We start from the raw sequence: 56,940 nt of genomic DNA on the forward strand, positions 1-56,940 counted from the left end.
TTATTGCCCCCATGTCCACCACACCCGCATCGCAACCTTCCCACGACCAGCTCGCCACCAAGGCCCAGGCCTGGTCGGCGCTGTTTTCCGAGCCCATGAGCGATCTGGTCAAGCGCTACACGTCGAGCGTGTTCTTCGACAAGCGCCTGTGGCAGGCCGACATCGCCGGCAGCCTGGCCCACGCCGAGATGCTGGCCGCGCAGGGCATCATCAGCGCGCAGGACCATGCCGACATCCAGAAAGGCATGGCCCAGATCACCGCCGAGATCAAGTCCGGCGCCTTCGAGTGGAAGCTGGACCTGGAGGACGTGCACCTGAACATCGAGGCGCGCCTGACCCAGCTGGTGGGCGACGCCGGCAAGCGCCTGCACACCGGCCGCAGCCGCAACGACCAGGTGGCCACCGACGTGCGCCTGTGGCTGCGCGGCGAGATCGACCTGATCGAAGGGCTGCTCAAGGAGCTGCAGCAGTCGCTGGTCGAGGTGGCCGAGCACAACGTGGAGGTGATTCTGCCCGGCTTCACCCACCTGCAGGTGGCCCAGCCGGTGAGCTTTGCGCACCACCTGCTGGCCTATGTGGAGATGTTCGCGCGCGACGCCGAGCGCATGCGCGACACGCGCAAGCGCGTGAACGTGCTGCCGCTGGGCAGCGCCGCGCTGGCCGGCACCACCTACCCGCTGGACCGCGAGCGCGTGGCCAAGACGCTGGCCATGGACGGCGTGTGCCAAAACAGCCTGGACGGCGTCAGCGACCGCGACTTCGCCATCGAATTCACCTCGGCCGCCAGCCTGTGCATGGTGCACGTGAGCCGCCTGAGCGAGGAACTCATCATCTGGATGAGCCAGAACTTCGGCTTCATCAAGATCGCCGACCGCTTCACCACCGGCTCGTCGATCATGCCGCAGAAGAAGAACCCCGACGTGCCGGAACTCGCGCGCGGCAAGACCGGCCGCGTGGTCGGCCACCTGATGGGCCTGATCACCCTGATGAAGGGCCAGCCCCTGGCCTACAACAAGGACAACCAGGAGGACAAGGAGCCGCTGTTCGACACCGTGGACACGCTCAAGGACACGCTGCGCATCTTCGCCGAGATGATCGGCGGCCAGGTCAACCCGGCCACCGGCGCGAAGGAGGGCGGCATCACCGTCAACGCCGAGGCCATGCGCGCGGCGGCCCTCAAGGGCTACGCCACGGCCACCGACCTGGCGGACTACCTGGTCAAGAAGGGCCTGCCCTTCCGCGACGCGCACGAGACCGTGGCCCACGCCGTGAAGGCCGCCGTGTCGCACAACGTGGACCTGTCGGACCTGCCGCTGGCCGTGCTGCAGGGCTTCCACCCTGCCATCGAGAAGGACGTGTTCGACGCCCTGAGCCTGGAGGGCTCGCTCAACGCCCGCAACACGCTGGGCGGCACGGCGCCCGTGCAGGTGCGCGCGCAGCTGGCGCGCCACCGCGCACGGCTGGCGGCCTGAACGGCTGCTTCCAATAGCGTAGCGGCTTGCGCTTTGCTGGTAAGGGTTTCAGGTGCTTTAGATGCCTGAATCCTTGATTGGCAAGCGCTGGCTGCTATTGAATTTGTATCCCCGCTCCACCGGAGACCTGCCATGACCCTTTCCCGCCGCCAATGGCTGGCCAGCTCCCTGGCCGCCGGCGCCCTGTCGTCGCTGCCCGCCTGGGCCGACGGCGCCCGGACCCTGCGGGTGCTGGTGGGCTTTCCGCCGGGGGGCGGCTCGGACGCGATCGCGCGGCTGCTGGCCGACAAGCTCAAGGACCGGCTGGGCGTGGCCGTGGTGGTGGACAACCGCCCCGGCGCGGGCGGGCAGATCGCGGCGCAGGTGCTCAAGAGCGCGCCGACCGACGGCAGCATGGTGTTCCTCACGCACGACCACACCATCTCCATCCTGCCGCAGGTGGTGAAGAACCCGGGCTTCGACCCGGCGCGCGACTTCGTGGCCGTGGGCGGCTTCGCCACCTTCGTCAATGCGCTGGCCGTGCCGGCCGGCACGCCGGCGGCCAGCTTCGGCGAGTTCGTGCGGTGGGTGCGGCGGAGCAAGGCGGGCAAGAGCGCCGTGGGCATTCCGGCGCCGGCCTCCACGCCGGAGTTTCTGGTCAAGCTGCTGGGCGAGCGCTTTCGCATCGACCTGGTGGCCGTGCCCTACCGCGGCAGCGCGCCCATGATCGGCGACATGCTGGGCCAGCAGATTCCGGCCGGCGTGGGCTCGGTGCAGGACTTCATCGAACACCACCGCGCCGGCAAGCTGCGCGTGCTGGCCGTGCTGGGCGCCCGGCGCCAGGCCGCGCTGCCCGACGTGCCCACGTTCGCCGAGTTGGGCCTGTCGGGCTTCGAGGACACGCCGTACTACGGCTTCTATGCGCCCGCGGGCACGCCGCAGCCCTTCATCCAGCGCTTTTCCGAGGCGCTGGCCCAGGTCGTCGCCCTGCCCGAGGTGCGCGAGCCGCTCACCGCCATGGGCCTCACCGTGGACGCCATGGCGCCCGCGCAACTGGCCGCGCGCGAGCGGGCCTACACGGCCACCTGGGCGCGCATCATCCAGGCCAGCGGCTTCCATCCGCAGTAGCGCGGCGGGCCGCCGCCGGCCACCAGCGCGCCCGCTGTGGCGCGTGCCCGTGACAACGGGCGGCCGCGCAGGGTAGCGCCCGTCATGGCGGTTGGGCTACGCTGTGGCCATGGGCCGGGTGCCTGCGGCATTCCCGCGCCGGATTCGCATTTCTGAGCATTTCCCATGACAACAACACATCGCTTTCGCGGGGCGCTCGCCGCCCTGGCATTTCTGGCCGCAGGGGCGGCGCAGGCCCTGTCCGTGACCAGCCTGTCGCCGCAGGGGGAGGTGGCGCGCGTGCGCCAGGTGGTGGCCCAGTTCGACGCGGCGGCCGTGCGGTTTGGCGACCCCAAGGCGCCCGCGCCGTTCACCGTGGCCTGCAGCGACGCCGATGCCGCCAAGGGCACGGGGCGCTGGACGGGCGAGCGCGAGTGGGTCTATGACTTCGCCCAGGACCTGCCGCCCGGCGTGCGTTGCACGGTCCGCGTGAAATCAGACTTCAAATCGGGCTCTGGCGCACAACTGACGGGCGCAAGCAGCTATCAATTTCATACCGGCGGCCCGTTCGTGCAGAACATCCGGCCCGGCACCTGGCAGGAGATCGACGAAGAACAGTTCTTCGTGCTGCAGTTCAACGGCGCCGCGACCACCGCCAGCGTGCAGGAACACATGTGGTGCGCGGCCGAGGGCGTGGGCGAGCGCGTGCCCGTGCGCCTGATCGACGGAGCGCAGCGCACCGAGCTGCTGCGCTCCCTGCGCCTGGACAAGGCCGCGGCCAAGGAGCCGCTGCGCTACGCCACGCTGACCTGCGGGCGCCGGCTCACCGCCGGCACCCAGATGCAGCTGGTGTTCGGCAAGGGCGTGGCCACGCCCAGCGGCGTGGCCAATGCGGTGGAAAAGCGCCATGCCTACAAGGTGCGCGAGGCCTTCGCGGCCGAGTTCGGCTGCGAGCGCGAGAACGCCCAGTCCGCCTGCCTGCCGATCCGCCCCATGCGCCTGAACTTCAACGCGCCGGTGCCGCGCAAGCTGGCGCAGGGCATACGCCTGAAGGGCGGCGGGCAGACGCTGAGCCCGCAGGTCGAGGGCGCGGACGAGGCCGACGCGCTGGTGGGCGGCGTGTCGTTCCCCGGGCCGTTCCCGGCGCAGGCCCAGTTCACGCTGGAGCTGCCCGCGGGCTTCAAGGACGCTGCCGGGCGCGGCCTGCGCAACGCGGAGGTCTTTCCGCTGCAGGTGGCCACCGGCGCCATGCCGCCGCTGGCCAAGTTCGCCGCCGCGCCCTTCGGCGTGGTGGAGCGCTTCGCCGAGGGGCCGGACGGCCCGGCGCTGCTGCCCGTCACGCTGCGCAACGTGGAGGCGCAACTGGCCGTGCAGGGCCTGCAGCCCGGCGCCGATGCCAAGAGCGGTGGCAAGGTCAGCACGCTGCAGCCCACGAGCGACGCGGACATCATTGCCTGGTTCCGCAAGGTGGAGCGCTACGACAACTATTCCATTGCCCGCAGCCAGGCGCGCCGCGACGTGAAGGGGCCGCTGCCGAAGGCGCTGGAGCCGGATGGCGACCATGTGCAGACGCGCATGCTGTCCCTGCTGGCCGGGCAGGGCGGCGTGAAGACGCTGGACCTGCCCAAGCCTGCAAGCAACGACCCGCGCCCCTTCGAGGTGGTGGGCATTCCGCTGCCCGCGGGCTTCTCGGTGGTGGAGATCGCCTCGCCCCTGCTGGGCCAGTCGCTGCTGGACGCGCGCCACGGCGCGCAGCGCACCATGTACGTGCGCACCAGCGCCCTGGTCACCAACCTGGGCGTGCATTTCAAGCTGGGGCGCGAGAACGCCGTGGCCTGGGTGACCACGCTGGACAAGGGCCAGCCCGTGGCCGGGGCGCAGGTGCGCGTGTCGTCCTGCGACGGCCGGGAGCTGGCCAGCGCCGTCACCGGCGCCGATGGCGTGGCCGCGCTCGAAGGGCTGTCGCCCGAGCCGCCCAGCTGCAGCGGCGAGGGCGAGTGGCGCAACGCCTACTTTGTGAGCGCGCGCGCCCAGGGCGAGCTGGCCTTCGCCTGGAGCGACTGGCAGCGCGGCATCGAGCCCTGGCGCTTCAACGTGCCCACCAGCAGCGAACCGCGGCCCGATGAGGTGGCGCACACCATCTTCGACCGCACGCTGCTGCGCGCGGGCGAGACCGTGTCCATGAAGCATGTGCTGCGCGGCCAGAGCAGCCGCGGCTTTGCGCTGCCCGGCGCGCGCCCCGGCGAGCTGGTCATCACCCATGTGGGCAGCGGCCAGCAGTTCACCCAGCCGCTGGCGTGGCGCAAGACGGCCACGGGCGGCCTGTCGGCGGCCAGCACGTTCGCCGTGCCGCCGGCCGCCAAGCTGGGCATGTACCAGGTGGAGCTGCGCGGCGCGGGCGGCGAGCGCTCGTTCGAGTCCGGCAGCTTCCGGGTGGAGGAGTTCCGCCTGCCCGTGTTCGAGGGGCGCGTGGGCCCGGCGGACAAGAAGCCGCTGGTGCGCGCGCGCAGCGTGCCCGCCGACGTGCAGGTCAACTACGTCGCGGGCGGGGGCGCGGCGCAGCTGCCGGTGCGCGTGTCGGCCATGGTGCGCGGCAAGTACCTGCAGTTCGGCGACTTCGACGCCTTCAGCTTCCAGCCGCCGCGCAAGCGCGACGCACCGGGCGGCGCCAGCGACGAGGAAGAGCCCGCCGCCAGCAGCGACACCCGCGTGATCGCCGACAAGCTGCCGCTGACACTGGACAGGAACGGCGCGGGCCGGCTCGCCATCGACAACCTGCCCCAGTCGCGCCAGGCGCAGGAAATGGTGCTGGAGGCCACCTACGCCGACCCCAACGGCGAGGTGCAGACCCTGCGCAGCGCGCACACGCTGTGGCCGGCCGCCGTGGTGGCGGGCGTGAAGACCGAGGGCTGGGCCTCCAGCAGCAGCCGCGTGCGCTTCCAGGCGCTGGCGCTGTCGCTCGACGGCAAGCCCCAGGCCGACGTGCCGCTGGCCGTGCAGGCCATTGCGCGCATCACCACCACCAGCCGCAAGCGCATGGTGGGCGGCTTCTACAGCTACGACAACAAGACCGAGACCAAGGACCTGGGCACCGTGTGTACCGGCAAGAGCGACAGCCGCGGCCTGCTGCTGTGCGACGCCAGGCTGGACGAGCCCGGCGAGGTGGAGCTGGTCGTCACCGCCCGCGACAAGGACGGCAACGAGGCGCAGGCCGCGTCGTCCGTCTGGATCACGCGCCAGGGCGAACTGTGGTTTGGCGGCGAAGACCATGACCGCATCGACGTACTGCCCGAAAAGAAGAGCTACCAGGCCGGCGAGACCGCGCGCCTGCAGGTGCGCATGCCGTTTCGCCACGCCACCGCGCTGGTCAGCGTGGAGCGCGAGGGCGTGATCGACACGCGCGTGGTGCAGCTCAATGGCCAGGACCCGACGGTGCAGCTCAAGATCGAGGAGGGCTGGGGCCCCAACGTCTACGTGAGCGTGCTGGCCCTGCGCGGACGCCTGCGCGAGGTGCCGTGGTACAGCTTCTTCACCTGGGGCTTCAAGGCGCCGCGCGAGTGGTGGAGCGCCTTCTGGTACGAGGGCCGGGAATACGTGGCGCCCACGGCCATGGTCGATCTGTCCAAGCCCGCCTACCGCCTGGGCCTGGCCGAGCTGCGCGTGGGCCACCAGGCGCACCAGATCGCCGTGCAGGTGAAGGCCGACCGGGAGAGCTACCCCGTGCGCGGCAAGGCGCAGGTCACGATTCAAGCGCGGCTGCCCGACGGCAAGCCCGCCGCCGGGGCCGAGGTGGCGCTGGCTGCCGTGGACCAGGCGCTGCTGGAGCTGATGCCCAACCAGAGCTGGGACCTGCTGGGCGCCATGCTGCAGCGCCGCGCCTGGGGCGTGCAGACCTCCACCGCGCAGATGGAGATCATTGGCCGGCGCCACTACGGCAAGAAGGCCGTGCCCGCGGGCGGCGGCGGCGGCCGCGCGCAGACGCGCGAGCTGCTGGACACGCTGCTGCTGTGGCAGCCCGCCATCCAGCTGGACGCGAACGGCCAGGCCCAGGTGACGGTGCCGCTCAACGATGCGCTGACCACGTTCCAGATCGTCGCCGTGGCCGATGCGGGCGTGGGCCTGTTCGGCACCGGCCAGACCGCTATCCGCGCCACGCAGGACCTGCAGATCATCAGCGGCCTGCCGCCGCTGGTGCGTGAGGACGACCAGTTCCGCGCCCAGCTCACGCTGCGCAACACCACGCAGAAGGCCATGAAGGTGGAGGTGGCGCCGCGCGCCACGCTGCTCGCGCTGGACAAGCAGACCGTGGACCTGCCCGCGGGCGAGGCGCGCGAGGTGTCGTGGAACGTCACCGCGCCCGCGCAGCTGGCGCAGACACGCGCGCAGGCGCTGATGTGGGAGATCGAGGCGCGCGACCTTTTGGGCGGCGCCCAGGGCGCGCGCGATGCGCTCAAGGTCACGCAGCGGCTGATTGCGGCCGTTCCGCTCACCGTGCAGCAGGCCACGCTGGTGCAGGTCGATGGCGGCCTCAGCCTGGACGTGGCGCCGCCTGCCGACGCCATCGCCGGCCGCGGCGGCCTCAAGCTGGCGTTGCAGCCCCGGCTGGCCGAGGGCCTGCCCGGCGTGCGCGACTGGTGGTCCAACTACCCCTTCAGCTGCCTGGAGCAAAAGACCAGCAAGGCCGTGGGCCTGCGCGACGGCAAGCTGTGGCAGACCGTGGTGGCGCAGCTGCCTACCTACCTTGATGGGGATGGCCTGGCCCACTACTTCCCGCCGCGCGACGGCAGCGCCCACCGGGGCAGCGACACGCTCACGGCCTATCTGCTGGCCGCCACGCACGAGGCCGCCAGCCTGCACCCCGAGTTCGCGCTGCCGCCCGAGCTGCGCGAGCCCATGGAGCGGGGCCTGGCCGCCTTCGTCGAGGGCCGCATCCAGCGCGACTTCTGGAGCCCGCGCAAGGATCTGGACATGCGCAAGCTCGCCGCCATCGAGGCGCTGTCGCGCTACGGCAAGGCCCAGCCGCGCATGCTCGCCAGCATCACCGTGGCGCCCAACCAGTGGCCCACGCATGCGGTGATCGACTGGATCAACATCCTCAAGCGCATGGAGGGCGTGCCCGAGCGCCGCCAGCGCCTGCAGGAGGCACTGCAGATCCTGAAGGCACGCCTGAGCTACCAGGGCACCAAGCTGCTGTTCTCCACCGAGAAGGACGACTACTGGTGGTGGCTCATGCACAACGGCGACGTGAACACCGCCCGCCTGCTGCTGGCGGTGATGGACGAGCCCGAGTGGCAGGCCGACATGGGCCGCCTGGCCAGCGGCTTCATCGGCCGCCAGCAGGGCGGTGCCTGGCACACCACCACGGCCAACCTGTGGGGCGGCCTGGCGCTGGAGAAGTTCAGCGCGCGGTTCGAGGCCACGCCGGTGTCGGGCACCACCCGCGCGGCCATGGGCGGCCACAGCGCCAGCGTGGACTGGGCCAAGGTGGAGCGCATCACAACCGCCGATGCCACCGGCGCGGCGCACCAGACCACCTGGTTCGGCGCGCCCGCCGCGCCCGGCATGCTGAGGAACAACGGCATGTTCCTGCCCTGGTCCGCCGGTGGCGGCAAGGACGGCCTGTCCGTCACGCACCAGGGGCCGGGCAAGCCCTGGCTCACGCTGCAATCGGTGGCCGCCGTGCAGCTCAAGGAACCGTTCAGCGCCGGCTACGGCATCAAGAAGACCGTCACCCCCGTCGAGCAGGCGAACAAGGGCCTGCCCGCCGGCCAGTACACGCGCGGCGACGTGCTGCGCGTGACGCTGGAGGTGACCAGCACCGCCGACATGACCTGGGTGGCCATCACCGACCCGGTGCCGGCCGGCGGCACCATCCTGGGCGGCGGCCTGGGGCGCGACTCCGAGATCGCCACCCAGGGCGAAAGGCGCGAGGGCCGGGGCTGGCCCGCGTTCGAGGAGCGCAGCTTCGAGTCCTTCCGCAGCTACTACGAGTACCTGCCCAAGGGCACGGTCAAGATGGAGTACACGGTGCGCCTGAACAATGCCGGCGACTTCGCGTTGCCGCCCAGCCGCGTGGAGGCGCTGTACGCCCCCGAGATGTTCGGCGAGGCGCCCAATGCCCGGGTGAAGGTGGTCCAGCCCTGAGCGGGGCCGCCGCGCCTTCGCGCGGCATGCCATATGCGGCCTTCATAATCGACCGCATGGCGCGCGGGCGGCCCCGGTGGGGCGGCCCGCGCTGCAGGAGCGCTCCGGCGCAGGGGGTGGCGGGCCGCAGGGCCGGTCTGTCACTGCAGACAAGGACACACTCGCGGAGTCACGATGACAGATACACAAACACATACGCCCCCGGCGGCGCCGGGCCCCGGCCCGTCGCCGGGGATGACGTTTTCAGCACCGGTCGTGCTGCCTTCGCTGCTGGTGCTGGGCGCGTTGCTCGTCTTTTGCACCGTCTATCCGCAGCAGGCCGACGCCCTGTTCGTGGGCGCGCAGGCCTGGGTGGTGGGGCGCTTCGACTGGTTCTACACCGCGGCGGTGAGCTTCTTCCTGGTGTTCCTGGTGCTGGTGGCTTCCAGCCGCTTCGGCGACATTCGCCTGGGGCCTGACGACGCCAAGCCCGACTTCAACTTCCTGTCCTGGACGGCGATGCTGTTTGCCGCGGGCATGGGCATCGGGTTGATGTACTTCGGCGTGGGCGAGCCGCTGCAGCATTTCCTGAAGCCGCCCACGGCCGCCGCCGGCACGCCCGCGGCCGCGCGCGAGGCCCTGCAGAGCACGTTCTTCCACTGGGGCTTTCACGCCTGGGCCGTGTACGGCACCATGGGCCTGGTGCTGGCCTATTTCGGCTTTCGCTACAACCTGCCGCTGACCATGCGCTCGGGCCTGTACCCGCTGCTGCAGCAGCGCATCAACGGCCCCATCGGCCATGCGGTGGATGCGTTCGCGCTGGTCGGCACGATCGCCGGCATCGCGACCACGCTGGGGTATGGCGCGCTGCAGTTGGCCGCGGGGCTGGGGCTGGTCACCCACTGGAACACGGACTCGGCGGGCTTTCGCATCGGCGTGGTCGCGGTCGTGGTGGTGGCGGCGGGCCTGTCGGCCGTCTCGGGGCTGGACAAGGGCGTGCGCCGGCTGTCGGAGCTCAACCTGTCCCTGTCCTTCCTGCTGCTGCTCTTCGTGATCCTGTGCGGCCCGACCGTCCTGGTGTTCCGCGCGCTCAGCGAGAACGTGGGCAACTACCTGTCCGGGCTGGTGCAGATGTCGATGCGCACCTTTGCCTATGAGCAGCCGGGCCAGGAGGGCTGGTTCGGCGGCTGGACGATCCTGTACTGGGCATGGTGGATTTCCTGGTCGCCCTTCGTGGGCATGTTCATCGCGCGCATCTCGCGCGGGCGCACGGTGCGCCAGTTCATCGTCGGCGTGCTGCTGGTGCCCACGGCCTTCAACCTGCTGTGGATGACGGCCTTCGGCAACAGCGCCATCTGGATCGACACCCATGTGGCCCAGGGCGCGCTGGCGCAGACGGTGGGCAACGTGGACGCCCTGCTGTTCCGGTTCTTCGAGTACCTGCCCTGGGCCAAGGCCGTGTCCTGGCTGGCGATCGTGCTCATCGCCGTGTTCTTCGTGACCTCGGCCGACTCCGGCGCCTTCGTGGTGGACTGCATCGCCACGCGGGGCAACCCGCATTCGCCCGTGTGGCAGCGGCTCTTCTGGGTGGCGGTGCTGGGGGTGACGGCGGCCGTGCTGCTGGTGGCCGGGGGCCTGAAGGCGCTGCAGGCGCTGACGCTGATGGCGGCGCTGCCGGTGGCCATCATCATGGTCATGCTGTGCCTGGGGCTGTGGCGCGGCCTGCGCGCCGACCGGGTCCACTCCACCACGGACCTGGCGCCATCGACCTCGTTCTGGAGCGGCGAGCACTGGCGCAAGCGGCTGGAGCAGATCGTGCACCAGCCCACGGGCAAGGATGTGAAGCGCTTCCTGCGCAATGCCGTGCTGCCCGCCATGCGCGAGGTCGCCGCGGAGCTGGAGCGCAAGGGCGTCAATGCCCGCGTGGAGGACGCCATCGACAGCACCGAGGGCCCCGACGCGGGCGGCGTGCGGCTGGTCATTCCCACGGAGAGCCTGCGGGACTTCGTCTACGGCGTGCGGCCCATCAGCCGCAGGCTGCCCGGCTTCATCCTGTCCGAGGTGGCGCAGGACAAGGAGCAGCGCCATGTGGTGGAGCCCATCACCTTCTTCGCCGACGGCCGCCAGGGATACGACATCCAGTACCTGCGCGGCGAGGAGGTCATCGCCGACATCCTGCGCAACTACGAGCGCTATCTGTCGGTGAGCGCGGACCAGCGCGCCCAGCTGCTCAACCGCGCGCCGAGCCACACCGACCCCGTCTGAGCGGGCGCCGCGCGTGCAGGCACGCGCGGCAGCGCCCTGGCGTGACAGGCGGCGAGGGCCGTCATGTGACAGAGTGCGGGCGGGTGCGGCGCAGGGGGTGGCCGTCACGGCCGCGTCACACGCCGTTTCTAGACTGCCGCGATGTCACTGATAGAGCTTGAGGCGGTTGCCAAGTCCTGGGGGCGCACCGCAGCATTGCAGTCCATGAGCCTGCGCATTGAGCCTGGCTCCTTCTGCGTCCTGCTGGGTCCCTCGGGTTGCGGCAAGTCGACCACGCTGCGCATCATTGCGGGGCTGGAGTCGGCCACCGCGGGGAGCGTACGCATCGACGGGCAGGACGTCACGCGGCTTGCGCCCGCGCAGCGCGGCATCGCGATGGTGTTTCAGAACTATGCGCTGTTCCCGCACCTGAGCGTGGCGCAGAACATCGGCTTCGGCCTGTCGGTGCGCAGGGTGCCGCGTGCCGAGGCCGACCGGCGCGTGGCGCAGGCGGCCGAGATGCTGGGCCTCACGCCCCTTCTGGAGCGCCGGCCGGCGCAGCTCTCGGGCGGCCAGCAGCAGCGCGTGGCGCTGGGCCGCGCCCTGGTGGCGCAGGCCCGTGTGTGCCTGATGGACGAGCCCCTGTCCAACCTGGACGCGCAGCTGCGCCAGGAGATGCGTACCGAGCTGCGCGAGCTGCAGCAGCGCCTGGGCCTCACCGTGGTCTACGTGACGCACGACCAGACCGAGGCCATGAGCATGGCCGACCAGGTGGTGCTGCTCAACCAGGGCCGCGTGGAGCAGTGCGCCGCGCCGCGCCATGTCTACGCCGCACCCGCCACCACCTTTGCCGCGCGCTTCATCGGCACGCCGCCCATGAACCTGGTGCGGCTCGAGCAGGGCCGCATTGCCGGCACGAGCATTGCCGTGGGCCCCGCCCAGGCGCACTGGCTGGGCCTGCGGCCCGAGGCCGTGGCGCTGGCGGACGGCGCCGTGGAAGCCGCCGTGCACAGCCAGGAATACCTGGGCGCCGACGTCGTGCTGCGCTGCGCCGTGGGGTCCGAATTCATCACCGTGCGCGCGCCTGGGCAACTGGCCCCGGCGGCGGCGGGCCAGGGGGTGCGCCTGCACTGGCAGGGGCAGGACCAGCATTTCTTCGACGCCCAGGGCCAGCGCCTGGCCGCCTGAGGGCCTCAGCGCCGGGCCCGTCCGGGCAACGCTTTCTCCTTCGTTTCCTCTTCATCACCCGCCTGACCTCAGGAGTCCTCCCATGCAACGCAAGACGTTTCTGAAATCCCTGGCCGCTCCGGCCGTCGCGGCCATGGCGCTGTGCGCCGGCGCGGCCGTCGCGCAGACGCCCGTGGAAGTGCCGTTCTACTATCCCGTGGCCGTGGGCGGCCCCATCACCAAGGTGATCGACGGCTACGCCGAGGCATTCAACAAGGCCCACCCCGGCATCAAGGTCACGCCCATCTATGCGGGCACCTACCAGGAAACCATCGTCAAGGCGCTCACGGCGCACAAGTCGGGCAAGGCGCCGGCCACCTCGGTGCTGCTGTCCACCGACATGTTCACGCTGATCGACGAGGACGCCATCGCGCCCATCGACGACTTCGTGAAGACCGACGCCGACAAGGCCTGGCTCAAGGGCTTCTACCCCGCCTTCATGGCCAACAGCCAGACGGGCGGCAAGACCTGGGGCGTGCCGTTCCAGCGCTCCACGGTGGTCATGTACTACAACAAGGAAGCGTTCAAGGAGGCGGGCCTGGACCCCAGCAAGGCGCCGACCAACTGGAAGGAACTGAAGGAGGCCGCGCACAAGCTCACCAAGAAGGACGCCAGCGGCAACGTCACGCAGTACGGCATCCAGATTCCCTCCACGGGCTTCGCCTACTGGATGCTGCAGACGCTGACCACGCCCAACGGCGTGCTGCTGGCCAACGAGGCCGGCACCCAGGTCACCTTCGACCACCCCAAGGTCGTCGAGGCGCTGGACTTCTGGGTCAACCTGGCCAAGGACGGCGTGCATCCCAAGGGCGTGGTGGAGTGGGGCACGACCCCCAAGGACTTCTTCGAGAAGAAGGCCGCCATCATCATCACCACCACGGGCAACCTGACCAACGTGAAGAACAACGCCAAGTTCGACTTCGGCGTGGCGCAGATCGCCGGCAACCTGCGCAAGGGTTCGCCCACCGGCGGCGGCAACTTCTACATCTTCAAGAAGGCGCCCAAGGAGCAGCAGCAGGCCGCGTTCGAGTTCGCCAAGTGGATTACCCAGCCCGAGCGCGCCGCGCAGTGGAGCATGGACAGCGGCTACGTGGCCGTGTCGCCGGCGGCGTATGACACGCCCGCGCTCAAGAAGTACGGCCAGGAATTCCCCGCGGCCCTGGTGGCGCGCGACCAGCTGCCCGTGTCGGTGGCCGAGTTCTCCACGCACGAGAACCAGCGCGTGACCAAGGTGCTCAACGACGCCATCCAGGCCGCGATCAACGGCACCAAGACCTCGGCCCAGGCCATGAAGGACGCCCAGCGCGAGGCGGACCGCATCCTGCGCAGCTACCAGTAAGCCCCCATGCCGGCGATGCACAGCACGCCGGATGCGGGCAGCCGCCAGCGTGCCGTGCACGCCTGGCTGCTGCTGCTTCCGGCCTTGGTTCTTCTGGTCGCGTTCACGCACTGGCCCGCGCTGGCCACGCTGATCGACAGCTTCCACGCCACCCCGCGCGCGGGCCGGCCCGGCGCGTGGGTGGGGCTGGAGAACTACCAGGTGATGGCGCAGGACCCGGTCTTCTGGCAGGCCGTGCGCAACAACCTGTGGTTTGCGGGCGCGACCATTCCGCTGTCCATCGGCCTGGCGCTGCTCATGGCCCTGTGGGTCAACGAACGCATGGCCGGGCGCACGCTGGTGCGCATGGCCTACTTCACGCCCACGGTGCTGCCGATGATCGCCGTGGCCAACATCTGGCTGTTCTTCTACACGCCGCAGTACGGGCTGCTGGAGCAGATCACGGGCGCCTTCGGCCTGCCGTCCCGCAACTGGCTGGGCGACCCCGCCACGGCCCTGGCCTGCGTGACGCTGGTGGCCGTGTGGAAGGAGGCCGGCTTCTTCATGATCTTCTACCTGGCCGCGCTGCAGACGCTGAACCCCAGCCTGAAGGAGGCGGCGGCCATCGAGGGCGCCTCGCGCTGGTATTTCTTCCGTCGCGTGCAGTGGCCGCTGCTCATGCCCACCACGCTGTTCGTGCTGGTCAACGCGGTGATCAACGCCTTCCGCCTGGTGGACCACATCTTCATCCTCACGCGCGGCGGGCCGGACAACGCCTCCACGCTGCTGCTCTACCACCTGTACGAGGTGGGCTTCAAGTTCTGGGACACGGGCTACGCCGCCGCGCTCACCGTGGTGCTGGTCGTGGTGCTGGCCAGCGTGGCCCTGGTGCAGTTTTTCGTGCTCGACAAGCGGGTGCATTACAAATGACAAGCCGCAACACCGGCCCGCAGCTCTACGGGGCCACCTGGCTCGACACCCTGGCCGCCTGGGCGCTGGCCGTTGCGTGGGTGCTGCCGCTGGCCTATGCCGTGTGGACCGCCTTCCACCCCGCGGAATACGCCACGCGTTTCGACCTGGCGGCGCCGTGGACGCTGGACAACTTCCGCCGCGCCTGGGAGGCCGCGCCCTTCGCGCGCTACTTCCTCAACACCATGGCGCTGGTGACCCTCATCCTGTGCGCGCAGCTGGTGCTGTCCACGCTGGCCGCCTACGCCTTCGCGCGCTACGAGTTCCGCGGCAAGAACGTCGCCTTTGCGCTGGTGCTGGTGCAGCTCATGGTCATGCCCGACATCCTGCTGGTCGAGAACTACAAGACCATGGGCCGCCTGGGCCTGGTGGATTCGCTGGTGGCCATCGGCCTGCCGTACTTCGCCTCGGCCTTCGCCATCTTCCTGCTGCGCCAGACCTTCATGGGCATCCCCAAGGAGCTGGACGAGGCCGCGCGCGTGGAAGGCGCGAGCGCACTGCAGATCCTGTGGCGCGTCTACGTGCCGCTGGCCCGGCCCGTATACACCGCGTTCGCGCTGGTGTCGGTGAGCTTTCACTGGAACAACTTCCTGTGGCCGCTCATCATCACCAACAGTGTGGAGTCGCGCCCGCTCACGGTGGGGCTGCAGGTGTTCTCGTCGGTGGAGCAGGGCGTGGAATGGTCCACCATCACCGCCGCCACGCTGATGTCCACCGCGCCGCTGCTCATCGGCTTCATACTCTTTCAGCGCCAGTTCGTGCAAAGCTTCATGCGCGCGGGCATCAAGTAAGAGTTTTGGTCAAATAGGCCTCCAGCGACCGTCCATCAAGCGCGGGTAGCTATTGTTTTTGAATCATTGCCGCCGCAGGCGGCGTGGGAGTGCGGCATGCAACTCGTCACCTGGAACACCCAATGGTGCTGCGGCCTGGACGGCCGCGTGGACGTGCAGCGCATCGTGCGGCAGGCGCTGGCCCTGGGCGACGTTCATGTCCTGTGCCTGCAGGAAATCGCCGTGCACTACCCGGGCCTGGCGGGCGCGCCCGGCGACCAGGTGGCCCAGGTGCGGGCCGCGCTGCCCGCGGGCTGGCAGGTGTTCTTCGGCGCGGCGGTGGACGAATGGACCGGCGCGGGGCGCCAGCGCTTCGGCAACCTCATCGCCACGCGGCTGCCCGTGCTGCAGCTGCAGCACCACCCGCTGCCGTACCCGCCGGACGCGGGCGTGCGCAGCATGCCGCGCATGTGCAGCGTGCTCACCGTGCGCGACGCGGCCCTGGGCCCGGTGCGCATCATGACCACGCACCTGGAGTACTACTCCAAGCCCCAGCGCATGGCCCAGGCGCTGGCGTTGCGCGCGCTGCACCTGCAGGCCTGCGCGCAGGCGGCGCAGCCGCCCGAGGATGCGGCCGACGGCACGCCCTTCCAGAACAAGGCCCACACGCCCCACGCCATCCTGTGCGGCGACTTCAACCTGCAGGCGCACGAGCCCGAGTACGCGGCCATCGCCGCGCCGCTGGCGCCCCACGAGGCCGCCGGCTGGACCCGCGCGGGCGGGCCGCCGCTGCACGATGCCTGGCGCCTGCTGCATCCGGACACGGCCCAGCCGCCCACCTTCTGCGTGTTCGACCGCCAGTACGCGCCCGAGCCCCTGGCCTGCGACTTCGTGTGGGTCAGCGATTCGCTGCGGGACCGGGTGCGCGCCATGCACGTGGATGGCGCCACACAGGCCTCCGACCATCAGCCCGTGCTGCTGTCGCTGGGGTGAGGCGGCTTGTCCCTGGGCGGCTCTGCGGGCGGCACCCACTCGGCCCAGTCGGGCCCGAACAGCTCCGCGGGGTGCTGCGTGCGGTCCGACCCGTTGCCGCAGGCCATCGCATCCGCCGCGCAGTAGCGGTCGCAGCCCCAGCAGATCAGCTCGGGGCGCGCGGGGTTCAGCGGAAACTTCTTGCTCATGGCGTGGGAACGGTGCGCGGACAACGGACTCAGTGTGGTGACACGGCGCCAGCAGGGTTTTGATCCGTATCAAAGCGGCCGAGGCCCCGGCCGCAGGGCGGCGCGGGCCTTGCCAGCGACTATGCTCGGCGCACGGGCCACCGCTCCAACCACCAACCACCCCAAACCACCGAAGGAAGCCGCCGCACCATGCTGATGGGTCTTGCCGCCAACCGCCTGCACCACCACACCGAAGACGCCGCGCTGTTCGCCCTGCTGCGTGCCTGCGAGGCGGGTATCCGCGAACTGCGGCTGGGCCTGCATGCCGTGGGCCGCACCTACGATGCGATCGCCGCCGCCGGCATGCTGCAGGGCTACCGCCCCCTGGTGCGCTACCCCTACGGGCGCGAGGGCGGGCTGATGAAGCTGGTGGCTGAGGTCGTGGGCATGGAGGGCGAGGGCCGCACGCTGGACGGCGCCATCTACCTCATTGATCCGGTGGACCCGTCGTCCATCTTCCCCGAGGCCCTGGCGCTCAAGCGCCAGTGCGTGATCCACGGCAAGCCCTTCATCTCCACCGTGGCCAGCGCCCGCGACTGGGTGGAGATGGAGCGCATCCACGCGGGCCTGCCCGCCGACCGCAACGCCGACCGTTTCCACGACTACGGCGCCCAGACCCTGGCCCTGATCGCCCACGACGCGATGAAGGGCGCCATGCTGGAGTTCGCCGACCGCAACTTCGACCTGCTGTCGCGCTTTCACCGGCGCGTGGCCACGGGCACCACGGGCCAGCGCCTGAACGAGCTGGCCTGGAGCCGTGGCTGGCCCGAGGGGCAGCCCTGGGTCCAGCGGTTCAACAGCGGCCCGCTGGGCGGCGACGCGCAGATCGCCGACCTGGTGCTGGAGCGCCGCTGCCACCGCGCCATCTTCTTCGAGGACCCGCATGTGGCGCGCCAGCACGAGGCCGACATCCAGCTGCTGGAGCGCGCCGTGACCACGGCCACGCACGACGCCGTGTGCACCACCTCGCCCCGGGTGGCGCAGCGCTGGTGCGACGCCGCGCGCCTGCGCGCCGGCGCCTGAACCGGAACGGCCTGGAGGCGCACCGCGCCTGCGTCACGGCAGCAGGTCGATGCCGAAGGGGCGCGCCGCGAGGGCGAACAGCCCGAAGCACAGCACCGTGATGCCCAGGCTGGCCAGCAGGGTCAGCCAGAACCCGAGGCGGGGCAGCAGGAACGGGAAGGCGAGAAACATGGGCAGCGTGGGCACCACGTACCAGAACGTGTACCAAGCATGGTTGGCGATCTTGGCCTGGGGCTGCTTCTCGACATGGAGCCAGATCAGCGCCAGGAACGTGACCATGGGCAGGGCAGCGATGAACCCGCCCAGCTTGTCGCTGCGCTTGGCGGCTTCCGAAACCAGCACGACGACGGCCGCCGTGAGTGCGTATTTGGTGATCAACCAGCCCATCGCAATCTCCAGACAAGGCTTGATGTGGATTGAATTCGCGCTGCGGCGCAATCTACGCAAAGGCGTGCGCGTTGTCCATGCGCCGGCCTGGGGCCAGCCGCATGGGCCTGATAAGCTGCCGCACCGCATGTCCGCGCATTCCGCATTCCCCGATTCTCTCCCCCGCTTTCTTCAGCGCCTGCGTGCCGCAGGGACGGCGCTGGCGCTGTGGGCCTGTGCGCTGCCCGCGCTGGCGTTGCCCAGCTTCGACGAGGTGCGCGCCGACTTCCGCTCCTCCGAAACGCTGGTGCTCTCGCGCGAGGGCGAGGTGCTGCAGCGCCTGCGCACCGACGCCACCGTGCGCCGCGGCCGCTGGCTGCAGCTGGCCGACGTGTCGCCCGCGCTGCGCCAGGCGCTGGTGCTCAGCGAGGACCGGCGCTTTTACGAGCACAGCGGCGTGGACTGGGCGGCGGTATCGGCTGCGGCCTGGGGCAACCTGTGGAACCAGCGCACGCGCGGCGCCAGCACCCTCACCATGCAGCTGGCGGGCCTGCTCGACGGCGACTGGCGCCAGGGGCCGGGCAGGCGCACGGTCACGCAGAAGATCGGCCAGGCCGTGGCCGCGCAGGTGCTGGACCGGCGCTGGCGCAAGGACCAGATCCTGGAGGCCTATCTCAACCTCGTGCCGTTTCGCGGCGAGATCGTGGGCATCGACGCGCTGTCGCGCACGCTGTTCGGCAAGGCCGCGCACGGCCTGGACGCGCGCGAGGCCGCCGTGGCCGTGGCCCTGGTGCGCGCGCCCAACGCCCGGCCGGCGCTGGTGGCCCGGCGCGCCTGCGGCGTGCTGCGCGACATGGGCCAGGGCGCCGCGGGCGATTGCGATGCGCTGGACCTGTTCACCACCGCGGCGCTGCAGCGCCGTGCCTACGACGCGAGCGAGGGCATCGCGCCGCACTTTGCGCGCCATGTGCTGCGCCAGCTGGCGCGCCAGCGCGCGGACGGCGAGCCGGGCGTGCCGCCGCAGCGCCTGCGCTCCACGCTCAGCGCGCCGCTGCAGCGCGTGGCGCTGGAAACGCTCACGCGCCACCTGCGCGAGCTGCACGGGCGCAACGCGGAGGACGGCGCGCTGGTGGTGCTGGACAACGCCACGGGCGAGGTGCTGGCCTGGGTGGGGTCGTCCGGCCCCTTGAGCCAGGCGGCCGAGGTCGACGGCGTGCTGGCCCTGCGCCAGCCGGGCTCCACGCTCAAGCCCTTCCTGTACGCGCAGGCGATCGCCGAGCGGCGGCTCACGGCCGCCTCGCTGGTGCACGACTCGCCGGCCCACATCCCCACGGCCAGCGGCCTGTACATCCCGCAGAACTACGACCGGCAGTTCAAGGGCTGGGTGTCGGCGCGCACGGCGCTGGCGGCCTCGCTCAACGTGCCTGCGGTGCGCACGCTGGTGATGGTCACGCCCGACGCCTTCTTCGACCAGCTGCGGCGCCTGGGCCTGCCGCTGCCGGAGTCCGGCGGCTACTACGGCTACAGCCTGGCCCTGGGCAGCAGCGAGGTGCCGCTGCTGCACCTGGCCAATGCCTACCGCGCGCTGGCCAACGGCGGGCGCGTCGGCCCCGTGGCCTATGCGACCGCGCCGCGCCTGGCCGGGCCGGGCGCGCCGGCGCAGGCGCTGGACGCGGGGGCGGCCTTCATCGTGGGCGACATCCTGTCGGACGCCAACGCCCGCGTGCGCACCTTCGGCACCGACAGCGTGCTGGCCACGCGCTTTTGGACGGCGGTGAAGACCGGCACCAGCAAGGACATGCGCGACAACTGGGCCGTGGGCTGGTCGGCGCGCTACACCGTGGGCGTGTGGGTGGGCAACGCCAGCGGCGCGGCCATGCACGACGTGAGCGGCACCAGCGGCGCCGCCCCCATCTGGGCCGATGTCATGCACTGGCTGCACCGCACCACGCCCAGCCGCGCGCCGCGCCCGCCCGCCGGCGTGGTGCAGCAGGCGGTGCGCTTCGGGCCGCAGGAGGGCGGCGGGTGGCTGGAGAGCGCCCGCCAGGAATGGTTTATGCGCGGCACGCAGCAAGCGCTTTTTGCTATTGATTCAATAGCTGTTGGCGCTGATGGGACGGGCGCCAGAGGCCAAAACGGCTTGAGAACCGATGCCACGGCGGCGGCACGCATCCTGGTGCCCGCGCCGGGCACCATCGTCGCGCTGGATCCGGACATTCCGCCCGCGCGCCAGCGCCTGCAGTTCGCGGCGAGCGGCGCGGACGCAGCGGCCCTGCGCTGGCGCATCAACGGCAAGCCGGCCGGGCAGGGCGCGCGGGGCGCCCGGTGGGCCTGGCTGCCCTGGCCCGGCCGTCACCGCGTGGAACTGGTGGACGCGCGCGGCCAGGTGCTGGACCAGGTCCAGATCGAGGTGCGCGGCGCGGGCGTGCGCCGTCGTGAGTGATCGGATCGCTACACTGTTACCCACTGTTTCGAAAGGCCTCGGCGTGGCGATTCCCCCTTTCTTCCTGCGTGCCCTGGTGGCGCTGTGTGCGCTGTGGCTGGCCGTGGGTGCGGCGCGTGCGCAGGACATCGTCACCGACGACAAGTCGCGGGCCGTGGCCCAGACGGTGCTGGGCATTCTGGGCTACACGCGCTGGCCCTCCGCGCCGCAGACGGTGCGGCTGTGCGTGGTCGGTCCCACGGAGTACGCGGACGAACTGCTCAAGGGTGGCGCGCTGCCCGGCGATCGCACCGTGCAGGTGCGCCGCATGCGGCTGGACGACGCCGAGCTGCTGTCGCAGTGCGACGGCGTGTACGCCGGCGTGCTGGACGATGCCGCCTGGCGCCAGTTGCGCAGCAGGCTGGAGGCGCAGCCGCTGCTGTCCATCAGCGAGCGGCAGGAGCTGTGCCTGATCGGCTGCATGTTCTGCCTGGACGTGCGCAGCAGCGGCGTGGGCTTCGAGACCAATCTCGACTCCGTGGCGCGCAGCGGCGTGCGCGTCAACCCGCGCGTGCTGCAGCTTGCGCGGCGCAAGGGTGCCAGCTGATGGACCAGCGGCACGGAGCGGCGTTCCGGTCCTCCACCCTGCGCGGCGTGGTGCGCCGCGCGCACCTGGGCATGGCGCTGATGGCTATGGCGCTGGCGGGGACGCTGCTGCTGCTGGCGGGTCTGGTGGCGCTGCGCGCGCACCTGGAAAGCAACCTGCAGCTGATGGCGCGTTCGGTGGCCTACACGGTTGAGGCGGCGGTGGTCTTCAAGGACGTACAGGACGCGCAGCAGGCCCTGGCGCACATGCTGGCGCGCGAGGGCGTGGCCCACGCCGTGGTGCGCGACGCGCAGGGCCGCGTGTTCACGCAGTGGCAGGGCGGCGCGCCCAGCCTGCGCGCCAGCACGGGACGGGCGCTGGCGCGCTGGGTGCTGCCCAGTCCGGCGGTGGCGCCCATCCGCTACGAGGGCGAGCCCATGGGCGAGGTGGAGCTGCAGGGCGATGGCCAGGCGCTGCTGAACTTCGTGCTCACCGGCCTGGCAGCGCTGCTCGCCTGCACGGCCGTCAGCGGCGCGGTGGGCCTGCTGCTGGCGCGGCGCATGCTGCGCAACCTGGTCACGCCGCTGCAGGCACTGGCGCAGGTGGCGCGCGCGGTGCGGCGCGAGCGCAGCACGGGCCTGCGCGTGCCGCCGGCGCGGCTGGCCGAGCTGCGCGAGCTGGGCGACGACTTCAATGCCTTGCTGGACGAACTGGAGCACCGCGAGGCGCTGCTGCGGCAAAAGAACGCCGAGCTGACCTACCGCGCGCTGCACGACAGCCTGACCGGCCTGCCCAATCGCGCCCATTTCGAGCAGCACCTGCAGGCGGCCATTGCGCGGGCGCGGGGCACGGGCCAGACCATGGCGCTGCTGTTCATCGACTGCGACCGCTTCAAGCAGGTCAACGACACCCACGGCCATGCCGCGGGCGACGCCCTGCTGATCGAGGTGGCGCGCCGCCTGCAGGCGCAGTTGCGCACCGGCGACGTGGCCGCGCGCCTGGGCGGCGACGAGTTCGCGGTGGTCATGGCGCCTGGCGCCGCGCAGGCCGAGGCCGGGGACCTGGCCGAGCGCGTGGCGGCCGCCATGCGCGCGCCGCTGGTGCTGGACGGGGGCGGCGTGCTGCAGCCGGCGGTGAGCGCGGGCGTGGCCGTGTTCCCGCAGCAGGGTGCCGACATGGAATCGCTGCTGCGCAGCGCCGACGCCGCCATGTACGAAGTGAAAGCCCGCCGGGGCCGGCGGGTGACGGATGTGCAGAACGCAGACACGTTCTAAAGGAAACATGGAAATGATGACGATGCCAACCCCTTCCCGCTTTTTTCTGCGCCTGCTGTGGCTGTGCGCCGCCGTGCTGGCGCTGGGCGCATGCCAGAGCCCGCCGCCGGCGGCCGCCGACACACAGGCCGCGCGCCGTGCCCAGGTGCTGCGCGAGCAGGGCTTCGTGCAGACCGACGAGGGCTGGGAGCTGCAGATGTCGGGCAAGCTGCTGTTCGACTTCAATTCCGACACCGTGACCAGCGCGCGCCGTGAGGTGCTGATGCGCATGGGCCGCGCGCTGGTGGATGTGGGCGTGCGCACGCTGCGCGTCGAAGGGCATGCCGACGACCAGGGCCAGGCCGACTACAACGAGCGCCTGTCGCTGCGCCGCGCCCAGTCGGTGGCCCAGGTGCTGGCCGAGACGGGCATCCCGCGCGAGCAGATCGACGTGCGCGGCTATGGCGCGAGCCGCCCGCTGGTCGCCAGCACCAGCGAGGCCGCGCGCCAGGAAAACCGGCGCGTGGCGCTGATCGTTCCCGCGCAGTAAAAAAATTCACGGCCCGCGCAAAAGCCTTCAGGCCGGCCCGGGGCGCCTGGGGCTACGATGCGTGGCTTGCCGTTTGCACCCATCCCCGAGGAGCCGTCGTGGCCGACCTTTCCAAGATCACCTGTATTGAAGACCTGCGCGTTGTGGCGCAGCAGCGCGTGCCGCGCATGTTCTACGACTATGCCGATTCCGGCGCCTGGACCGAGGGCACCTACCGCGCCAACGAGTCCGACTTCCACGGCATCAAGCTGCGCCAGCGCGTGGCGGTGAACATGGAGGGCCGCACCACGGCCACCACCATGGTGGGCCAGCAGGCGAAGATGCCCGTGTCCATCGCGCCCGTGGGCCTGACGGGCATGCAGCATGCCGACGGCGAGATCCACGCCGCGCGCGCGGCCGAGAAGTTCGGCATTCCGTTCACGCTCTCGACCATGAGCATCTGCTCCATCGAGGACATCGCCGAGAACACCAGCGCGCCGTTCTGGTTCCAGCTCTACATGATGCGCGACCGCGACGCCATGGCCCGCATGATCCAGCGCGCCAAGGACGCCAAGTGCAGTGCCCTGGTGCTCACGCTGGACCTGCAGGTGATCGGCCAGCGCCACAAGGACATCAAGAACGGTCTCACGGCGCCGCCGCGGCCCACGCTGAAGAACATCATCAACCTCATGACCAAGCCGCAGTGGTGCCTGGGCATGGCGGGCACGCGCCGGCGCACCTTCCGCAATCTGGTGGGGCATGTGAAGGGCGTGTCCGACATGAACTCGCTGGCCGCGTGGACCAACGAGCAGTTCGACCCGCGCCTGTCCTGGGCCGACGTGGCCTGGGTGAAGGCGCAGTGGGGCGGCAAGCTGATCCTCAAGGGCATCATGGACGTGGAAGACGCGCGCCTGGCCGCGCAGCACGGCGCCGACGCCATCGTGGTCAGCAACCACGGCGGGCGCCAGCTTGACGGCGCGCCGTCGTCCATCAGCGCGCTGCCGGCCATCGTCGATGCCGTGGGCACGCAGACCGAGGTGTGGATGGACGGCGGCATTCGCAGCGGGCAGGACGTGCTCAAGGCCTGGGCCCTGGGCGCGCGCGGCACCATGATCGGCCGCGCCATGGTCTATGGCCTGGGCGCGTTCGGCGAGGCCGGCGTGGCCAAGGCCCTGCAAATCATCCACAAGGAACTGGACGTGACCATGGCCTTCTGCGGCCACACCGACATCCAGAACGTGGACCGTTCCATCCTCATCCCCGGCACCTATCCCACGGCCTTGCAGGCTTGAGTTTGCTATATATTTAATAGCTACTTGCGCTGATGCAAGGGCGCTGCGGGCTGTTTTTGCTCAAGAGCGGCATGACGCGCGCCATCGCCGGGCGCTGAGGCCGCCCTCGCCAATCGGCGCGGCGCGCGGCGGCGGCGCTGGCTATGCTCGACGGCGCATGACCTCCGCCCTTCCAACCGTCGCGCCCTGGCTGTGGGTGCCCGTGGTGCTGTTCGCCGCGCTGGCGCAGACCGTGCGCAACACGGCCCAGCGCTCGCTGACTGCCGAACTCGGCACGCTGCCCGCCACCCTGGTGCGCTTTCTCTACGGCCTGCCGTTCGCCGGCGCGTGGCTGGCGCTGCTGTACTGGTGGCCGGACCAGCCACCTGCCGTGCCCCATTTCAGCGCCGCCTACCTGGGGTGGATCGCGCTGGGCGCGTTCTTCCAGGTGGCGGCCACGGCCGCGCTGCTGCTGGCCATGAAGGAGCGCAACTTCGCCGTGGCCGTGACCCTGTCCAAGACCGAGGTGCTGCAGGTGGCGCTGTTCGCCAGCGTGTTCCTGCACGAACTGCCCACCCCGCTGGCGCTGCTGGCCATGGTGGTGGCCACGCTGGGCGTGCTCATGCTGTCGCTGCCGCCGCGCGGGCAGCTGCTGTCGCTGGCGGCGTGGCTGAGCCGGCCGGCGCTCTACGGCCTGGCCTGCGGCGCCTGCTTTGCCATCGCCACCGTGGGCTTTCGCGGCGCGGCGCTGGCGCTGGGGGCGCAGACGCCCTGGCTGTCGGGCGCCTGGGGCGTGCTGATCGCACAGGCGCTGCAGACCCTGGGGCTGGGGGCCTGGGTGGCCTTCCGGACCGAGAGGGGCCTGGCGCCCCTGTGGCCGGCCTGGCGCATGTCGCTGGTGGCGGGCAGCATGGGGGCGGCGGCGTCGTTGGCCTGGTTCACGGCCTATGCCATGCAGGGCGCGGGGGCCGTGCGCACGCTGGGGATGGTGGAGGTGGTGTTCAGCTACCTGGTGTCGCGCCGCCTGCTCAGCGAGTCGTTCACGCGCCCCGAGAAGGTCGGCATGGCGCTGATGCTGGTGGGGCTGGTGCTGATCTGCCTGCAAGGGCTCTGACGCCGCCGCCTGCGCGCCCCGTGCGGCACGGGCAACAATGGCGGCCGTGACCGCCGCCGACCTTCCCCGCCGCATTGCCCACCTGGACATGGATGCGTTCTACGCCTCCGTCGAGCTGCTGCGCTACCCGCAGCTCAAGGGCCTGCCGGTGGTCATCGGCGGCGGGCGCCGCAGCGAGGACGATGCCCTGGCGGCGCGCTTCGCGGGGCGGCTGGCCGACATTCCGCTGGAGGCGTTCCCGCTGCTCAAGGACTATGCGGGCCGCGGCGTGATCACCACCGCCACCTACGCGGCGCGGCAGTTCGGCGTGGGCTCGGCCATGGGCATGATGAAGGCGGCGCGCCTGTGCCCGCAGGCCATCCTGCTGCCCGTGGACTTCGCCGAGTACTGGCGCTATTCCCGGCGCTTCAAGGAAATCATCCTGGGCATCGCCCCGGTCATGGAGGACCGCGGCGTGGACGAGGTCTACATCGACTTCACGCAGGTACCCGGCGGCCAGCGCGAGGGCGGGAGGGTGCTGGCGCGGCTGATCCAGAAGGCCATCTTCGACGCCACGGGCCTGACCTGTTCCGTCGGCGTGGCGCCCAACAAGCTCATCGCCAAGATGGCCAGCGAGTTCCGCAAGCCCAGCGGCATCTCCGTGGTGCAGCCCGGCGACCTGCAGCCGCTGATCTGGCCGCTGGCCTGCCGCAAGATCAACGGCGTGGGGCCCAAGGCCGAGGCGAAGCTGCAGGGCCACGGCATACACACCATTGGCGAGCTGGCGGAGCGCCCGCGCGAGTGGCTGCTGGCGCATTTCGGGCGCGCCTACGGCGCCTGGCTGCACGAGGCCGCCTGGGGCCGCGACGAGCGCCCCGTGGTGACCGAGAGCGAGCCCGTCTCCATGAGCCGCGAGACCACCTTCGACCGCGACCTGCACGCCGTGCACGACCGGGCGGAACTGGGCCGCATCTTCACCGCGCTGTGCGAGCAGGTGGCCGGCGACCTGCGGCGCAAGGGCTATGTGGGCAAGACCATCGGCATCAAGCTGCGCTTCGACGACTTCAAGATCGCCACGCGCGACCAGACCGTGGCCGACTTCACCCAGGACGCGGCCACCATCCGCCGCGTGGCCGGGCTGTGTCTCAAGCGCGTGCCGCTGGACCGGCGCCTGCGCCTGCTGGGCGTGCGCGTGGGCAACCTGCAGCCGCAGGCCAGCGCCGCCGCGCCGCAGCCGCCGGGCTGGGGCGAGAGCGCGCCGCTGTTCCAGGACCCGTGAACGCGCCGGGCCGGCAGCCTGCAGAAGGCCTTCATCGTAGTTACACTCGATTACTTTTAATGTAGCCAATGGCCCGCCTCAGGGGCCATTGTTTTTTTAGAGGTGCTGCATGCGTGTGAACACACCCGTCACGGGCCAGGCGTTCGACTTTCCCGGCGACGAGTTGCTGGTTTCCTTCACCAACACGCGGGGTGAAATCTCCCACTGCAATGCCGCCTTCGCGCGGGTGAGCGGCTATGGCTACGAGGAACTTATCGGCCAGCCCCACAACCTGGTTCGCCACCCCGACATGCCGCCCGCGGCCTTCAAGGACATGTGGGCGACCATCGGCCGGGGCAAGCCCTGGACGGGGCTGGTGAAAAACCGCCGCAAGAACGGCGACCACTACTGGGTGCGCGCCAACGTCACGCCGGTGCTGGAGGGCGGCAAACCCACGGGCTACATGTCGGTGCGCACCAAGCCATCGGCCGACGAGGTGGCCGCGGCCGAAGATCTGTACGCACGCATGCGCGCCGAGGCGCAGGCCGGCCAGGCCACACTGGTGCTGCGCGGGGGCGAGCTGCTGCACGGCGGGCCGCGCGGCTGGCTGCAGCGCATGGAGCGCTTCGGCCTCACGGTGCGCATGGCGCTCATGCTGGCGCTGCTGTCCGTGGCCGTGCTGCTGCCCGACATGCTGGGCCTGCAGGGCGGGGCGGCCGTGGCCTGGCGCGTCGCGGCGCTGGGCCTGATCGCGGGCGCCATGCTGGGGTATTTCCACCGCAATTTCTCGGCCGCGCTGGAAGCGGCCGAGCGCTTCTCCGGTGACATCGCCGGCTGCAACCTGACCACCAGCGTGCGCACCGACTATCCGGCATCGCTGGGCGCGCTGATGCGCCGGCTGGTACAGATCCAGGTGAACCTGCGCGCCGTGGTGGGTGACGTGCGCACGGAGGTGCAGGGCTTTTCCTCGGCCGCGACCCAGGTGTCGCATGGTGGGCAAGAGCTGTCGGCGCGTACCGAGGCGCAGGCCGGCAACCTGCAGGAGACCGCCGCGGCCATGGAGGAGCTGACGGGCACGGTGACCCAGACGGCCGATGCGGCCGAACGCATGGCGACCGAGAGCGACAGCAGCGCGGCCGTGGCGGGGCGCGGCGGCGTGGCGATCGCCGAGGTGGGGCAGTCCATGGAGCGCATCCGCCAGTCGTCCGCGCGCATGGGCGAGATCATTGGCGTGATCGAAAGCATCGCCTTCCAGACCAACCTGCTGGCGCTCAACGCGGCGGTGGAGGCCGCGCGCGCGGGCGAGCAGGGCCGGGGCTTCGCTGTGGTGGCGGGCGAGGTGCGGGCGCTCGCGCAGCGCAGCGCCACGGCCGCCAAGGAAATCAGCGGCCTGATCCACCAGACGACGGCCGGCATCGCCGACGGCAACCAGCGCATGGCCCAGGCGGGCCGCACCATCGAGGACATGGTGAGTTCCGTGCAGCGCGTCAGCGCCCAGGTACGCGAGATTTCCACGGCCACGCGCGAGCAGTCGCTGGGCATCGGCCAGGTGAACGAGGCCATGGCCCAGCTGGACAGCGTGACCCAGCAGAACGCCGCGCTGGTGGAGGAATCGGCCTCCGCCGCCCAGTCGCTGCGTGACGGCGCCGTGGCGTTGCGCCGCAGCGTGGACGTGTTCCGTCTTTAGGCACCCTGGCGCGGGCTAACGCGGCGCGCAGGGGCAGGCCCGGCCGGGTGAGGCAGGGCACCAGGCTGCTTACAATGACCCGGCCGGTCCCGTGCCAGCTGCGCGGGTGTTGGCAAGCGTTCTCAGGGCGGGGTGGAATTCCCCACCGGCGGTAAGCGCGGGGTCACCTGCGCAAGCCCGCGAGCGCCCCGCGGTCCTGGGTGGCCGTGGGGGTCAGCAGATCTGGTGCGATGCCAGAGCCGACGGTCACAGTCCGGATGCAAGAGAGCGCGAAACCCCATGCCCCTGGTCCGCCTGCAGGCGGGCCGCTGGCATGGCTTCGCGTGCGCGCCCTGGTTCATGTTCCCTCCTTTGGAATTCACCATGAATCAGATGTCTGAAGTTGCTTCCTTGGCCTTTTCTTCTGCCACGCAGCCGCGCATTGCGCTGATCTGCGCGCTCTGGCATGCCGATATCGTCCACCAGGCGCGCGATGCGGCCATGGCCACCTGGGTCGCCCGCGGCGTGCCCGCCGAGCAGGTGGCGCATTTCGAGGTGCCGGGCGCGTTCGAGATTCCGCTGCTGGCGCAAGAGCTGGCGCACAGCGGCCAGTTCGATGCCGTCGTGGCCTGCGCGCTGGTGGTCGATGGCGGCATCTACCGTCACGACTTCGTGGCCGCCGCCGTGATCGATGGCCTGATGCGCGTGCAGCTCGACACGCGCGTGCCCGTGTTCTCCGCCGTGCTCACGCCGCACGACTTCCATGGGCATGAGGAGCACCGCGCGTTCTTCCGCGCGCATTTCGTCAAGAAGGGCGAAGAGGTGGCCAGCGCCTGCCTGAACGCGCTGGCGCAGCTGGCCCGCGTGCCGCAGCGCGGGGCGCGCACGCCCGCCTGAGGCGCACGGGCCTACTGCCGCGCCGTGCGCACGTTGTGCGGCAGCTGCTGGGGGTGGCTGGTGCGCAGCGGGTTGATGTCCAGCCCGCCGCGGCGCGTGTAGCGCGCGTACACGGCCAGCTTGATGGGGCGGCAGCGCGCCCAGATGTCCATGAAGATGCGCTCCACGCACTGCTCGTGGAACTCGTTGTGGTTGCGAAAGCTCACCAGGTACTGCAGCAGGCCGGCCTGGTCGATCTGCGCGCCGCTGTAGTGGATCTGCACGCTGGCCCAGTCGGGCTGGCCCGTGACCAGGCAGTTGCTCTTGAGCAGGTGGCTTACCAGCGTCTCGGTCACCGGCGCCTCGTCGTGCTGGGCGCCCAGCAGTTCGGGGGCGGGCTGGTACTGCGTGCATTCCACGTCCAGGCGGTCGAGCAGCAGGCCGTCGAGTTCGTGGACGGGCTCGCGGTCGAAGGCCTCGGGCAGCACCAGCGACACGCCCACCGAGCCCGCCTGCGCGGCGCCGCGCCAGGCGGCTTCGCTCACGTCGGCGCGGATGCGCGCGCGCACCTCGGCCTCGCTGGCGAAGCGCGTGTTGTTGAAGCTGTTGAGGTAGAGCTTGAAGGACTTGCTCTCGATGATGTTCGGCGTCTCGCAGGGCACGGTGATGTGGGCGATCGCCACCTGCGGCTTGCCGCGCGGGTTGAGCCAGGACAGTTCGAACGCGGTCCACAGGTCGGCCCCGAAGAAGGGCGGGGCGCCGTCGATACCGATCTCGGCGCGCTTGGCCTGGCGTGCAATGGGAAAGAGCAGCGCGGCATCGTACTGGTCGGCGTAGGCCGAGGCCTTGCCCAGTTGCGATTGCGCGGGGGTGTTCGTGCTGGCCATGAAGTTTGCTATTGAAAATATAGCATTCAGCGTTTGAAGGTCAAGCGCTGAAGCCTGTTTTTACTTGAATTCGTGCTCGCGCAGCCACTTGGTGGCGATCCACTTCTCGCCCTCGATCACGGGCGCGCCGCCGTGCAGCGTGCGCGTGGAGGGGTGGGGGCGCTCGTAGCTGAAGAACACGGCATTGCCTTGGCGCGGGCCAATCTCCAGCGGCAGGTCGGGGAAGGTGGTGCCGCCGCCCTTGGCGGGCTCGTTAAGGTAGATCACCAGCGTGGCCACGCGCTGGCCGCCGCGGCGCAGGATGGTGGCGGTGCCGGGCTCGTTCGGGTCGAAGTAGTCGTAGTGCGGCTTGTACTCCGCGCCCGGGCGGTAGTGCAGCACCTGCACGCCCTCGCCGTTCTCCACGGGCCAGCGCACCAGGCGCGCGATGCGTTCCTCCAGCGTCTTCACGATCGCGTTCTCGCCGCGCTGGAAGAACATGCCGTCGCTGGTGCGGTCGTCGTTGACCGCTTCGCCGCCGGTGCTGGTGACCACGGTGAGCGAGCGCGCCATGCGCGGGCGGGCAGCGTCTATCAGCGCGTCGCACTCCTCGGGCGAGAGCAGGTTGCCGAACAGCACCACGCGCGGGTTGGCCATGGCCATGAGCACCTCGACCTGGCGGTCGCCCACGTCGATGCGCAGTGGCGAGTCCGCGATGTCCGGGTCGGGCACCGGCACGGCGGGCGGCAGGCCGCGCTGCTGCGCCACGGAGTCCAGGTGCGCACGCAGCACCTGCTCCACGGCCTGGACGGCCGCGTCTTCGTGCCAGCCGGCCTCGCGCATGGCCTGGATCAGCGCGGGCGCGGCAATGCCGGTGCTCGCCTGGTCGATGATCCACTGGCGCAGTTCGGCCGTGATGGGCTGGGAGGAGGGGCTTTGGGTCGACATGGTGGTCAACTCCGCTTGAGGCCGAGGACTTGCAGCTCGGCGTCGCTGAGGCGGGACAGCACGTCGCTGCGCAGCGTCTGCAGGCGCTGGTGGTGGCGGAAATCCAGGTCCACGCCCTGCAGGGGCTGGGAGGCGTCGGAGCCCAGCACATAGGCCTCGCCCGCCGTTTCGTTGACCAGCAGCCACATGCGGCGCACCAGGCCGCGCTGGCCGCCGTGGGTGTGCTGGGCGGCAAAGGCGTCGGCGTCGGCGCGCCGGGTGAAGGTGGCCTTCAGAAACTCCTCGCGCATGAAGGAGATCCAGACGCCCCAGCCTTCGCGGATGGCGGCCTGGAAGGGCTGGTCCAGCGGCTGGGTGGCGGGGTAGTGCGCAGTTTCGACGGCGTGCTTCATGGGCAGATCCAGGAAAGTGGCGGGTTAGCTGCTGGAGGTACGGCGGCGGAAAACCAGGCGCTCGGGCGTGGAGCCTGCGGGATGGAAAGCATAGCCCTCCAGGTCAAAACCCTCCAGCTGTCGCGGTGTCGTCACGCGCTGCCGGATGGCGTGGCGCGCCATGAGGCCGCGCGCGCGCTTGGCGTGGAAGCTGATGATCTTGTACTGCCCGCCCTTGTAGTCCTCGAACACGCAGTCGATCACGCGCGCCTTGAGCACCTTGCGGTCCACGGACTTGAAGTATTCCTGCGAGGCCAGGTTCACCACCACCGGCGTGGTGTCGGCGGCCAGGCGCTGGTTCAGGTGCTCGGCGATGCGCGCGCCCCAGAACTGGTAGAGGTTGGCGCCCGCGTCGGTGGCCAGGCGCGTGCCCATCTCCAGGCGGTAGGGCTGCATCCGGTCCAGCGGCCGCAGCACGCCGTACAGGCCGCTGAGGATGGCCAGGTGCTGCTGGGCCCAGTCCAGTTCGTCGCGCGACAGCGTCTGCGCCTGCAGGCCCTCGTACACGTCGCCGTTGAAGGCCATCACGGCCTGGCGCGAGTTGGCGGCCGTGAAGCGCGGCTGCCAGGCGCCATAGCGCGCCACGTTGAGGGCGGCCAGCGGGTCGCTGATGGACATGAGCGAGGCGATGTCCTGCGGCGACTTCTCGCGCAGCACCGCGATCAGGCGCGTGGCGTCGGGCACGAACTGCGGCTGCGTGTGCGGCAGGTCGGCGGGCAGGGGCGTGTCGTAGTCCAGCGACTTGGCGGGCGACAGCAGGAACAGCATGGCGGAACTCCGTGAACCGGGCTGCTCGTTTTCAAGCCAAATCGGCCTTCAGCCCTTGTGCATCAAGCGTGGGTAGCTATTTTTTTTAAGGATGAAACGAAACCGGGGGCGTATGCCCCCGGTGCCGTTGCGCGAGGCGGGGGGCCTCAGGCGGACGTGCCTTCCTTCTCGAACGGCAGCTGCAGGTCGCGCAGGTCGCGGCGGGTTTCCACCAGCACCAGCGGGCCTTCATCCAGCACCACCACGGGCGGGCGCTCGCGTGGCACGTGGACGGGCTGGGGCTCGGCGGCGATCGCGGCCTGGACGGCGGCGATCTTCTCGGCGTCGGAATTGACCCACGCCAGGCCCGAGGCCTGCGCCACCTGCATCAGCGACTCCACGGGCAGCGTGAAGGGCTGCACGCGCGGCATGACGCCGGCGGCGGGCGCCTGGACCGGTGCCGGGGGCGCCACCGGGGCTGCCACAGGAGCGGCGGCCACCGGTGCCGGCGCGACCACGGGTTCCGGCGCCGGTTCGGCGGGGGCCTGCTCGACCACCGGGGCGGGCGCCACGGGGGCAGCGGGCGCGGGCGTTTCCGCTGCGGCAGGGGCGGCGCCGGGCGCGGCAAAGTAGCTGCGGCGGGCGGGCTCCTGTGCCGGGGCATCGGCCTCGGCTGCCGTGGCGGGCGCGTCGAACTCCATCAGCGGGGCCGCGGGCTGCGCGTCGCCGGCGGGGGCGCCGGCGTCGCCGCTGCGCGGGCCGCGTTCGCCACGCTCGCGGCGGTCACGGCCGTAGCGGTCGCGCGAGCGGCGCTCGCGGCGCTCCTCGCCACCGGCGGTGGTGCCTTCGGCGGCGGGCGCGGTTTCGCCGGCCGTCAGGTCCAGGTCGGGCAGCGAGGCCATCGGCGAGGTGTCGGCAAAGTCGGCGCCTGCTGCGGGTGCAGCGGGGGCGTTGGCGTCGACGGTGCGTGGGCCGCGCTCGCGGCGCTCGCTACGCTCGCCGCGTTCACGGCGCTCGCCGCCGCGTTCACCACGCTCGCGGCGCTCACCGCTGCGCGGTGCGCGGTCGCCACGGTCTTCGGTCGGTGCGACCTCGACGTTGTCGGTGGTCGCCAGGCCGGCGTTCACGGGCGCCAGGTCTGCGGCTGACTGCACGGCTTGCGGGGCCTGTGCGCTGCGCTCGCCACGCTCGCGGCCGCCTCGGCCCTCGCGCGGTTCGCGGCGGCCTTCGCCGTCGCGGCTGCCGTCACGGCCGTTGCGGGGCTCGCGGCTGTCGCGGCCCTCGGCCTGGCGTTCACCGCCCCGGCCCTCGCCACGGCGGCCACGGCCTTCGCCGCTGCCGCCTTCGCGGTTGCCGTTGCGCTCGCCGCGTTCACTGCGCTCGCCACCGCGTTCGCCGCCACGGCGGCTGCGGTCGCCGCGGCCGTCACGGCGGGGCTCGTTGCGTGCGCCCGGCTCGGCCGGCTGGGGAGCCGGTGCGGCGGCGGGTGCCGGTGCGGGCGCAGCGCCGAAGCCGAACAGGCTCTTGAGCCAGGCGAAGAAGCCCTGCTCCGGTGCCGGTGCGGGCGTGGGGCGCTGCTGTGCCGGTGCGGGGGCCGCCGCTGCTGTGCGCTGCTGGCCCTGGTTGCGCGCGCCATTGCGGGCGGGCGCGCCCTCGGGGCGCGGCTCGGCCACGGGGGCGGGGGCATCGGGCAGCACGCCCTTGATGACCGGGGTCTGCTTGTTGGTCGGCTCCTGCGAGCGGCGCGTGACCTTGGTCTGGTCTTCCACCTCGTCGGCCAGCTTGTAGCTGGCGTCCAGGTTTTCCAGGCGCGCGTCGTCGTGCTTCAGGCGCTCGAGCTTGTAGTGCGGCGTCTCCAGCGTCTTGTTGGGGATCAGCACCACGGAGACGCGCTGCTTGAGTTCGATCTTGGCGATCTCGGTGCGCTTCTCGTTGAGCAGGAAGCTGGCCACCTCCACCGGCACCTGGCAGTGCACGGCGGCGGTGTTGTCCTTCATGGACTCTTCCTGGATCATGCGCAGCATCTGCAGCGAGAAGCCTTCCGTGTCGCGCACGTGGCCGGTGCCGTCGCACAGCGGGCAGCGGATGTGCGCGCCCTCGGACAGCGACGGCTTGAGGCGCTGGCGGCTCATTTCCATCAGGCCGAACTTGCTGATGGAGCCGAACTGCACGCGGGCGCGGTCCTGGCGCAGCGCGTCGCGCAGGCGGCTCTCGACCTCGCGGCGGTTCTTGCTCTCCTCCATGTCGATGAAGTCGATGACGATCAGGCCGCCCAGGTCGCGCAGGCGCATCTGGCGGGCGACCTCGTCGGCGGCCTCCAGGTTGGTGCGGGTGGCGGTTTCCTCGATGTCGCCGCCCTTGATGGCGCGGGCGGAGTTCACGTCCACCGACACCAGGGCCTCGGTGTGGTCGATCACGATGGCGCCGCCCGAGGGCAGGGTCACGGTGCGGGAGTAGGCCGATTCGATCTGGTGCTCGATCTGGAAGCGCGAGAACAGCGGTGCGTCATCGCGGTAGCGCTTCACGCGGGCGGCATGCTCGGGCATGACGTGCGCCATGAACTGGTGCGCCTGCTCGTAGATGTCGTCGGTGTCGATCAGGATGTCGCCGATGTCGCTGTTGAAGTAGTCGCGGATGGCGCGGATCACCAGGCTGGATTCCTGGTAGATCAGGAAGGCGCCCTTGCCGGCCTTGGCGGCGCCGTCGATGGCGTTCCACAGCTTGAGCAGGTAGTTCAGGTCCCACTGCAGCTCGGGCGCAGTGCGGCCGATGCCGGCGGTGCGCGCGATGATGGACATGCCCTTGGGGTACTCGAGCTGGTCCATCGCCTCCTTGAGCTCGGCGCGGTCGTCGCCCTCGATGCGGCGCGACACGCCGCCGCCACGGGGGTTGTTGGGCATCAGGACCACGTAGCGGCCGGCCAGGCTGATGAAGGTGGTCAGGGCCGCGCCCTTGTTGCCGCGCTCTTCCTTCTCGACCTGGACCAGCAGCTCCTGGCCTTCCTTGATCACGTCGTTGATGCGCGCCTGGGAGGGCGAGACGCCCTCGGCGAAATACTGCTTGGAGATTTCCTTGAACGGCAGGAAGCCGTGGCGGTCCTCGCCGTAGTCGACGAAGCAGGCCTCCAGCGATGGCTCGACGCGGGTGACGACGGCCTTGTAGATGTTGCCCTTGCGCTGTTCGCGGCCTTCGATCTCGATTTCGTAGTCGAGCAGCTTCTGGCCGTCGACGATGGCCAGGCGCCGTTCTTCGGGCTGCGTGGCGTTGATGAGCATCCGCTTCATGATGCGTGTCCTTTTCGTTGCGTTATCAGGCGGGCCGACGCGCAGCGCTGATTCATGGCTGCAGTGGCGCGTCCCGCCGGTTCCAAACCAAAACTGGCTCTAAGGGAGCCGGGAATGCCTGGGCTGACGCATCGAAACGAAAGGAATGGCCGGGATGCCCCGCGGCTGCGGAAGTGTCTAACTCCGCAGGCAGGGTGGGGGCGCGTGGATGGGGGCGAGCCGGACGGTGCGCAGACGTGCTACGAAAGGTGTAGCTTTTGGCGCTTGCCGGACGGGCGTTGCGGGCGATTTTTGTGCCAATGGCAAAGGCTGACGCCCCCGCCACAGTGACACCATCCATGCCAGCAATACCCACATGTTTTCGCTTTGATCCGCTGGCCGCCGCGCCCTGGTGGGGCGGGTGCCAGCTTGGGATTCCGTATTCAGTGTTTCAATTTGTCAGCCTGCCGCTCGGCGTGCGGGTCATCGCGGGCATCCGGCCTGCAATCTGTGCGCACGACGCCCGTTGGCATCGACCATACTGCGCGCCGAGTCGGGCCGTGTCCATTAAACTCCAGACAAATCAACCACTTACACATTCGTCGCGCAGGTGAAACACATTATAGGGGGCAAACCGGCCGCGAGCCGCGCCCCGCTTGACGCTCCGGTGGCCCGCATCGTCGAGGTCGACACCGAATCCGAGGGCCAGCGGCTCGACAACTTTCTGATACGCCACCTCAAGGGGGTGCCCAAGACGCATGTCTACCGCATCATCCGCAGCGGCGAAGTGCGCCTGAACAAGGGGCGCACGAGCGCCGACGCGCGCGTGGCCGCGGGCGACCTGGTGCGCCTGCCGCCCGTGCGCCTGTCCGAGAGGGCGCAGGACAAGGCCGAGCGCCCCGCGCCCGCGCGCGAATTCCCCCTGCTGCTGGAGGACGAGCACCTGATCGCGCTGGACAAGCCCGCCGGCGTGGCCGTGCACGGCGGCAGCGGCGTGAGCTTCGGCGTGATCGAGCAGCTGCGCCAGGCGCGGCCGCAGGCGAAGTTCCTGGAGCTGGTGCACCGGCTGGACCGGGAGACCTCGGGCATCCTGCTGGTGGCCAAGAAGCGTTCGGCGCTCACGCACCTGCAGGACCAGTTCCGCGGGCGCGAGACGGGCAAGACCTACCTGGCCCTGGTCACGGGCCACTGGCCGGCCAACAAGAAGGTCATCGACACGCCGCTGCACAAGTACCTGCAGGAGGATGGCGAGCGCCGCGTGCGCGTGACCACGCCGCAGGACCCCGACGGCATGCGCTCCATCACCCTGGTCAAGGTGCGCAGCCTGCTGGCGCCGAGCCCACTGCAGGGCCTGCCGGCCATGAGCCTGCTGGAGGTGACCATCAAGACCGGGCGCACGCACCAGATCCGCGTGCACCTGTCGTCCCAGGGGCACCCGATCGCGGGCGATGACAAGTACGGCGACTTCGACCTGAACAAGCGCCTGCACAAGCAAGGCCTTAGGCGCATGTTCCTTCACGCATGGCGGCTACAGTTTGACCATCCCGCCAGTGGCGAGCGCGTAGAGCTGCGTGCCGAGCTGCCGCCCGAGCTGGCTGACTTCGTTTCCTCCCATTCCGCCTGAGCCATGTCCGTTCTCCGTCCGCGCCGCTTCGATCTCATCGCCTTCGACTGGGACGGCACGCTGTTCGATTCCACCGCCATCATCGTGCGCAGCATCCAGGACGCCGTGCGCGACGTGGGTGGCACCGTGCCCACCGATGAGGCCGCCGCCTGGGTGATCGGCATGGCGCTGCCTCAGGCGCTGGCTCACGCCGCGCCCGACCTGCCGCGCGAGCAATACACCGAGCTGGGTAACCGCTACCGCTACCACTACCTGCAGCACCAGGACGACCTGAGCCTGTTCGACGGCGTGCTGCCCATGCTGCAGGGGCTGCGCGAGCGCGGCCATCTGCTGGCCGTGGCCACGGGCAAGAGCCGCCGTGGCCTGGACCAGGTGCTGCACATGGTGCAGCTGCGCGGCATGTTCGACGGCTCGCGCACGGCCGACGAGACGGCTGGCAAGCCGCATCCGCTGATGCTGCAGGAGCTGATGGCCGAGTTCGGCGTCGAGCCCGATCGCCTGCTGATGATCGGCGACACCACGCACGACCTGGAGATGGCCCGCGCCGCGGGCTGTGCCAGCGTGGGCGTGGGCTATGGCGCGCACGATACGGCGGGCTTTGCCGCGCTGGGCCCGCTGTGCGTGGCCTCGTCGGTGGCCGAGCTGCACCGCTGGCTGCTGGAGCAGGCGTGATGGCGCACGACATCGATGAGCGCATCCCCCTGTGTCCCGGCGCCGCGCTGGTAGAGGGCGGCCGTGCCGTGGCCTTCGATGTCTGCTACCAGGGCCAGGTCAGCCGCGCCTTCGCCATCCGCTACCAGGGGCGGGTGCATGCCTACCTGAACCGCTGCACCCATGTGGCGATGGAGATGGACTACCAGGAGGGTCAGTTTTTCGACGACACCGGCCGCTGGCTGCTGTGCGCCACGCATGGCGCGGCCTACCAGCCGGACACGGGCGCCTGCGCAGGCGGGCCCTGCCGCGGAGGCCTAGTGAAGATCATGCTCACCGAGGAAGGTGACATGGTGCACTGGCATACTGCCCCCCATCTGCACACCGTAGCGTTCTGATACCTCCCCATGACCGATCCCACCCGCACCGAGCCCACAGGATTTGAGGGAAATCCGCCTCCAGCCCCCGATCTGTGGGCGCAAGCAGCTACAGAAAAAGAAGCAAAAAAGGCGGCATCCGCCATGCCGGGTTGGGAGCGCGAGGTGCTGGAAAAGCTCGTGCTCGGCACGCTTGCCGAGCAGCGCGCGGCGCGGCGCTGGCGCATCTTCTGGCGTTTCACCTGGATCATTCTGGCGGTGCTGATTCTTTCGCTGGCGCTGTCGCGCGAGATGGCCAGCCCCAGCAAGAGTGCGCCGCACACAGCGGTGGTGGACATCAAGGGAGAGATCGCCGCGGGGGCCGAGGCCAGCGCCGAATTCGTCGTGGCCGCCATGCGCAGTGCGTTCGAGGACTCGGGCTCGCAGGCAGTGGTGCTGCTCATCAACTCGCCCGGCGGCAGCCCGGTGCAGGCGGGCATCATCAACGACGAGATCACGCGCCTGAAGGCCAAGTACAACAAGCCCGTGTATGCCGTGGTGGAGGAGACCTGCGCCTCGGCCGCCTATTACATCGCCGCGGCCGCGGACGGTATTTACGTGGACAAGGCCAGCATCGTGGGCAGCATCGGCGTGCTGATGGACGGCTTCGGCTTCACCGGCACCATGGAGAAGCTGGGCGTGGAGCGCCGCCTGCTCACGGCCGGCGAGAATAAGGGCTTCCTCGACCCGTTCAGCCCGCAGTCCGAAGCGCAGCGCGCCTACGCGCAGCAGATGCTGGACCAGATCCACCAGCAGTTCATCGGCGTGGTCAAGGAAGGCCGGGGCAACCGGCTCAAGGCCACGCCCGAGACCTTCAGCGGCCTGTTCTGGACCGGCCAGCAGGCCGTCGAAATGGGGCTGGCGGACCAGCTGGGCAGCCTGGACTACGTGGCGCGCGAGATCGTCAAGGCCGAGGAGGTGATCGACTACACCCGCCGCGACAACGTGGCCGAGCGCCTGGCCAAGAAGTTCGGCGCCGCCGTGGGCATGGGGGCCGTCAAGACCCTGGGCATGCTGCAGGCGCCGCAGCTGCGCTGATTTCGAGTGAAATCAGGCTGCAGCGCTTATCCATCAAGCGCCGATAGCTATTGTATTTATAGTTAATGCGGCCTCACGCGCCCAGTGCGAACACGGTGGGCAGGCGGTTGTCGGCCGGCGCCGGGCGCTGGCGCCATTCGCGCACCGTGTGGCTGGCGATGCGTGCGTCCTGCAGCGTAAGCCCGCTGGCCTGCGCCAGCCGGGTCTGCGGCTGCAGCGTCTGCAGCAGCGCCTGCCACAGCGCGGCATTGCGGTAGGGCGTCTCGATGAACAGCTGGGTCTGGCCCTGCTTGAGCGCCAGGGTCTCCAGCTCGCGCAGGCGCTTGGCGCGCTCGCCCGCGTCCTGCGGCAGATAGCCAACGAAGGCAAAGTTCTGTCCGTTGAGCCCGCTGGCGGCCAGCGCCAGCAGCAGCGACACGGGGCCCACCAGGGGCGCCACGCGCAGGCCCAGGTCATGCGCCGCGCGCACCACGGAGCTGCCGGGGTCGGCCACGGCGGGCATGCCGGCCTCGCTGACCAGGCCCATGTCGTGCCCGGCCAGCGCCGGCGTCAGCAGCGGGCGCGCATCGAACTGCGCGTGGCCGCGCGCGCCGTGGTCGCCCTTCTTGTGCGCCTCGCGCGGCAGCTCGGTGATCTGCTGGGCCTGCAGCGGCGCGGCCAGCGGGTGCAGCGCTTCCACGCGCTTGAGGTAGGCGCGCGTACTCTTGGCGTTCTCGCAGATCCAGTGCGTCAGGCGCGCGGCCTGGCGCAGCGTGCCCTCGGGCAACACGTCGGACAAGGGCGTCTGCTGGTCGCAGCCGAAGTCCAGCGGCGCGGGCACCAGATAGACGGTGCCCTGGGACGGGGCCGAGCCGGCCTGTTGTGCAGGGGATTCGCTCATGGCAGCACCAGTCCTGCGGCGCGCAGCATGCGGCTGGTGCGGATCAGCGGCAGGCCGATCAGGGCCGTGGGGTCGTCGCTCTCGATCGCGTCGAGCAGGGTGATGCCCAGGCCCTCGCTCTTGGCGCTGCCGGCGCAGTCGTAGGGTTGTTCGGCCCGCAGGTAGCGCTCGATTTCGGCGTCCGACAGGTCGCGAAAGCGTACGCGCACGGGCGCCAGGTCCACTTGCTCGAAGCCGCTGGCCTGGCAGGCCACGGCCACGGCGGTGTGGAACACCACGGTCTGGCCGCGCATCTGGCGCAGCTGGACCGTGGCGCGTTCATGGTTGCCGGGCTTGCCCAGCGGCCGGCCGCCCAGGTCCGCCACCTGGTCGGAGCCGATCACCACGGCCTCGGGGTGCAGCGCGGCCACGGCGCGGGCCTTGGCCAGGGCCAGGCGCAGCGCCAGCGCGCGTGGCGCTTCGCCCTGCAGCGGGGCTTCGTCCACCGCGGGGGCGGTTACATCGAAGGGCAGGCCCAGGCGGGCCAAAAGTTCGCGCCGGTAGCGCGAGGTCGATCCCAATACCAGGGAGCGGGGCAGGGGGGAGGATTCCGGCATGCCTTGATTCTCTTACACTGCCCGCCATGACCAAGGAACACTCTCCCGACCGGCTGGACGTCAAGGCCTTTGCGCAGGCCGGCGCTCACCTGTCCGGTCATGACACGCTGCTGAAATACCAGCGCCTGGCGGAGGAGGCCAAGGGCCTGCACCCCGACCTGCGCGTGGACTGGATGGTGGATGGCGAGGTGCGGACCACCCACGGCATCGGCGGCCAGATCTGGCTGCGCCTGAAGGCCAGCGCCACCTTGCCCCTGATCTGTCAGCGCTGCCTGCATCCGGTGGATGTGCCGCTGGAGGTGGAGCGCGAGTTCCGCTTCGTGGCCGACGAGGCCACGGCCGAGGCGCTGGACGCCGACAGCGAAGAAGACCTGCTGGCCCTGAGCCGCGAATTCAACCTGCGCGAACTCATCGAGGACGAGCTGCTCATGGAGCTGCCCGCGGTGCCGCGCCATGACGAATGTCCCAATGAAGTCCGGATGGCTTCGAGTGACGAGGATTTCGAGGAGGCCTGCGCGCAAAAGCCCAACCCGTTCGCGGCACTGGCGGGCATGCGCAAGGATAAGCCGGGCGCCTGATACACGTCTCTTGCCGATCTGCGGCAAGAAATCCATTTGGGATATAATCGAGGGCTTCGCGCGAATCCCCTCGTGTCTTTAATGGGCTCATCGCGTTTTTACCAACCCTTTCAAGACCCTAGGAGCCAACCATGGCTGTTCAGCAAAACAAGAAGTCTCCCTCCAAGCGTGGCATGCACCGTTCGCACAATGCCCTGACGGTGCCGGGCATCGCCGTGGAGCCCACCACCGGTGAAACCCATCTGCGCCACCACATCAGCCCCAACGGCTTCTACCGTGGCCGCCAGGTGCTGAAGAACAAGTCCGAAGCCTGATCGCGCTTTTCGGCCCAAGGCCCGTTGCTACAGATACCGTAGCGCGGGCCTTTGTGTTTTTGACCGCATTACCTTTCTTCCAAGGGACCGCCTGCCGGTCCTGCAAAGTCGCCCATGATCACACTGGCTGTTGACTGCATGGGGGGCGACCATGGCCCCCGCGTCACGCTCGCGGCGTGCCGCCAGTTTCTTGAACACCATCCCGATGTCCGCCTGCTGCTTGTGGGGCGGCCAGAGAGCCTGAGCGCCTGGTCGCATGAACGCGCCACCGTGGTCGCGGCCAGCGAGGTGGTTGCCATGGACGATCCTGTGGAAGTGGCCCTGCGCAAGAAGAAGGATTCCTCGATGCGCGTGGCGATCCAGCAGGTCAAGGACGGTGCCGCCGCGGCCGTCGTGTCGGCCGGCAATACGGGCGCGCTGATGGCCATTGCGCGCTATTTGCTCAAGACGCTCGAAGGCATAGATCGGCCGGCGATCGCCGCCCAGATGCCCAATGCCAAGGGCGGCGCCACGACGGTGCTGGACCTGGGGGCCAATGTTGATTCCTCGGCCGAACATCTGTTGCAGTTTGCGGTCATGGGCTCGGCCCTGGTGTCCGTGCTGCAAGAGGACTCGGCCGCTTCCGTGGGTTTGCTCAATATCGGTGAGGAGGCCATCAAGGGCAATGAAGTGATCAAGAAAGCTGGTGAATTGCTGCGTTCTGCGGCTAATTCCGGTGATTTGAACTTCTTTGGCAATGTCGAGGGCAACGACATCTTCAAGGGCACGGTCGATATCGTGGTCTGCGACGGGTTTGTCGGCAACGTGGCGCTCAAGGCCAGCGAAGGTGTGGCCTCGATGGTGGTGGGTGGGCTCAAACAAGAGTTCAAACGCAATATCTTCACCAAATTGGCGGCCGTCATTGCTTATCCGGTGCTATCTGCGCTCATGAAGCGCATGGACTACCGGCGCTACAACGGCGCGGCACTGCTCGGGCTGCGCGGGCTGGTGTTCAAGAGCCACGGCTCGGCCGATGCGCTCGCTTTTGAGCAGGCTTTGAACCGGGCGTATGATGCGGCCCGCAACAACCTGCTCGACCGTGTCCGGTCCCGGATTGCGCATGCGGCCCCCTTGCTGGTGCCCGCCGATGCCCAGCCTGCCCCGGATGTGGCGGCGCCTTAAATCTAGATGAGACGCTATTCCCGAATCACTGGCACTGGCAGCTATCTGCCTCCGCGTCGGCTTACCAATGACGACCTGGTGGCCGAGCTGGCCCAGCGCGGCATCGAAACCTCGGACGAGTGGATCGTCGAACGCACAGGCATCCGCGCGCGCCATTTCGCCGCGCCCGATGTGGCGAGCAGCGATCTGGCCCTGGAGGCTTCGCGCCAGGCCTTGCAGGCCGCGGGCCGCGCGCCGCAGGACATCGACCTGATCATCGTCGCCACGTCCACGCCGGACATGGTGTTTCCCTCCACCGCCTGCATCCTGCAGAACAAGCTCGGCGCCAATGGCTGCCCGGCCTTCGACGTGCAGGCCGTGTGCAGCGGCTTCGTGTATGCCCTGACGGTGGCCGACGCCATGATCCAGTCCGGCGCCGCGAGCCGCGCGCTGGTGGTCGGGTCCGAGGTGTTCAGCCGCATCCTGGATTTCAATGACCGCACCACCTGCGTGCTGTTCGGTGACGGAGCGGGCGCCGTGGTGCTCGAGGCCTCCGATGAGCCCGGCATCCTGGCCAGCGAGTTGCATGCGGACGGTAGCCATGTGGGCATCCTGTGCGTGCCGGGCAATGTCTATGGCGGGCAGATCCTGGGCGACCCCCTGCTCAAGATGGATGGGCAGGCGGTATTCAAGCTGGCCGTGGGCGTGCTGGAGAAGGCCGCGCGCGCCACGCTGGACAAGGCGGGCCTGACCGATGCCGACATCGACTGGCTGATCCCGCACCAGGCCAACATCCGCATCATGCAGAGCACGGCGCGCAAGCTGAAGCTGCCGATGGACAAGGTGGTGGTGACGGTGGACCAGCATGGCAACACGTCGGCCGCGTCGATCCCTCTGGCACTGGACCATGGCGTGCGCTCCGGCCAGGTCCTGCCCGGTCAGACCGTGCTGCTCGAAGGCGTGGGTGGTGGCTTCACTTGGGGTGCGATACTCCTGAAAATGTAGCTGTAAGCGCTTGATGGATAAGCGCTGGAGCCACTTTTTATCTCAAACTGGTAGAGCCATGTCGAAATCTTTTGCATTTGTGTTTCCGGGCCAGGGCTCGCAGTCGGTGGGCATGCTGGACGCCTGGGGCGATCACCCCGTCGTGGCCGAAACGCTGTGCGAGGCCTCGGCCGCGCTGGGCGAGGACGTGGGCGCCCTGATCCATGCCGGCCCCAAGGAGGCGCTGGCCCTGACCACCAACACCCAGCCGGTGATGCTGGTGGCCGGTGTGGCCGCCTGGCGCGTCTGGTGCGCCGAGGGCGGCGCCATGCCGGCCGCGGTGGCCGGGCACTCTCTGGGCGAATATTCCGCGCTCGTGGCGTCGGGTGTGCTGAGCCTGGCGCAGGCGGCCCCGTTGGTGCGGCTGCGTGCCGCCGCCATGCAGGAGGCCGTGCCCGTGGGCATGGGGGCGATGGCCGCCATCCTGGGGCTGGAGGCGGCCAAGGTGATGGCCGGCTGCGCCGAGGCGCAGGCCAGCTTTGGAGCGGGCTCGCCCGAGGTGGTGGAGGCCGTGAACTTCAACGACCCCGCGCAGACCGTGATTGCCGGCACCAAGGCCGGCGTGGACAAGGCCTGCGAAGTGCTGAAGGCGGCCGGCGCCAAGCGCGCACTGCCGCTGCCCGTGTCGGCGCCGTTTCACTCCAGCCTGATGAAGCCTGCCGCGGAGAAGCTGCGCGCGGCGCTGGCGGAGTTGGAGCTGGGTGCGCAGCGCATTCCCGTGCTCAACAATGTGGACGTGGCTGCGCCGCAGGAGGCGGACGCCATTCGCGACGCCCTGTACCGCCAGGCCTTCGGCCCCGTGCGCTGGGTGGAGTGCGTGCAGGCTCTCAAGGCCCGCGGTGTGACGCATGTGATCGAATGCGGGCCCGGCAAGGTGCTGGCCGGCATGACCAAGCGCATCGATCCCGAGCTGGTCGGCGCCTCTCTGTATGACCCGGCCACGCTGGCCGAAACCAAGGAACTGCTGGCATGAGCGAGACCGCTTCCCACCCCCAGATTGCGCTGGTGACCGGCGCCACCCGCGGCATTGGCGCCGCCATCGCGGCCGAACTGGCCTCCCGCGGCCTGCGCGTGATTGGCACGGCCACCTCCGACGAAGGTGCCGAGCGCATCAGTCAGGCCCTGGCGGCGCATGGCGGCAAGGGCGTCAAACTGAATGTGACGGACGGCGCGGCCGTGGATGCGCTGATTGATGCCATCGTCAAGGAGCATGGCGGCCTGCATGTGCTGGTCAACAATGCCGGCATTACGCGCGACACCCTGGCCATGCGTATGAAGGACGATGACTGGGATGCCGTGCTGGACACCAACCTCAAGGCCGTGTTCCGCGTGAGCCGTGCGGCCATCCGCCCCATGATGAAGCAGCGCTTTGGCCGCATCATCAGCATCACCAGCGTGGTGGGCGCTTCGGGCAACCCGGGGCAGGCCAACTACGCAGCGGCCAAGGCCGGAGTGGCGGGTATGACCCGCGCACTGGCGCGCGAGCTCGGTAGCCGCGGCATCACCGTGAACTGCGTGGCGCCTGGCTTCATTGCCACTGACATGACCGCGGATTTGCCCGAAGAGCAGAAAAAAGCGCTCAAATCCCAGATCGCCATGGGCGACCTGGGCCAGCCCAGCGACATCGCGCATGCGGTGGCATACCTCGCATCGGCGGGGGCAGGCTATGTGACGGGGCAGGAATTGCACGTCAATGGCGGCATGTACATGTAATTGGGTTAAGTTAACGCCGGATTGTCCGTGCGGCGGGCTGCCATGGGGCTTTGCTCTAAGCAGCTAGAATCGCGGATTCATTCACAACCCCCTGAGGGAAACCATGAGCGATATCGAAGCACGTGTCAAAAAAATCATTGCCGAACAACTCGGCGTGGAAGAGTCCCAAGTCACCAACGAAAAGGCCTTCGTGGCCGATCTGGGTGCCGACTCTCTGGACACGGTGGAACTGGTGATGGCGCTGGAAGACGAATTCGGCATCGAGATCCCTGACGAAGACGCAGAGAAGATCACGACGGTGCAAAACGCCATCGACTACGCCAACACCCACCAGAAGGCCTAAGTCGCTGCAGCCCCGTATGTGCCGGGGCGCGCGGCATCCTATCCGCAGAAGGTTTAACGCATGAGCCGTCGTCGCGTTGTCGTGACCGGCCTGGGTTGCATCACCCCCGTTGGTAATACGGTGGCTGATGCCTGGGCCAATATCCTCGCTGGAAAATCCGGCATTGACCTCATCACCAAGTTCGATGCGTCGAACTTTGCCTGCAAGATCGCGGGCGAGGTCAAGGGGTTTGACCTGGAGTCCTACATCAGCGCCAAGGATGCGCGCACCATGGACAGCTTCATCCATTACGGCATTGCCGCGGCCGAGGAGGCTGTGCGCGATGCGGGCTTGCCCACAGGCGATGCCCTGGATGATGAACTGGCCACGCGCATTGGTTGCATCATCGGCTCCGGAATTGGCGGTCTGCCGCTGATCGAAAACACCCATGCCGAACTGGCCAGCCGTGGCCCGCGACGCATTACGCCGTTCTTCGTGCCAGCGTCCATCATCAACATGGTGGCGGGCCAGGTGTCCATGCGCTTTGGCTTCAAGGGGCCGAATCTGTCGGTCGTGACGGCATGCACCACGGGTCTGCACTGCATCGGCGAGGGTGCCCGCAAGATCGAATACGGTGATGCCGACGTGATCGTTGCTGGGGGCACGGAATCCACCGTGTCGCCTTTGGGCGTGGGTGGTTTTGCCGCCATGCGTGCGCTGTCCACGCGCAATGACGATCCCAAGACGGCCTCGCGTCCCTGGGACAAGGGGCGTGACGGCTTTGTGCTGGGTGAGGGAGCCGGTGTCCTCGTGCTCGAGGAGTACGAGCATGCCAAGGCGCGTGGTGCCCGCATTTACGCCGAAATCACCGGCTATGGCATGAGTGCCGATGCAGGCCACATGACCGCTCCCAACATGGATGGGCCGCGGCGTGCCATGCTGGCCGCGCTGCGCAATGCGGGTCTGAATGCGGACCAAGTGGACTACCTGAACGCCCATGGAACATCCACGCCCCTGGGTGACCTGAACGAAACCAATGCCATCAAGGCGGCCATGGGCGACCATGCCAAGAAGATGGTGGTGAGCTCTACCAAGTCGATGACCGGGCACCTGCTCGGTGGCGCAGGTGGGATCGAGAGCGTGTTCACCGTGTTGGCGCTGCACCAGCAAAAGGTGCCGCCTACGACCAATATCTTTGAGCAGGATCCGGAGTGCGATCTGGACTACTGCGCAAATACTGCACGCGACATGAAGATGGATGTCGCGCTCAAGAACAACTTCGGCTTTGGCGGCACCAACGGCACGCTGGTTTTCCAGCGCGTCTGATCGCCTGATCGGTCAGGGTGCTGTGCACCCGCGTCACATGGGGCGGGGCTTGGAGTTTTCCTGACGATGCGCTCCCCCTTGCATGCGCCCGCTATCCGCTACCCCTATGGCCGCTCCAGAAGCGTGGGCCGGGCGCTGGCCGCAGTGGCCTGCGCTGGCTTCACTTGTCTGGCGGCGTGGTTGATTGCCGGCGCAGGAAACGCCACCACAGTCAAGGCCGTGGTGGGCGCAGGGCTCTGGTCCCTGTGTGCCGCGTGGGCGTGGCATATCTGGCGCAATGCCCCAGTGGGTTGGCTGGTGTGGGATGGCAGGGAATGGGCGCTGGAGAGTGATGCTTCGACGCAGGGATGCTCTCCGTGTCGGGGGTCGCGAATTCACCTTGATTTGCAGGTGGGGATGCTGTTATCCGTGCGGCTGCAGCATGGAGGGATCGTGTGGCTTTGGCTTGAGCGGCGCAGTGACGCTCCGCAATGGACCGCGCTGCGGCGTGCGGTATATTCGCCCGCCCACGCCGAAAGGCCTGATCTTGCAGTGGCGGAAACAACAGACGAAATGCCCTCCCAGCGGGATGGCGGAGTACAGAACAAAACATGACAGCACCCTCGCCAGCGCCACATGATTTCGCCGACAGTGATCAGCGCCTGGTCGAGCGTACAGTGGCCGGCGATCAGCGGGCTTATGAGTTGCTGGTCATCAAGTACCAGCGCCGCATCGAGCGGCTGGTCGGCCGCATGGTGCGCGACGTGGATCTGGTGCCCGATATCACGCAGGAGACCTTTCTGCGGGCCTATCGGGCGTTGCACCAGTTCAGGGGTGAGGCGCAGTTCTATACCTGGCTGTACCGCATTGCGGTGAACACGGCCAAGAAGGCCCTGGTGGACATCAAGCGCAATCCCGTGATCACGGAAAGTGCCCTGCGCGGGGGAGGAGACGATGAAGATGAAACTTCCCCGCTTGACCGTGAACTAACCAGCGACGAAACCCCCGAAACCGTGCTTGCAGCGCAAGAGATTGCGGCTGCGGTGAACGCGGCCATGGAGGCGCTGCCCGAGGATTTGCGCCAAGCCGTCACGCTGCGTGAGATCGACGGCCTGAGTTACGAAGAGATCGCCACGGCGATGGCATGCCCCATAGGGACGGTGCGATCCCGGATCTTTCGGGCCCGTGAGGCGATCTCGGCGAAGGTCAAGCCGCTGCTTGAAAAGCGGTCTGGCAAGCGGTGGTAAGGGGAGTGTCTGAGATTGCGTGCTATGGCAGGTGACACCATGAATGATGATGTGATGATGCGTGAACATCTGTCGGCTTTGGCCGATGGTGAGCTGCAGGGCGAGGAGTTCGCCCGGACGATGGCCTACGCCGGGACCGAGGATGGGCAGTCGACCTGGCGGATTTACCACATGATTGGCGATGCCATGCGCAACACCGAGATGCCGCAGGCCGCGGACGCTGCCCTTCTGGGGAAGTTGCGTGCGCAACTGGCCCTGGAGCCGCGGCCCGATGGCGTGGCTCCGGCCGCTCCGCTGGCACGGGTTGCTTCGCCTTCAAGCGATGCGGCGGCCAACGCCTCCGTGTTCCGCTGGAAGCTGGCGGCAGGTTTTGCCTCGCTGGCTGCTGTGGCGGCAATAGGCTGGAATGCCTATCTGGGGCAGGGCGGGGTGGCGGCTTCCCAGATGCCGCAATTGGCGGCGGTACAGCCGCAGGGCGCACTGCCGGCGTCAACGTTTCTGGCCACGACGGGTGGTCAGGGCGGGCAGCAGGTCATGATTCGCGACCCCCGTCTGGATGAATTGCTGGCTGCGCACAAGCAGTTTGGCAGCACCTCTGCGTTGCAGATGCCGGCGGGTTTTCTGCGCAACGCCACTTTCGAAGCGCCGAAGCGTTGAGAGCCGGGTGAATGTGCCGGGCAGGCACGTTGCCTGGGTCGCGTGAGATGCATTCTGGCGGTGGCAAGCCGTCGTGGTGGTACTTGCCGTGCATCACATTGATGGCGTGACGAGCCTGCAGACTTTCCTGGTAGGGCTTGAGCACAAGCCATGAACGCAGCGTGCCAATGGTGGGAACCAATTGCGCGGCGCGTCTTCACAAACTGCATGCCCCGTTTTCTGGGGGAAACTCTATTAGATGGAAGGGCCGATGATGTCGAGGACCGATTGGAACAATAGGCTGCAGTCCTGCGCTTTGGCGGTGGTGGTGGCGCTGACGGGTGGTGCAGGCTTGCTGGTGACTGCGGCACCGGTGCACGCACAGTCCGCACCCGCACCGCGGGGGCTGCCTGACTTCACGGAGTTGGTCGAGCAGGTGGGGCCGTCGGTCGTGAACATCCGCACGACCGAAAAGGTGTCGGCGCGCCCGTCGATCAGCGGCATGGACGAGGATATGCTGGAGTTCTTCAAGCGTTTCGGCGTCCCCATTCCCAACGTGCCGCGCCAGCAGGGGCCGCAGCGCCCGCAGCCCGAGGAGCAGCCGCGCGGCGTGGGCTCGGGCTTCATCCTGAGCGCGGACGGCTATGTGATGACCAACGCCCATGTGGTCGAGGGTGCCGATGATGTCATCGTGACCCTGATCGACAAGCGGGAGTTCAAGGCCAAGATCATCGGGTCCGACAAGCGCACCGATGTGGCCGTGGTGAAGATCGATGCCACGGGGCTGCCTGCCGTGAAAGTGGGTGACGTGAGCCGCCTCAAGACCGGAGAGTGGGTCATGGCCATTGGCTCGCCCTTCGGGTTGGAGAACACGGTGACGGCCGGCATTGTCAGCGCCAAGCAGCGCGACACGGGGGATTACCTGCCTTTCATCCAGACCGATGTGGCCATCAACCCCGGCAATTCAGGGGGGCCGCTGCTCAACATGCGTGGCGAGGTGGTGGGCATCAATAGCCAGATTTACTCGCGCTCCGGTGGCTTCATGGGAATTTCGTTTGCCATCCCGATCGACGAGGCCATGCGTGTGAGCGATCAACTGCGCACCAGCGGACGCGTGAACCGCGGCCGCATTGGCGTGCAGATCGAATCCGTGTCCAAGGATGTGGCCGAGTCCATCGGCCTGGGCAAGCCGCAGGGGGCGCTGGTGCGGGGGGTGGAGTCAGGCTCGCCCGCGGACAAGGCTGGCATCGAGGCCGGTGACATCATCACCCGCTACGACGGCAAGACCGTGGAGAAGGTGGCCGATCTGCCGCGCCTGGTGGGCAACACCAAGCCCGGCACCAAGACCAGCATCACGGTGTTTCGCCGCGGCGCATCGCGCGACCTGGCGATCACCATCGCCGAGGTCGAGCCCGACGAGAAGACCGTCGCCAAGGCCGCCGAGGCGGAGTCCAAGGGCAAGCCTTCCGTGGCCGCGCAGCAGATAGGCCTGGTGGTGGCCGAGTTGACGGCAGCCCAGGAGAAGGAGCTCAAGATCAAGGGGGGCGTGCGCGTGGTAGCGGCCAACGATGCGGCGGCGCGTGCGGGCCTGCGTGCGGACGACGTGATCGTGGGGCTGGCCAATACCGAGATTCGCAACCTCAAGGACTTTGAGGCGGCGCTGGCCAAGGCCGACAAGAGCAAGCCCATCAACGTGCTGTTCCGGCGTGGGGAGTGGGCGCAATATGCGCTGATCCGCCCCGTGCGCTGAGCCAGGAGCAGGCATCTGGCGGGGCAAGGCCTCTTCCTGGACTTGGGAGTGGGGCCTTTGCCAGAAAAGCGAGGGGCGTTGCAAAAAGTTCTATCTGTGCATTTCGATAGAATGAAGCCCTTGAATCGTCAGTAATTGATATGAACCAGCCGCCATTCCATGGTGATGCGGTGATTCATGCTGCGATTCACAGGTGTTCCACAGCTTGCGCACGCCTTGTCCAGTGTTGTTGCTATCAATTGTTTATAAGCTGTTGATAAGTTTTCGTTGCAGCATGGCAACGGCCCTTGGCGGTAGTCGGATGGGCTTCTCGGATGGGCCTTTTTGCCTACAATGAAGCTCCAACTATCGCAGTTGCCAAAGATTGTTGGTTCAGGGCGCGTCGCTTGTTTGACGCGCCCTTTTTTCTTGTCTTGGGTCTTGCAATTCAATCACTTGTCGTATCCCGTTGATGAACCACATCAGAAATTTCTCGATCATTGCGCACATTGATCACGGCAAGTCCACGCTTGCTGACCGCCTCATCCAACGTTGCGGCGGACTGGCCGAGCGCGAGATGGAGGCCCAGGTGCTTGACTCGATGGACATCGAGAAGGAGCGTGGGATAACCATCAAGGCGCAGACCGCTGCGCTGCAGTACAAGGCCCGCGATGGTCAGATCTACAACCTCAATCTGATCGATACGCCGGGCCACGTGGACTTCTCGTATGAAGTCTCGCGCTCGCTGTCTGCATGCGAGGGCGCGCTGCTGGTCGTCGATGCCTCGCAGGGCGTGGAGGCGCAGACCGTGGCCAACTGCTACACGGCGCTGGACCTGGGTGTTGAAGTGCTGCCCGTGCTCAACAAGATGGACCTGCCCCAGGCCGATCCCGACAACGCCAAGGCCGAAATCGAGGACGTGATCGGCATCGACGCCGGCGACGCCATTCCCTGCTCGGCCAAGTCGGGCATGGGCATCGACGACATCCTGGAGGCCGTGGTCGCCAAGGTGCCGCCTCCCAAGGGCCGGCCTGACGGCCCGTTGCGCGCCATGATCATCGACAGCTGGTTCGACAGCTACGTGGGCGTGGTGATGCTGGTGCGCGTGGTCGATGGCGAGCTCAAGAAGGGCGAGCGCTTCAAGATGATGGCGACCGGGGCCGCCTACGATGCCAACCAGCTCGGCGTGTTCACCCCGGGCAACGAGCCGCGCGACATGCTCAAGGCGGGCGAGGTGGGCTACATCATCGCCGGCATCAAGGAACTGAAGGCGGCGAAGGTGGGCGACACCATCACGCTGGAAAAGAAGCTGCCCAACAACCTGGGGCCCGCGACCGAGGCGCTGCCCGGCTTCAAGGAAATCCAGCCCCAGGTGTTCGCGGGCCTGTACCCCACCGAGGCCAACCAGTACGACGCGCTGCGCGACGCGCTGGAAAAGCTCCAGCTCAACGATGCCTCGCTGCGGTTCGAACCCGAGGTGTCGCAGGCGCTGGGCTTTGGCTTTCGCTGCGGCTTTCTGGGCCTGCTGCACATGGAGATCGTGCAGGAGCGCTTGGAGCGCGAATTCGATCAGGACCTCATCACCACCGCGCCCAGCGTGGTGTACGAGGTGGTCAAGGGCGACGGCGAAGTCATCATGGTCGAGAACCCGTCCAAGATGCCGGAGCAGGGCAAGATCCAGGAAATCCGCGAGCCCATCGTCACCGTGCACCTGTACATGCCGCAGGACTACGTGGGCCCGGTGATGACGCTGGCCAACCAGAAGCGCGGCGTGCAGATGAACATGCAGTACCACGGCCGCCAGGTCATGCTGACCTACGAGCTGCCGCTGGGCGAGATCGTGCTGGACTTCTTCGACAAGCTCAAGTCCGTCAGCCGGGGCTACGCCTCAATGGACTACGAGTTCAAGGAGTACCGCCCCTCCGACGTGGTGAAGGTCGACATCCTGCTCAACGGCGAGAAGGTGGATGCGCTGTCCATCATCGTGCACCGCAGCCAGAGCCAGTACCGCGGCCGCGCGGTGGCGGCCAAGATGCGCGAGATCATCTCGCGCCAGATGTTCGACGTGGCCATCCAGGCCGCGATCGGCGCCAACATCATCGCGCGCGAGACCATCAAGGCCCTGCGCAAGAACGTGCTGGCCAAGTGCTACGGCGGCGACATTACGCGCAAGCGCAAGCTGCTCGAAAAGCAGAAGGCCGGCAAGAAACGCATGAAGCAGATCGGTTCGGTCGAGGTGCCGCAAGAGGCCTTCCTGGCGATCCTGCAGGTGGAGGACTGAGGACCGATGCAAGCCATGCAATACATCACCGCCGCGGTGCTCGCGGCGTTCGTGGGCTACGTGGGCGCCTGGTATACGGGCGTGATCGAGGGCAATTTCGCACTGCTGCTGTTCCTGGCCACCGTGGTGACGGGGCTTTACTGGCTTGCCGAGCGTTTCATCTTCCTGCCCCGGCGCCGCCAGGCGGCGCAGGCCCTGGAGGACGCCGCGGCCCAGCGCCGCGCCGAACTGGACCGCATGGGCATCCAGAAGGTCGATGGCGACGACATGCAGGAAGCCAAGGGCCGCATCCTGATGCAGCCCTGGTGGCTGGACTGGACGGCCGGCCTGTTCCCGGTGATCGCCGTGGTGTTCCTGCTGCGCTCCTTCCTGTTCGAGCCGTTCAAGATTCCGTCGGGCTCGATGATCCCCACGCTGCTCGTGGGCGACCTGATCCTGGTGAACAAGTTCACCTACGGCCTGCGCCTGCCCGTGATGAACACCAAGGTCACGCAGGGCAACCCGGTGCAGCGCGGCGACGTGATGGTGTTCCGCTACCCGCCCCAGCCGAGCATGGACTACATCAAGCGCGTGGTCGGCCTGCCCGGCGACGAGGTGGCCTACCTGAACAAGCGGCTCACCGTGAACGGCCAGCCCGTGGAGACCACGGCGCAGCCGGACTTCTTCGATGCCGACTCCATGCGCTACTTCAAGCAGCTGGAGGAACAGCTGGGCGAGCACCGCCACCGCATCCTCAACAACCCCGAGGTGCCGGCCTTCGTGCAGAGCGCCAGCAGCTTCAAGTACCGCGACCAGTGCCGCTACAGCGTCGAGGGCGTGACCTGCAAGGTGCCCGAGGGCCACTACTTCATGATGGGTGACAACCGCGATAATTCGCTCGATTCGCGCTATTGGGGGTTCGTGCCGGACGAGAACATCGTCGGCAAGGCCTTCTTCGTGTGGATGAATTTCGGTAATCTCAAGCGCATCGGCCCGTTCAATTGACGCCGGCTGGTTCGTCAACGCACACACAGAAGGGGGAAACAGGTATGGGTCTGCAACGCACCGCAACTCGTTCGCGCCAGCGGGGGCTGTCGTTCATCGGCGTGATCTTTGTGGGCCTGATAGCAGTGGCCGCGTTCGCCATCGGCGGGCAGTCCGTACCCATCTTCCTCGAGTACTTCGCCATCAAGAAGGCGGCCATCAAGGCCGCGCGCGATGGCTCCACGGTGCCGGAAATCCGCGCCGCCTTCGACCGCGCCGCCGCCATCGACGACATCCACTCCGTCGCCGGCAAGGACCTGGAGATCTCCAAGCGCAACGAGAAGATCGTCGTGTCCTTCAGCTATGCGCGTGAAATCCCGTTGGCGGGGCCGGCGTTCCTGGTCTACCGCTTCCAAGAATCGACCAATTAGTGCAACCAGCCAGTCTCTCCGCGCTGCAGCAACGGCTGCAGCACCCGTTTTCCGATCCTTCGCTGCTGCAGCGTGCCGTCACGCACCGCAGCTTCAGCGCCGACCACAACGAACGCCTGGAATTCCTGGGTGACTCGGTGCTGAGTCTGGCCGTCTCCAGCCTGCTGTTTCGCCGCATGCGCGACCTGCCCGAGGGCGAGCTGTCGCGCGTGCGCGCGCTGCTGGTCAAGCAGGACTCGCTGCACCAGATCGCCATGCGCCTGCAGTTGCCGCAGGTGCTGCGGCTGGGCGAGGGCGAATCCAAGTCCGGCGGCAAGATGCGTCCGTCCATCCTGGCGGATGCGCTGGAGGCCATCATCGGCGCCGTCTACCTCGACGCGGGCTACGAGCGCGCCGAGGCGCTGGTGCTGCGGCTGTTCGAGGGTGTGGAGCTCAGCCCGCGCCTGCAGGAGGCCGCCAAGGACGCCAAGACCGCGTTGCAGGAGTGGCTGCAAGGCCGGAAAATGAAACTGCCCCAGTACCGCGTGGTGGACACGACCGGCGCCGCGCACAACCAGGTGTTCCATGTGGAGTGCGCCATTGCCGAGCTGGCGCTGGCAGAACGCGGCAGCGGCGCCTCGCGCCGCGCGGCCGAGCAGGCCGCCGCCGGCGCCATGCTGACCCAATTGAAAGCGAAACACGCATGAATGCTATGAATACGGTAGCTGGCAGCGCAGATGAACCGGGCGCTGAAGGCCAAAATGATCCCAAAAGCCTGGAGGCCATGCTGGCGGCCGCGCGCCCCGGTGGCGCGGCGATTGCCGGTGCCGCTGCGGCCACGGCGGCGGATACCGCGGGCCAGCGCTGCGGTCTGATCGCCATCGTTGGCAAGCCCAACGTGGGCAAGTCCACGCTGATGAACGCGCTGGTGGGGCAGAAGATCTCCATCACCAGCCGCAAGGCGCAGACCACGCGTCACCGCATCACGGGCATCCGCACCCAGGGCCAGACGCAGTTCGTGTTCGTCGACACGCCGGGCTTTCAGACCAAGCACAGCACGGCGCTGAACAAGTCGCTGAACAAGACAGTGATGGGCGCCATTGGCGACGTGGACCTGATCCTGTTCGTGGTCGAGGCCGGCAGCTTCACGCTGGCCGACGCCAAGGTGCTGTCGCTGTTCAAGCCCGGCATTCCCACGCTGCTCATCGCCAACAAGCTCGACACCGTGCACCGCCGCGCCGAGATCGCGCCCTGGCTCAAGAGCATGCAGGAGCGCCACCCGTTCGCCGAGTTCGTGCCCATGTCGGCCAAGAAGCGTGACGACATTGAGCGCCTGTTCGGCATCTGCGAGAAATACCTGCCCGAGCAGCCCTTCTGGTACGCCGAGGACGAGCTGACCGACCGCAGCGAGAAGTTTCTGGCGTCGGAAACCGTGCGCGAGAAGTTGTTCCGCTTCACGGGCGACGAGCTGCCCTACACCTCGACGGTGGTCATCGACAAGTTCGACGAGGAAAAGAGCAAGCAGCACAAGCGCTTCCTGCGCATCGCCGCGACCATCGTCGTCGAGCGCGACGGCCACAAGGCCATGGTGATCGGCGAGAAGGGAGAGCGCCTGAAACGCATCAGCACCGAGGCGCGCCAGGAGCTGGAAAAGCTCATGGACGCCAAGGTGTTCCTCGAGGTCTGGGTCAAGGTGCGCTCCGGCTGGGCCGACGACGAGGCGCGCGTGCGCTCCTTCGGCTACGAGTGATATTTGACCAAATTGGCCTCTAACGCTGATCCATCAAGCGCGGGCAGCTATTAAAAAAGTAGTTGCCTCATGGCCACACGCCGCATCGCCGACGAGCCCGCCTACATCCTGCACAGCTACGACTGGAGCGAGTCCAGTCTGATTCTGGACGTGCTCACGCGCCACCACGGCCGCGTGGCGCTGGTCGCCAAGGGCGCGAAGAAGCCCACCTCCAACTTCCGGCCCGTGCTGCTGCCGCTGCAGCCGCTGCGCGTGGCCTACACCGTCGCCGGCGAGGGGCATGGCGAGATCCATGCGCTCAGGGGCGCGGAATGGGTGGGCGGCCATGTGCTGCCCACGGGCGATGCGCTGCTCTCGGGCCTGTACCTCAACGAACTGCTGCTGCGCCTGCTGGCGCGCGAGGACACGCACGCCCCGCTTTTCGACATCTACGCCGGCGTGGTGCGCGTGCTGGGCAGCGGCGAGCATGGCGAGGCGCTGGAGCCCGTGCTGCGCGCCTTCGAGCTGCTGCTGCTGCGCGAGATCGGCCTGCTGCCCGCGCTCGACGCCGAGACGGCGACGCTGGCCGCGCTGGCGCCGGACCGGCGCTACACCCTGGTGGCCGAGGGCGGGCTGCGCGCCGCCGCCGCTGGCGACCGCGCGGCGCTCTCCGGCGCGCAGTGGTGCACGCTGCAGCGCGCGCTGGGCGAGGGCGGGCCGGGCGGCTACACCGCCACGCTGCGCGCCGCGGCCGGCGCGGGAGCCGGCGCCGCCGCCGAGCTCAAGACCCAACTGCGCGCGCTGCTGCAATACCATTGCGGCAGCCCGCTGCTGCGCACGCGCCAGCTCATGATGGACCTGCAATCGCTATGACCACCCCTCACCCCCGCACCGCCCTGTCGGTCAACGTCAACAAGGTCGCCCTGGTGCGCAACACGCGCCACCTGGGCATTCCCAGCGTCGCACGCGCGGCGCTGCAATGCCTGCAGGCGGGCGCGCAGGGCATCACCGTCCACCCGCGGCCCGACGGGCGCCACATCCGCGAGGGCGATGTGTACGAGCTGTCGGCGCTGCTGCGTGACTGGCCGGGGCGCGAGTTCAACATCGAGGGCAACCCCACGCAGAACCTGATGGAGTTCATCCGCCGCGTGCGCCCGCAGCAGGCCACCTTCGTGCCCGACAGCGAAGACCAGTTCACCAGCGACCACGGCTGGAGCTTTCCGCAGGACGCCGAGCGCCTGGCGCCGCTGATTGCCGAATGCCGCCAGCTGGGCGTGCGCGTGAGCCTGTTCATGGA

51 protein-coding genes and 1 riboswitch (1 of these 52 only partly in view) are annotated in these 56,940 nt (G+C 68.7%); of the genes, 41 read left to right on the forward strand and 10 right to left on the reverse strand.

The features are described 5' to 3' along the window. Window positions 1–11 precede the first annotated feature (11 nt). From argH to BP68_RS11450, 9 genes are all read left to right on the forward strand, one after another. Window positions 12–1,472: an argininosuccinate lyase gene (gene argH, locus BP68_RS11410; RefSeq protein WP_496371777.1), complete on the forward strand. Its 1,461-nt coding sequence runs from the start codon at window positions 12–14 to the stop codon at window positions 1,470–1,472. Window positions 1,473–1,604: 132 nt separating this feature from the next. Then, window positions 1,605–2,579, forward strand: coding sequence for a Bug family tripartite tricarboxylate transporter substrate binding protein (locus BP68_RS11415; protein ID WP_496371779.1), 975 nt, complete (start codon window positions 1,605–1,607; stop codon window positions 2,577–2,579). 165 nt (window positions 2,580–2,744) lie between these two features. After that, a complete protein-coding gene (locus BP68_RS11420; RefSeq protein ID WP_496371781.1) occupies window positions 2,745–8,702 on the forward strand; it encodes an alpha-2-macroglobulin family protein in 5,958 nt (1,985 codons plus the stop codon). A gap of 174 nt (window positions 8,703–8,876) precedes the next feature. Continuing rightward, window positions 8,877–10,946: a BCCT family transporter gene (locus BP68_RS11425; RefSeq protein WP_496371783.1), complete on the forward strand. Its 2,070-nt coding sequence runs from the start codon at window positions 8,877–8,879 to the stop codon at window positions 10,944–10,946. 141 nt (window positions 10,947–11,087) lie between these two features. Continuing rightward, window positions 11,088–12,113, forward strand: a complete 1,026-nt coding sequence (locus BP68_RS11430) for an ABC transporter ATP-binding protein (protein ID WP_496371785.1) — start codon at window positions 11,088–11,090, stop codon at window positions 12,111–12,113. Between the two features lie 82 nt (window positions 12,114–12,195). Further along, the gene (locus BP68_RS11435) at window positions 12,196–13,491 is read left to right on the forward strand and encodes an ABC transporter substrate-binding protein (protein ID WP_496371787.1); all 1,296 of its coding nucleotides are present in this window, start codon (window positions 12,196–12,198) and stop codon (window positions 13,489–13,491) included. 6 nt (window positions 13,492–13,497) lie between these two features. Beyond that, a complete protein-coding gene (locus tag BP68_RS11440; RefSeq protein WP_496371789.1) occupies window positions 13,498–14,400 on the forward strand; it encodes a carbohydrate ABC transporter permease in 903 nt (300 codons plus the stop codon). Beyond that, window positions 14,397–15,230, forward strand: a complete 834-nt coding sequence (locus BP68_RS11445; protein ID WP_496371791.1) for a carbohydrate ABC transporter permease — start codon at window positions 14,397–14,399, stop codon at window positions 15,228–15,230. The genes BP68_RS11440 and BP68_RS11445 overlap by 4 nt, the downstream gene beginning before the upstream one ends. 96 nt (window positions 15,231–15,326) lie before the next feature. Further along, complete coding sequence (locus tag BP68_RS11450) at window positions 15,327–16,202, forward strand: endonuclease/exonuclease/phosphatase family protein (RefSeq protein WP_496371793.1); 876 nt, start codon at window positions 15,327–15,329, stop codon at window positions 16,200–16,202. Here the strand turns inward: BP68_RS11450 and BP68_RS11455 are convergent. Then, complete coding sequence (locus tag BP68_RS11455; RefSeq protein WP_496371795.1) at window positions 16,175–16,390, reverse strand: DUF3079 domain-containing protein; 216 nt, start codon at window positions 16,388–16,390, stop codon at window positions 16,175–16,177. The genes BP68_RS11450 and BP68_RS11455 overlap by 28 nt on opposite strands. 189 nt (window positions 16,391–16,579) lie before the next feature. Here BP68_RS11455 and BP68_RS11460 point away from each other — a divergent pair, with 189 nt between their 5' ends. Beyond that, window positions 16,580–17,452 (forward strand): methylglyoxal synthase, encoded by an 873-nt coding sequence (locus tag BP68_RS11460; protein ID WP_496371797.1) that lies wholly within the window; start codon window positions 16,580–16,582, stop codon window positions 17,450–17,452. A gap of 33 nt (window positions 17,453–17,485) precedes the next feature. On the opposite strand, the gene BP68_RS11465 is transcribed toward BP68_RS11460, so the two are convergent. Further along, a complete protein-coding gene (locus BP68_RS11465; RefSeq protein ID WP_496371799.1) occupies window positions 17,486–17,839 on the reverse strand; it encodes a DUF3147 family protein in 354 nt (117 codons plus the stop codon). Between the two features lie 127 nt (window positions 17,840–17,966). Here BP68_RS11465 and pbpC point away from each other — a divergent pair, with 127 nt between their 5' ends. The 9 genes from pbpC to BP68_RS11510 all read left to right on the forward strand — a co-directional run bounded on the left by pbpC (window position 17,967) and on the right by BP68_RS11510 (window position 28,793). Then, on the forward strand, window positions 17,967–20,261 hold the full coding sequence (gene pbpC / locus BP68_RS11470; protein ID WP_496371801.1) for a penicillin-binding protein 1C: 2,295 nt from the start codon (window positions 17,967–17,969) through the stop codon (window positions 20,259–20,261). A gap of 64 nt (window positions 20,262–20,325) precedes the next feature. After that, a complete protein-coding gene (gene yfiR, locus BP68_RS11475; RefSeq protein WP_496372091.1) occupies window positions 20,326–20,847 on the forward strand; it encodes a regulatory sequestration protein YfiR in 522 nt (173 codons plus the stop codon). Beyond that, window positions 20,847–22,100: a diguanylate cyclase DgcN/YfiN gene (gene dgcN / locus BP68_RS11480; protein WP_496371803.1), complete on the forward strand. Its 1,254-nt coding sequence runs from the start codon at window positions 20,847–20,849 to the stop codon at window positions 22,098–22,100. The genes yfiR and dgcN overlap by 1 nt, the downstream gene beginning before the upstream one ends. 13 nt (window positions 22,101–22,113) lie before the next feature. Next, window positions 22,114–22,629, forward strand: a complete 516-nt coding sequence (yfiB, locus tag BP68_RS11485; protein ID WP_496371805.1) for an outer membrane lipoprotein YfiB — start codon at window positions 22,114–22,116, stop codon at window positions 22,627–22,629. 98 nt (window positions 22,630–22,727) lie between these two features. Continuing rightward, window positions 22,728–23,900: an alpha-hydroxy acid oxidase gene (locus BP68_RS11490; protein WP_496371807.1), complete on the forward strand. Its 1,173-nt coding sequence runs from the start codon at window positions 22,728–22,730 to the stop codon at window positions 23,898–23,900. A 157-nt stretch (window positions 23,901–24,057) separates the two neighbouring features. Then, the gene (locus BP68_RS11495) at window positions 24,058–24,993 is read left to right on the forward strand and encodes an EamA family transporter (protein WP_496371809.1); all 936 of its coding nucleotides are present in this window, start codon (window positions 24,058–24,060) and stop codon (window positions 24,991–24,993) included. 37 nt (window positions 24,994–25,030) lie between these two features. Then, the gene (locus BP68_RS11500; protein WP_496371811.1) at window positions 25,031–26,251 is read left to right on the forward strand and encodes a Y-family DNA polymerase; all 1,221 of its coding nucleotides are present in this window, start codon (window positions 25,031–25,033) and stop codon (window positions 26,249–26,251) included. A 109-nt stretch (window positions 26,252–26,360) separates the two neighbouring features. Further along, window positions 26,361–27,917, forward strand: coding sequence for a methyl-accepting chemotaxis protein (locus BP68_RS11505; protein WP_496371813.1), 1,557 nt, complete (start codon window positions 26,361–26,363; stop codon window positions 27,915–27,917). Window positions 27,918–28,031: 114 nt separating this feature from the next. Then, window positions 28,032–28,190: riboswitch (FMN riboswitch) on the forward strand. 90 nt (window positions 28,191–28,280) lie between these two features. Further along, window positions 28,281–28,793: a 6,7-dimethyl-8-ribityllumazine synthase gene (locus BP68_RS11510; protein ID WP_496371815.1), complete on the forward strand. Its 513-nt coding sequence runs from the start codon at window positions 28,281–28,283 to the stop codon at window positions 28,791–28,793. A gap of 11 nt (window positions 28,794–28,804) precedes the next feature. Here the strand turns inward: BP68_RS11510 and queF are convergent, their stop codons facing one another. The 5 genes from queF to BP68_RS11535 form a co-directional block, all read right to left on the reverse strand. Further along, window positions 28,805–29,659 (reverse strand): NADPH-dependent 7-cyano-7-deazaguanine reductase QueF, encoded by an 855-nt coding sequence (gene queF / locus BP68_RS11515; protein WP_496371817.1) that lies wholly within the window; start codon window positions 29,657–29,659, stop codon window positions 28,805–28,807. Window positions 29,660–29,719: 60 nt separating this feature from the next. Then, a complete protein-coding gene (locus BP68_RS11520; RefSeq protein ID WP_496371819.1) occupies window positions 29,720–30,586 on the reverse strand; it encodes a 2OG-Fe(II) oxygenase in 867 nt (288 codons plus the stop codon). Between the two features lie 5 nt (window positions 30,587–30,591). Next, window positions 30,592–30,978: a hypothetical protein gene (locus tag BP68_RS11525; RefSeq protein ID WP_496371821.1), complete on the reverse strand. Its 387-nt coding sequence runs from the start codon at window positions 30,976–30,978 to the stop codon at window positions 30,592–30,594. Between the two features lie 24 nt (window positions 30,979–31,002). After that, complete coding sequence (gene yaaA / locus BP68_RS11530; RefSeq protein WP_496371823.1) at window positions 31,003–31,785, reverse strand: peroxide stress protein YaaA; 783 nt, start codon at window positions 31,783–31,785, stop codon at window positions 31,003–31,005. Window positions 31,786–31,931: 146 nt separating this feature from the next. Then, complete coding sequence (locus BP68_RS11535) at window positions 31,932–35,048, reverse strand: Rne/Rng family ribonuclease (protein ID WP_496371825.1); 3,117 nt, start codon at window positions 35,046–35,048, stop codon at window positions 31,932–31,934. Between the two features lie 589 nt (window positions 35,049–35,637). On the opposite strand from BP68_RS11535, the gene BP68_RS11540 reads away from it, so the two are divergent. Genes BP68_RS11540 through BP68_RS11555 form a run of 4 tightly spaced genes read left to right on the forward strand, consistent with a single transcriptional unit; the run spans window position 35,638 to window position 38,756 of the window. Beyond that, complete coding sequence (locus tag BP68_RS11540) at window positions 35,638–36,651, forward strand: RluA family pseudouridine synthase (protein WP_496371827.1); 1,014 nt, start codon at window positions 35,638–35,640, stop codon at window positions 36,649–36,651. Between the two features lie 3 nt (window positions 36,652–36,654). Next, window positions 36,655–37,323, forward strand: coding sequence for an HAD family hydrolase (locus BP68_RS11545; RefSeq protein WP_496371829.1), 669 nt, complete (start codon window positions 36,655–36,657; stop codon window positions 37,321–37,323). Further along, window positions 37,323–37,700 (forward strand): Rieske (2Fe-2S) protein, encoded by a 378-nt coding sequence (locus tag BP68_RS11550; protein ID WP_496371831.1) that lies wholly within the window; start codon window positions 37,323–37,325, stop codon window positions 37,698–37,700. The genes BP68_RS11545 and BP68_RS11550 overlap by 1 nt, the downstream gene beginning before the upstream one ends. Window positions 37,701–37,709: 9 nt before the next feature. After that, on the forward strand, window positions 37,710–38,756 hold the full coding sequence (locus BP68_RS11555) for a S49 family peptidase (RefSeq protein ID WP_496371833.1): 1,047 nt from the start codon (window positions 37,710–37,712) through the stop codon (window positions 38,754–38,756). A gap of 73 nt (window positions 38,757–38,829) precedes the next feature. Here the strand turns inward: BP68_RS11555 and BP68_RS11560 are convergent, their stop codons facing one another. Both BP68_RS11560 and BP68_RS11565 read right to left on the reverse strand, forming a co-directional pair. Beyond that, window positions 38,830–39,636, reverse strand: coding sequence for an SAM-dependent methyltransferase (locus BP68_RS11560; RefSeq protein WP_496371835.1), 807 nt, complete (start codon window positions 39,634–39,636; stop codon window positions 38,830–38,832). Further along, window positions 39,633–40,232 carry a Maf family nucleotide pyrophosphatase gene (locus BP68_RS11565; protein ID WP_496371837.1) on the reverse strand — a complete coding sequence of 200 codons (600 nt, stop codon included), beginning with the start codon at window positions 40,230–40,232 and terminating at the stop codon, window positions 39,633–39,635. The genes BP68_RS11560 and BP68_RS11565 overlap by 4 nt, the downstream gene beginning before the upstream one ends. Before the next feature lie 26 nt (window positions 40,233–40,258). Between BP68_RS11565 and BP68_RS11570 the strand changes: the two genes are divergently transcribed. The 11 genes from BP68_RS11570 to BP68_RS11620 all read left to right on the forward strand — a co-directional run bounded on the left by BP68_RS11570 (window position 40,259) and on the right by BP68_RS11620 (window position 50,281). After that, window positions 40,259–40,810 carry a YceD family protein gene (locus BP68_RS11570; RefSeq protein WP_496371839.1) on the forward strand — a complete coding sequence of 184 codons (552 nt, stop codon included), beginning with the start codon at window positions 40,259–40,261 and terminating at the stop codon, window positions 40,808–40,810. Window positions 40,811–40,941: 131 nt separating this feature from the next. Beyond that, a complete protein-coding gene (gene rpmF, locus BP68_RS11575) occupies window positions 40,942–41,124 on the forward strand; it encodes a 50S ribosomal protein L32 (RefSeq protein WP_011794326.1) in 183 nt (60 codons plus the stop codon). 114 nt (window positions 41,125–41,238) lie between these two features. Then, window positions 41,239–42,285, forward strand: a complete 1,047-nt coding sequence (plsX, locus tag BP68_RS11580; protein WP_496371842.1) for a phosphate acyltransferase PlsX — start codon at window positions 41,239–41,241, stop codon at window positions 42,283–42,285. Between the two features lie 6 nt (window positions 42,286–42,291). Continuing rightward, a complete protein-coding gene (locus BP68_RS11585) occupies window positions 42,292–43,269 on the forward strand; it encodes a beta-ketoacyl-ACP synthase III (RefSeq protein WP_496371844.1) in 978 nt (325 codons plus the stop codon). 58 nt (window positions 43,270–43,327) lie between these two features. Next, window positions 43,328–44,281, forward strand: a complete 954-nt coding sequence (fabD, locus tag BP68_RS11590) for an ACP S-malonyltransferase (RefSeq protein ID WP_496371846.1) — start codon at window positions 43,328–43,330, stop codon at window positions 44,279–44,281. Beyond that, the gene (gene fabG / locus BP68_RS11595; protein ID WP_496371848.1) at window positions 44,278–45,021 is read left to right on the forward strand and encodes a 3-oxoacyl-ACP reductase FabG; all 744 of its coding nucleotides are present in this window, start codon (window positions 44,278–44,280) and stop codon (window positions 45,019–45,021) included. The genes fabD and fabG overlap by 4 nt, the downstream gene beginning before the upstream one ends. 103 nt (window positions 45,022–45,124) lie before the next feature. Beyond that, window positions 45,125–45,364 (forward strand): acyl carrier protein, encoded by a 240-nt coding sequence (gene acpP / locus BP68_RS11600; RefSeq protein WP_003058049.1) that lies wholly within the window; start codon window positions 45,125–45,127, stop codon window positions 45,362–45,364. A gap of 60 nt (window positions 45,365–45,424) precedes the next feature. Next, window positions 45,425–46,669 carry a beta-ketoacyl-ACP synthase II gene (gene fabF / locus BP68_RS11605; protein WP_496371855.1) on the forward strand — a complete coding sequence of 415 codons (1,245 nt, stop codon included), beginning with the start codon at window positions 45,425–45,427 and terminating at the stop codon, window positions 46,667–46,669. Window positions 46,670–47,259: 590 nt separating this feature from the next. Then, window positions 47,260–47,895, forward strand: coding sequence for an RNA polymerase sigma factor RpoE (rpoE, locus tag BP68_RS11610; protein WP_496371856.1), 636 nt, complete (start codon window positions 47,260–47,262; stop codon window positions 47,893–47,895). Between the two features lie 39 nt (window positions 47,896–47,934). Next, entirely contained in the window at window positions 47,935–48,552 is a 618-nt protein-coding gene (locus BP68_RS11615; RefSeq protein WP_496371857.1) for a sigma-E factor negative regulatory protein, read from the forward strand. A 250-nt stretch (window positions 48,553–48,802) separates the two neighbouring features. Continuing rightward, on the forward strand, window positions 48,803–50,281 hold the full coding sequence (locus tag BP68_RS11620; RefSeq protein ID WP_496371858.1) for a DegQ family serine endoprotease: 1,479 nt from the start codon (window positions 48,803–48,805) through the stop codon (window positions 50,279–50,281). A 128-nt stretch (window positions 50,282–50,409) separates the two neighbouring features. On the opposite strand, the gene BP68_RS11625 is transcribed toward BP68_RS11620, so the two are convergent. Continuing rightward, window positions 50,410–50,712, reverse strand: a complete 303-nt coding sequence (locus BP68_RS11625) for a hypothetical protein (protein ID WP_496371860.1) — start codon at window positions 50,710–50,712, stop codon at window positions 50,410–50,412. Window positions 50,713–50,732: 20 nt separating this feature from the next. Here BP68_RS11625 and lepA point away from each other — a divergent pair, with 20 nt between their 5' ends. The 7 genes from lepA to BP68_RS11660 all read left to right on the forward strand — a co-directional run. Beyond that, the gene (gene lepA / locus BP68_RS11630) at window positions 50,733–52,541 is read left to right on the forward strand and encodes a translation elongation factor 4 (RefSeq protein WP_496371862.1); all 1,809 of its coding nucleotides are present in this window, start codon (window positions 50,733–50,735) and stop codon (window positions 52,539–52,541) included. A 6-nt stretch (window positions 52,542–52,547) separates the two neighbouring features. Continuing rightward, the gene (gene lepB, locus BP68_RS11635; protein WP_496371864.1) at window positions 52,548–53,525 is read left to right on the forward strand and encodes a signal peptidase I; all 978 of its coding nucleotides are present in this window, start codon (window positions 52,548–52,550) and stop codon (window positions 53,523–53,525) included. Window positions 53,526–53,569: 44 nt separating this feature from the next. Then, window positions 53,570–53,935: a DUF4845 domain-containing protein gene (locus BP68_RS11640; RefSeq protein WP_496371866.1), complete on the forward strand. Its 366-nt coding sequence runs from the start codon at window positions 53,570–53,572 to the stop codon at window positions 53,933–53,935. Further along, the gene (gene rnc / locus BP68_RS11645; RefSeq protein ID WP_496371868.1) at window positions 53,935–54,621 is read left to right on the forward strand and encodes a ribonuclease III; all 687 of its coding nucleotides are present in this window, start codon (window positions 53,935–53,937) and stop codon (window positions 54,619–54,621) included. Before BP68_RS11640 ends, rnc begins: the two co-directional genes overlap by 1 nt. Beyond that, window positions 54,618–55,664 (forward strand): GTPase Era, encoded by a 1,047-nt coding sequence (gene era / locus BP68_RS11650; protein ID WP_496371870.1) that lies wholly within the window; start codon window positions 54,618–54,620, stop codon window positions 55,662–55,664. The genes rnc and era overlap by 4 nt, the downstream gene beginning before the upstream one ends. A 69-nt stretch (window positions 55,665–55,733) precedes the next feature. Continuing rightward, window positions 55,734–56,516, forward strand: coding sequence for a DNA repair protein RecO (gene recO / locus BP68_RS11655; protein ID WP_496371872.1), 783 nt, complete (start codon window positions 55,734–55,736; stop codon window positions 56,514–56,516). Continuing rightward, window positions 56,513–56,940, forward strand: the 5' portion of a protein-coding gene (locus tag BP68_RS11660; RefSeq protein WP_496371874.1) for a pyridoxine 5'-phosphate synthase. 352 nt of this gene lie beyond the right edge of the window; the window shows 428 of its 780 coding nt (coding positions 1–428); its start codon is at window positions 56,513–56,515; its stop codon lies off the right edge, out of view. The genes recO and BP68_RS11660 overlap by 4 nt, the downstream gene beginning before the upstream one ends.

It is taken from the genome of Diaphorobacter oryzae DSM 22780 (assembly GCF_059568935.1).

Bases quoted from the DNA above. Each gene is read 5' to 3' on its own strand.
- argH (WP_496371777.1), top strand. From the start codon at position 12: ATGTCCACCACACCCGCATCGCAACCTTCCCACGACCAGCTCGCCACC.
- BP68_RS11415 (WP_496371779.1), top strand. From the start codon at position 1,605: ATGACCCTTTCCCGCCGCCAATGGCTGGCCAGCTCCCTGGCCGCCGGC.
- BP68_RS11420 (WP_496371781.1), top strand. From the start codon at position 2,745: ATGACAACAACACATCGCTTTCGCGGGGCGCTCGCCGCCCTGGCATTT.
- BP68_RS11425 (WP_496371783.1), top strand. From the start codon at position 8,877: ATGACAGATACACAAACACATACGCCCCCGGCGGCGCCGGGCCCCGGC.
- BP68_RS11430 (WP_496371785.1), top strand. From the start codon at position 11,088: ATGTCACTGATAGAGCTTGAGGCGGTTGCCAAGTCCTGGGGGCGCACC.
- BP68_RS11435 (WP_496371787.1), top strand. From the start codon at position 12,196: ATGCAACGCAAGACGTTTCTGAAATCCCTGGCCGCTCCGGCCGTCGCG.
- BP68_RS11440 (WP_496371789.1), top strand. From the start codon at position 13,498: ATGCCGGCGATGCACAGCACGCCGGATGCGGGCAGCCGCCAGCGTGCC.
- BP68_RS11445 (WP_496371791.1), top strand. From the start codon at position 14,397: ATGACAAGCCGCAACACCGGCCCGCAGCTCTACGGGGCCACCTGGCTC.
- BP68_RS11450 (WP_496371793.1), top strand. From the start codon at position 15,327: ATGCAACTCGTCACCTGGAACACCCAATGGTGCTGCGGCCTGGACGGC.
- BP68_RS11455 (WP_496371795.1), bottom strand. From the start codon at position 16,390: ATGAGCAAGAAGTTTCCGCTGAACCCCGCGCGCCCCGAGCTGATCTGC.
- BP68_RS11460 (WP_496371797.1), top strand. From the start codon at position 16,580: ATGCTGATGGGTCTTGCCGCCAACCGCCTGCACCACCACACCGAAGAC.
- BP68_RS11465 (WP_496371799.1), bottom strand. From the start codon at position 17,839: ATGGGCTGGTTGATCACCAAATACGCACTCACGGCGGCCGTCGTCGTG.
- pbpC (WP_496371801.1), top strand. From the start codon at position 17,967: ATGTCCGCGCATTCCGCATTCCCCGATTCTCTCCCCCGCTTTCTTCAG.
- dgcN (WP_496371803.1), top strand. From the start codon at position 20,847: ATGGACCAGCGGCACGGAGCGGCGTTCCGGTCCTCCACCCTGCGCGGC.
- yfiB (WP_496371805.1), top strand. From the start codon at position 22,114: ATGATGACGATGCCAACCCCTTCCCGCTTTTTTCTGCGCCTGCTGTGG.
- BP68_RS11495 (WP_496371809.1), top strand. From the start codon at position 24,058: ATGACCTCCGCCCTTCCAACCGTCGCGCCCTGGCTGTGGGTGCCCGTG.
- BP68_RS11500 (WP_496371811.1), top strand. From the start codon at position 25,031: ATGGCGGCCGTGACCGCCGCCGACCTTCCCCGCCGCATTGCCCACCTG.
- BP68_RS11505 (WP_496371813.1), top strand. From the start codon at position 26,361: ATGCGTGTGAACACACCCGTCACGGGCCAGGCGTTCGACTTTCCCGGC.
- BP68_RS11510 (WP_496371815.1), top strand. From the start codon at position 28,281: ATGAATCAGATGTCTGAAGTTGCTTCCTTGGCCTTTTCTTCTGCCACG.
- queF (WP_496371817.1), bottom strand. From the start codon at position 29,659: ATGGCCAGCACGAACACCCCCGCGCAATCGCAACTGGGCAAGGCCTCG.
- BP68_RS11520 (WP_496371819.1), bottom strand. From the start codon at position 30,586: ATGTCGACCCAAAGCCCCTCCTCCCAGCCCATCACGGCCGAACTGCGC.
- BP68_RS11525 (WP_496371821.1), bottom strand. From the start codon at position 30,978: ATGAAGCACGCCGTCGAAACTGCGCACTACCCCGCCACCCAGCCGCTG.
- yaaA (WP_496371823.1), bottom strand. From the start codon at position 31,785: ATGCTGTTCCTGCTGTCGCCCGCCAAGTCGCTGGACTACGACACGCCC.
- BP68_RS11535 (WP_496371825.1), bottom strand. From the start codon at position 35,048: ATGAAGCGGATGCTCATCAACGCCACGCAGCCCGAAGAACGGCGCCTG.
- BP68_RS11545 (WP_496371829.1), top strand. From the start codon at position 36,655: ATGTCCGTTCTCCGTCCGCGCCGCTTCGATCTCATCGCCTTCGACTGG.
- BP68_RS11550 (WP_496371831.1), top strand. From the start codon at position 37,323: ATGGCGCACGACATCGATGAGCGCATCCCCCTGTGTCCCGGCGCCGCG.
- BP68_RS11555 (WP_496371833.1), top strand. From the start codon at position 37,710: ATGACCGATCCCACCCGCACCGAGCCCACAGGATTTGAGGGAAATCCG.
- BP68_RS11560 (WP_496371835.1), bottom strand. From the start codon at position 39,636: ATGAGCGAATCCCCTGCACAACAGGCCGGCTCGGCCCCGTCCCAGGGC.
- BP68_RS11565 (WP_496371837.1), bottom strand. From the start codon at position 40,232: ATGCCGGAATCCTCCCCCCTGCCCCGCTCCCTGGTATTGGGATCGACC.
- BP68_RS11570 (WP_496371839.1), top strand. From the start codon at position 40,259: ATGACCAAGGAACACTCTCCCGACCGGCTGGACGTCAAGGCCTTTGCG.
- rpmF (WP_011794326.1), top strand. From the start codon at position 40,942: ATGGCTGTTCAGCAAAACAAGAAGTCTCCCTCCAAGCGTGGCATGCAC.
- plsX (WP_496371842.1), top strand. From the start codon at position 41,239: ATGATCACACTGGCTGTTGACTGCATGGGGGGCGACCATGGCCCCCGC.
- BP68_RS11585 (WP_496371844.1), top strand. From the start codon at position 42,292: ATGAGACGCTATTCCCGAATCACTGGCACTGGCAGCTATCTGCCTCCG.
- fabD (WP_496371846.1), top strand. From the start codon at position 43,328: ATGTCGAAATCTTTTGCATTTGTGTTTCCGGGCCAGGGCTCGCAGTCG.
- fabG (WP_496371848.1), top strand. From the start codon at position 44,278: ATGAGCGAGACCGCTTCCCACCCCCAGATTGCGCTGGTGACCGGCGCC.
- acpP (WP_003058049.1), top strand. From the start codon at position 45,125: ATGAGCGATATCGAAGCACGTGTCAAAAAAATCATTGCCGAACAACTC.
- fabF (WP_496371855.1), top strand. From the start codon at position 45,425: ATGAGCCGTCGTCGCGTTGTCGTGACCGGCCTGGGTTGCATCACCCCC.
- rpoE (WP_496371856.1), top strand. From the start codon at position 47,260: ATGACAGCACCCTCGCCAGCGCCACATGATTTCGCCGACAGTGATCAG.
- BP68_RS11615 (WP_496371857.1), top strand. From the start codon at position 47,935: ATGAATGATGATGTGATGATGCGTGAACATCTGTCGGCTTTGGCCGAT.
- BP68_RS11620 (WP_496371858.1), top strand. From the start codon at position 48,803: ATGATGTCGAGGACCGATTGGAACAATAGGCTGCAGTCCTGCGCTTTG.
- lepA (WP_496371862.1), top strand. From the start codon at position 50,733: ATGAACCACATCAGAAATTTCTCGATCATTGCGCACATTGATCACGGC.
- lepB (WP_496371864.1), top strand. From the start codon at position 52,548: ATGCAAGCCATGCAATACATCACCGCCGCGGTGCTCGCGGCGTTCGTG.
- BP68_RS11640 (WP_496371866.1), top strand. From the start codon at position 53,570: ATGGGTCTGCAACGCACCGCAACTCGTTCGCGCCAGCGGGGGCTGTCG.
- era (WP_496371870.1), top strand. From the start codon at position 54,618: ATGAATGCTATGAATACGGTAGCTGGCAGCGCAGATGAACCGGGCGCT.
- recO (WP_496371872.1), top strand. From the start codon at position 55,734: ATGGCCACACGCCGCATCGCCGACGAGCCCGCCTACATCCTGCACAGC.